Below are 57,671 nucleotides of genomic sequence, written 5' to 3' on the forward strand. Positions count from 1 at the left end.
ACGAGTTTGATTCGTGTCATTGTTGAGAGGAAATCTGTTGTAGGAGGGTGCTTTAGCCCCGAGGCTTGGAATAGGTCTCTTGGCCATTTTGATAGCTTCCTCCCGGTTAAAGCCAGTCCTAGATAGGTTTGTATCTTGTAGGAGGGCGCTTCAGCCCCGAGGCTATGAAATATGTATTTAGGTTATTTGATAGGTTCCTCCCGGCTAAAGCCGGTCCTACACTCTGACATGTCCGTAACGGTTAATTATTTTTGGTGAGAGATCCCTCCGATGTATTCAAGGTTTTTTCTTATATCATGTTTTTTGTTCTTCATTAGCATTGGCCAAATCAGTGCGGAGCCCGTGAGCATTGATAAGACAGTGCTTAACGATGCTGACTTGATGATCGCTTTTGAAAGTCGTAAACCTTGGCTCGTCAATCGTAAGATTGTTAGTTCACAAACATCAACGCCTAAGTACCTTAATAACTTAATTAATTCAGAATCTCCCTATCTGCTCAGTCACTCTCTTCAGCCTGTTGATTGGATAGAGTGGCAACCAGATTTTGAAACTGATTTTCAAAGCGGTGGTAGGCTGGTCTTTATCTCTATAGGTTATTCTACCTGTCATTGGTGCCATGTGATGGCGGAAGAGAGTTTTGCGAATACAGATGTTGCAGAGATTCTTAACCAGTCTTACATCAGTATTAAAGTCGACAGAGAGCAGTGGCCGCTGGTGGATGAGCGTTTTAAATCGGCATTGGAATTATTGAAAGGTGAGGCCGGCTGGCCTCTTAATGTCATATTGATGCCAGATGGCAAGATAGTTTGGATTGACTCTTACCTTAATAAAGATAAGTTTATTAAGCTGATCCAAGGACTTGCTAAGAGATGGCAGAAGCAACCAAAAGCTATATCTAGTTTGGCGAATAGAGTAGACGCTATAGTAAATCCTGATCCACTTCCTACTTCTAATCCAGAAACAAATCCGCTTTCAAAAAGTGATTGGCGAAAGCTATTACCTGAGCAACATCAGTCAGTTTATCAAGCCTTACTCAATGAGGAACGTCTCGGTGAACCACGTTTTTTTCGAGAGATTTGGCAACTTGGTTTACTTGATGAGTATTTAAGAACAGGTAATAAAGCTTATTTAGAGGTTGTAGAAAATCAGCTTGCTGAGATCTTGTTGAGTCCTGTGTTCGATGCCATCGATGGTGGTTTTCACCGTTATACTCTTGATAGTGAATGGCAGACACCTCACTTTGAGAAGATGCTTTATAATCAAGCATTATTAATCTCTGTATTTAGCAAGGCTTATGCAGTTTTTAACAGGCCGGAGTATCGGAACGTTGTTGACGATACCTTTGTTTTTTTAGAGCAAACATTTAAAAACAAAAATGGCAGCTATTATAGTGCGATTGATGCCGATTATAATGGCCTTGAAGGTCGATATTATCTATTTTCTACTGAGGAATTATCAAAGATCTCCCCACTAGCACGACTTCAATTTAACTGGAATCAATTTGAAAGCAGCGATTTTAAATTACCTGCACTTAACAAAACGGATACACCCTCGTTAATGGCAAAAAATTCATTGCTAGCAGTTAAATCTAAGTTAAAACTTCCTTATATAGATAAAAAAATGCTCACTTCATGGAATGCATTATTAGTAAGTGCTTATTTAGACGCATATATTAGCTTTAACGATCAAAAGTATTTAAGCGCAGCCATAAAACTGGCAACAGTTTTAGAGTCAGCCCATGATGAAAATAACACACTGATCCGAGCCAGTTTTGAGGGGCGGTCATCGGGTAATGCCAAGTTGTCTGATTATGCTTATACGGCTTCAGCTATATTAAAACTGTATCGCATAACACAGCAAGCATCGCACTTATCTGCGGCACATGATTATTACGAAAAAGGTGCTGAACTTTTTGATAAAAATCATCAAGGTATATTGGCTGACATTGGTATTGATGCTGGTATTAGTATTCGATTAAACGATGGTGAGCTGATTTCACCCCATGTTGAATTGGCCAATACTGGCATCGGACTAAAAAAATTAGGTAAAAAAACAAATAACAGAGTAGCGGTACAAGTATCGGCCATTAAACAAGGCATAATGACGAATGCGAGCAATAGCTATTCGGCAAATCGATTACTATTAGAATTGAAAAATGGCAACTTTGACAAGCTACAATCCTTTGCCAATGGTAATGGTAAGGTGAGTTTTAATATTGAAGATAATAAAACTTTAATTTTCAATATTAACCTTGCCGATGACTGGCATATTAACTCTATGTCTCCTAGACAAAAAAACCTAATACCGACTCAATTAATTGCGCGACAAGGCATACTTTCCAGTATTAACTACCCAGAACCTTTACTTAAAATGATGCGATTTGATAACTCGAAATTAAGTTTATTTGAAGGAAAGTTTACAATTCAAGCTAATTTTTCAGGGCTCTCAGCTCTAGGTGAAACCATCGAGCTAAGTCTTCAAGCTTGTAACTCAAATATCTGTTTACGACCTGAAAAGTTGAAATTTTTTATCCCGGCCTCACCTCTTATTTAAATTTGAAATGTGTCAACAATTTATTAACTTGCTCTGAAAATTGCTGCTTATTTTTTTTGGTACTTTGGGTTTGAATCAATAAAAAACGTTCTTTTTGATAAGATAATACTTGATATAGCCAATATGTTTGGCCTTTATGCTCTGCGTAGGCCGTAGTTGCAAGTGCTGGGATATTATCCAGTTTAATCATCTTATTTTTAATAATTTCTACTTCGTCATACCGCTTATTGTTTTTCAAAAAGTGGTCTGCAAGCTGTTGAATATCATCAATAACGGTTTTAGTTCGCCCAGTACTTATCACAACAAAGTCTGTTTTATTTGTTTCATCTGAAGATCTTAATACAATTGAATTGGCAAAACGTTTTTTGATTTTAAAATCAGCCGTAGCTGTTAAGTTGAATGGCAAGCCTGTATATAGCCGCTTGTCTGGTTCTGTTGTCACAGATAATGTTAATAAACTTTGTTCAACTTTTTTCTTGAATTGAGTTGTCGCCCCTTCTGGGTAGCTGGCCTCCACTTTTATGCTCGATAATTTATCACCGAAAATCAGCCAACGTTTTTCAAAAAAAGTACCTGAAATATTTTCCCGTAAGGTAATTAACGTTGATAAAATATCATTAATTTTAACTTCCTGCGTATCAACCAGTTGCTGTTTGTTTTTTAGTAAATATTCTTCGGTCAAAATTGTAGTGTAGCTAGCATAAGGTATTTCTATTTCTGAAATGTTAATGCGAGAAAAATTTTCAACTTGAGAAAAACCATTATTTTCTGGAGTGATTCGAAAGTTTTCTGGCGGTATCAAGCTGACTTCCAAACCATCACTGATATAAAAAGATTGCGCTAAATTAGCTTGTGCTCTTGTCTCTGATTGACTCCAGCATCCGCTAATTAGGCTTATTACTGTAATAGCAGCAATACTTTTTATCATTGTTAATCTAAGATATTTTGGAATACAATGCATATCAAATAAAGTCTTCTTTTAAGTAAGATCATAAAGTACAAAGGATTTTTATTGTAGCAACAGGGAAGGCTAAATAATAGCAGATAAATGTCCACTGCACTGTCAACTTATCTAAGCAGGATGAATAAAGTAACGGATTAACGAACTAAGCCATATTTTTGGTGCAACTTGGTATTCCGAAAAAGTACGGTCACGGAAAACACGGTAGCTCTTGACGTGCAATAAATAGCGCCCGGGTCAAAACAAATAATTAGCCACCCCATGGCACGATAGAAAACGTTGAGCATGCTCATAAGATTTAAATTGTCTCATCTGCCGATCCTGTTCCAAGCTATATTAATGGGATAGCTCACATCCATTATTGTCATACTGTTGTGTGGCGTGTTCTAGACTAGGCATAACTTCGCGCTTTGCAGCTGAATAACTTATTAGTTTAGCTGTCACTATTTTAAATGGCTTAGCTCCCTGCCCTTTGATGAGTCATACGGACGAGAGGTTCCTTTGGTTCGTTAGTTTATCGCTCCAACCTTAGGTTGCCGTTAACCAATAGTCCTAATCGATACCTAGAATAGTTAACTGTTTGGTTCTGAAGAATTGATATATCTCACTTTTTTATGGCTAATACGAAGTCTGCTCCCGTTGCCACTGTGTATTATTGCTAAGTTTTGTGTTTAAAACTAACCAATGAGGCATTTATTGATGATAATGACGTGGAGCATCAAAAGTTGTTGAGTTTCATTTATATTTTTATGACTGTCACTAATGTGTATTCTACCTCAGCCAATAAGCCTTGAAGGTACCTTTAATGCTTGATTAAATTTTGTACGCCGTTTATTCTTGCAGTATTCACTAAACATTTATGCCTTTGGTGAATTAAAATTTGGGGACCGAGATGGACTTGCTAGAGTTAATTGGCAATACACCACTTATTGATCTGGACTTTCTTAGTCCACGCCCCAATGATGTCAAACTCTTTGCCAAGGCGGAATGGATGAACCCCGGCGGTTCAATTAAAGACCGACCCGTTAAGGCGATGTTAACTCATGCAATTGAATCGGGACAATTAAGCCAACATCAAACCATTTTAGATTCCAGTAGCGGTAATGCCGGAATTTCTTACGCCATGATCGGCGCTGCCTTAGGTTATGACGTCACCATAGTGATCCCCGGTAATGCCAGCGCTGAGCGTAAGCAACGTATGCTGGCACACGGCGCACAATTAATTGAGACAGACCCACTTGAAGGTTACGATCAAGCTCTGCGCCATGTCAAAGCACTTTACGCTAGTGACAGTGAGCGTTATTTCTGGTGCGATCAGTACAGTAATCAGTTTAATGTGTTAGCACATTACGAAACCACAGCAGTCGAACTGCTGGCACAGGTGCCTGCGCCTATTACTCATTTTGTTTGCGGTGTCGGCACCGGTGGTTCACTGACCGGAATAGCACGGCGTCTTAAACAGCATAATAACAATATTAAAATAGTTGGAGTCAGGCCTCAGATCTGGCCGGGCATTGAAGGATTAAAACCTCTGGGATCGGCCAATGATATTATTCCAGATATTTACGATGCCTCATTGGTCGATTATTGGCTCGATGTTAGCAGTGACGATGCAAAAATGATGTGTCATAAACTGGCTGCGCATGGTTATTTTGTTGGCCAGTCTGCTGGGGCTTATTTGGTGGTTTGTCAGCGTTTAATAAGTAAGCTATCACATGGTGTGGTCACGACTTTACTTTGCGATACGGGTGAACGTTACTTCAGTACAAGGTTGTGGCAGCCATGACAATTTATATCAATGATGCTATCAGAGAGAGCATGCTTAAACAGGCTAAAGCGAGTTATCCACTTGAATGCTGTGGCTTTATTGTCGGTAGCAGAGTGATGTCAGAGGATAGTTTTAACGTCAAAGGCGGCTATTTTGTCGCATGTGATAACAAAATTAAGCAGCATAGCCGGCGGCGGTTTCTGATTAACCCCGAGATATACCAGCAAGTTGAAGATGATGCACAAGAACTCGGACTGATGATCATTAGCATCGTGCATTCTCATCCGGATCATTCCGATTCTCCCTCAGAGTTTGATCGTCTGCATGCCTGGCCCGGAGTTAGTTACATTATTATTTCGGTGTGTAATGGCCGTATACACAGTTATAACTCCTGGCGACTGGCCGATGATCGCAGCAAATTCATGCCTGAAGACATTATTCGAGGAGGCTAATACGATGAACATTATAATGAAAATTCCCTCACCACTGCGACATTTTACCCAAGATGCAGCCTTGGTTGAGCTAGAAGCAATTCATGTTGGTGAGGCATTAGAACAATTATGTCTGATTTATCCTGATATTAAACCACATTTGCTCGATGAACAGGGTGAACTACGAAACTTTGTCAATATCTTCCATAACAAGGTTGATATTAGGCAGTTGCAAGGATTAGATACCTTGTTACATGAAGAAAGTGAGTTACGTATTGTTCCTGCGATTGCCGGTGGTAGTGAGCTAGCGACGTCGGATTTTTCCACCACCCTGAGTCCCGAGGAACTTAGCCGTTATAGTCGTCATATTTTATTGCCAGAAATTGGTGTTTCAGGGCAGGAACGACTCAAACAAGCAAGCGTATTAATTGTCGGAGCTGGGGGGTTAGGCTGTCCGGTCAGTCTTTATCTGGCGGCGGCTGGTGTCGGCAGATTAGGAATCATTGATGGTGATGTCGTCGACGAGTCTAACTTGCAACGGCAAATACTCTATACCGTTGCCGATATCGGCGTTGCAAAAGCTGATTGTGCTCAGGCTCGTCTAGAACAACTCAATCCTCATATTAAAATTGACAGTTATCGTGAGAACTTGACCAAGAGTAATGCACTGGAAATTATCGGCGATTATGATTTAGTCATTGACGGCACAGATAATTTCCCAACCCGCTATCTGGTTAACGATGCCTGTGTGTTACTTAACAAGCCCAATGTTTACGGCAGTATTTTTAGGTTCGATGGCCAGGCAACTGTGTTTAATTATCAGGGGGGCCCATGTTATCGCTGCCTCTATCCAGAACCGCCACCGCCGGGGCTGGTGCCATCATGTGCTGAGGGCGGAGTTTTAGGGGTTTTACCGGCGATCATTGCCTCAATTCAGGCAACTGAAGCAATTAAAATGATCACCGGCATTGGCCAATCACTGAGCCAGCGGTTACTGCTATATGATGCGTTAAAACTTGATTTTACGACCTTAGCTATTCAAAAAAGTCCTAAGTGCCCTGTCTGTGGTGAACAGCCAACGATTCGCTCCTTGGTGGATTATCAGCAACTTTGCGGACTGGCTCCGAGCAGCGAGCCAGTATTGTTTCAACAAATTAGTCCCCAACAGTTACAACAGCAACTGGCCGGTGATGACAGTGTGATTTTGATTGATGTAAGGGAGTCTTACGAACGGGCAATTTGCTGCATTGCTGGCAGCCGACATATTGTGATGGCGGATATTGAGCAGCAGCAGTCACAATTTCGTCTCGATCAGCCACTGGTCTTTCATTGTAAAATGGGCGGACGGTCGGCCAAGGTTTGTCAGCAGTTCGTTGCTAAAGGCTACACCAATATTAGTAACCTATCTGGTGGGATCCTGGCATGGGCTGACCAGATTGATCCCAGTTTGGCTAAATATTAAAGCCGGGTGTATATGCCCCCAACTACCAACATCGCGTAACATGGTGTTGATCTTGAATTCAGTTTTATCGGTATTATTGTCAGGTTAGAATCATTAATCGTTGTCGTAATAGATGTAGCGAGGTGATATGACTCGCGTTCAACAGGTTGTGACGGTGCTACCTTGAGAGAATACTTTGTTCACCTACATTGGCGATCATTTCGAACAAATAGCAGTAACCATTAAAAAAACCTAGAATTTAACACCAATACTTTCGTCAACATAACCAAGCAAATTAATGATTTTCGAAAACGACATTGAAGAATAAAAATTGCACTCTCATCATTAAATTGACCATACCAAGAGTATTCGCTATAGCTACCGACCTGACAATAATCTAGCAATGCAGACATTTAACCTGTTTGCCCCTAAACTAACCCAGCTAGAATTTGTGATAAAATCAGCATGCTGCAAGGTTTCATCGATTTCACTAACTTAATGCGGCATAAATACGCTAAAATAGGCGCTATTATTTTAGCTTTGAGTCCTTTATATTAATGACCACCATAACAACGCCAGCCAACTTTTTAGAACTTGGTATTATCCCGCCCTTGTTAGCTCGATTAACTGAACTTGAGTATCAACAGCCAACACCTATTCAAGCACAAGCTATCCCAAGCATATTAGCAGGACGTGACTTAATTGGAGGGGCTAATACTGGTTCAGGTAAAACAGCGACCTTTGCACTGCCAATATTGCAGCACCTTTTTGAGAAAAAGCAGGCAGAAGGTTCATTGAGCAGCAACACCAGTAAAGGTAACTATGTTACTGGACTTATTTTAGTACCGACACGTGAGTTGGCCAAGCAAGTAGCAGACAGCATTAAATCTTATGCGGTGCATTTTAACGGCGCGATTAAAACGATTGCTGTATTTGGTGGGGTATCAGCCAACACTCAAATGCTTGCATTACGCGGTGGCACTGACATTTTGGTTGCAACGCCAGGTCGCTTACTCGATTTAATTTCAAGTAATGCGATAAAACTCGATAAGGTTAAAACCTTAGTGCTTGATGAAGCTGATAGGATGTTAAGCCTAGGTTTTACTGATGAAATCGAGGCACTGTTAGCCTTGTTGCCAAATAAAAAACAAACGTTGTTATTTTCAGCGACCTTTCCTGAGCAAGTACAGACCTTAACCCAAGAGTTACTTAGCGATCCGGTTGAAATACAGGTGCAAAGTGCAGATGCCAGCACTTTGGTGCAGCGTGTGTTTACCGTTGATAAAGGCCAAAAAACCGCCTTGTTAGCGCATTTGATTAAACAACATCAATGGCGACAAGCACTTGTTTTCGTCAATGCAAAGAACAGCTGTAATCACTTAGCCGACAAACTCGAAAAACGTGGGATTGCCGCAGAAGTATTTCATGGCGATAAAGGCCAAGGCGCTCGTAGTCGGGTGCTTGAAGCGTTTAAAGCTGGCGAAATTGACGTATTAATTGCCACTGATATTGCTGCCCGTGGCCTCGACATCGAAAAACTACCAGTAGTGATTAACTTTGATTTACCGAGAAGTCCAGCAGACTACATGCACCGCATTGGCCGAAGTGGCCGCGCAGGTGAAGTAGGCTTGGCATTATCGCTGATTGATTATGAAGACTATCATCATTTCAAAGTCATCGAGAAGAAAAACAAGGTTCGGCTTGAGCGTGAGCAAGTACCAGGTTTTGAAGTGACAGACGTTGTAAATGAAGTTATTGCTGCCGCTGATAAACCAATGGCACGACCTGAAGGCACCGGTAAGAAAAAACGCAAAAATAAAGCGCCAGTCAATGCCGATATCTGGTTGAGAAATTCTTAAGCTAAAAAGATAAATTGACAACCATCTAAAACGAGACAACGAACTGTTGTCTCGTTTTAGATTACTGTCCCAAGACCAACGCTGGTTTAATGCCCGCGGCTTTACGCGCTGGATAAAGCGTGGCGACAAAACTAATCACCAAAGTAACGCCAATCAATAACGCCAAGTCTTGCCACTGGAATTGGCTCGGAAGAAAGTCGATGAAATAGACATCGCCTGACAAAAATTGTAAGCCAAATAAGCTTTCAATTGTCGCCATTATCGCCGCTAAATTTGTAGCGACTAGGTATCCAGAAACGCCACCAAGCAAACAACCTAACAGCGCATTTAACATGCCTTGCACGATAAATATCCGCATCACCCGCGCTTGAGTCAGCCCCATGGTTAACAAAATAGCAATTTCACTTTCTTTGTCTTGCACCGCCATCACTAAGGTCGACACGATATTAAAACTAGCAACCCCAATCACTAAAAACAACACAATATAGGTGATAAGTTTGACCATTTTAATGTCGGTATAAAGATGGCCCTGAGTACGAGTCCAATCGCTAACATAAACATGTTTATTGGCAGCCAGCGCAACTTGACGCGTGGTTAATTGTGCGCTAAAAACATCGGCGAATTTAAGCCTAATACCATCAACCCCTTGGGCGCTGCCAGTAATATTGCGCGCATCATCAAGGTTTATATAAGCCTGAGTATAATCAATCTTGCCTCCAAATTTAAACGCGCCGGCCAAAGTAAAACTAACCGACTTTGGCGTGGTTAGCCGACCATTTACTGCCGGTTGTGGTAACATCAGATGCACTTTGTCACCCAGTGCCAAGCCCAAATCTTTAATGATGCCTTGACCAAGAATAATCAAACCAGTTTGCACTCTTAATTGCGACCAAGCAGCGGGCTCAACAAATTTGCTAATGCTTGAAACTTGCGACTCTAATCCGGGATCAATGCCAATCAGTTCGACCCCTTTAAGATCGTTGCCTTGAATAATCAGCGAACTTATTTTAATAAAAGGAGCAGCACCAACCACATTATTTTGTTGCTTGGCTTGCGCCATTGTCGCGCGCCAATCACGCAACGGCGGGTTAACCGCGGTAATTTCACCATGGGGTACTACCGACAGCAATTTATTCGTTAACTCACGTTCAAAGCCGTTCATCGCCGATAAAATAATGGTTAATACTAAAATACCCACCGCAATGCCTAGCATCGCCGACATCGAGATAAAAGAGATAAAACGATTACTGCTTTTGGCCAATAAAAAGCGCAAGCCAATCAACAGTGATATAGATTTGTCCATTAACTGGCCTGCTGCTGGCTGGTTAGGTGCCCTGCTTGCAATGACACAACGCGATCCAGACAACTGGCCAATTCGCGATCATGCGTCACCACCACAAAACTTGTGCCTTGTTGCTCGCGCAGCGATTTTAACAACTCAAAAATTATTTCGGCATTTTCATGATCGAGGTTGCCGGTTGGTTCATCGGCTAAGACTAGCGAAGGGTTATTTACCAGCGCACGGGCAATCGCAATACGTTGGCGTTCACCACCGGACAACTGTGACGGCTTGTGACTAGATCTGTCCTTTAAAGCTACCTGAGCAATCATCGCTAGCGCCTGCTGTTTGGCTTTTACCCGCGATACACCAGCAATTAATAATGGCATCATCACATTTTCCAACGCGCTAAATTCGCCAAGTAAATGATGAAACTGATAAATAAAGCCGAGCTCTTGATTACGAAAACGAGCCTGCTCGCGCGCAGATAAACGGTGAATATCCTGGCCCTTAAATAAGACCTGACCAGCGCTTGGTGTGTCTAAAGTGCCCAATATATGCAACAAGGTCGACTTACCAGAACCCGAACTTCCGGTAACGGCGAGTAATTCATGGGAATTAATCGTTAAGTCAAGGGTGTCCAATACCTGTATTTGGTGGTCACCATCACGGTAATACTTGGATATACCTTGGCAAGTCAGCAAACTATTATTCATATTTTAGTGCCTCTGCAGGGTTCACTTGCCCCGCTTTAAACGATGGATATAAGGTGGCGACGAAAGTGACCGTAATGGTCGCCAGCATTAAGTAAAATATTTGCAGCGGCCGGATCAAGATTGGCAGACCGCTACTAGGAGCAACAGGATTGGCCAAGGCATTAATACCCAGCAAGGATAAAATATCATTAAGAAATATCGCGGCGCTTAAGCCTAAAACCAGCCCAATAATTGCGCCCACGACGCCATTAACAACCCCTTGAATGATAAATATATTGGCAATTCGGCGTGGTGACAAACCCAAAGTAGATAATATCGCAATCGCGGTTTGTTTTTCCGTAACCAAAATAACTAAGGCTGATACGATGTTAAACGCAGCAACTCCTATAATTAGGCTCAGCATCAGCCACATCATGTTTTTTTCCATTTGCACCGCGGCAAATAACTCCCCATAACTTTGGTGCCAACTGGTCATCGTTGCTTGATTATCACTATGTTGTGCAACCAGCGGTGCAATGCTTGCCGTGGTGGCCGTTGCAGCAAAGGCATCGGTTAAATATAACCGGACCGATTCAACTTGATCGCCCGCACGGCGCAGCAAACGTGCCGCATCCACCCGATGGATTAGCGCAACATTGGCGTCAATTTCTGAGCCTAATTCAAATAACCCAACCACAGTAAATTTACGCTGGCTCGGCATGCGGCCAAGCGGCGTATAGATACTGCGCCGCGCCGACAATACCCGCACTTTATCTCCGACAGACACCCCGAGTTGATAAGCAAGTGCCCTGCCGACGATGATGCCATATCTGCCCGCTTCAAGTGACGTAAAATGTCCTGCAATCATATTATGACTAATAACGCTGACACCCTGTTCCAACGTCGGATCAATGCCCTGCAATAATACTGCCTGTAACTTATTCGGGCCTTGGATCATCGCACCAGAGTTATTGACTGGAGTCACCGCCTGCACTTGTTCTAGCTCAGATAAAGAGTTAATCAACGGTTGCCATTGTTCGAGGTTGGCGGGGGTAGATTGCGAGATAAGGACATGAGGTACAGCTCCAAGAATCCGCTGTTTTAGCTGTTGTTCAAAGCCATTCATTACCGATAGCACCACGATCAACGCCATCACACCTAGTGCGATGCCGGCCATCGAAAATAGGGTAATAAAATTTAAAAAACGACTGCCTTGACGCGCTCTGGCATAACGCCAGGCAATAAAAAGCGACATCGATTGCAAATAACACCTCAATTGAATGGTGAGTCACAAGGGAAATCAACCTAATCTGCTTAACTAAACAGCAGTTACGGTGCTAATCTCTTGTTAGACTGTTAAAAATTGGTATATTGATTAATAATCAATATTTCGCGTGATCATAATGCGAAACAAATATTTACCCAAGCATTTTTTTCCGATGACTGGGATAACTTTAGTTTGAGTGCAGTTAACCCCTGCATTCTTGGTAATTACAGATAAGGGATCATGGTGAACAATTCAGATCAGTTCTTTTCAATCGAACACGCTTTTCAAGTTAATGCAATTCCGCTCGCACCTGGTGCACCACTGCCAACACAAGAAGCGTTCGAATTGTCGATCCCCGCTCCGTTTAAATTGGCTTCGCAAATAAGCACCATTGACAGTCAAACGCTGTCGTCAATTCGCCAGATCGGTGGCGTTGCGATAGAGCTAGCTGAGTTTCTTAATTTACAGGCAAAAAAAATCGACATGATGATGGGTTATCTCCTGACCACCCATGACGAAGAACAGTTTCGCCATCACGGCATTAAGTTTGGTGGCAGTCAATTGACTTATCTGTCACCACAACCTTTAGCCATTGAGCAATTGGTCACGCTTAAAATATTTATTTCAGAAACCAACTGCGCGGTCTATTGCATTGGACGCGTTACAGCCTGCCAAGTCAGCGACAATCAGTTTATGATTGATGTGCAATACGCCAAAATTATCGCCGACGACCAAGAGCACTTGGTGCGCACTTCTTTGCAAGTTCAATCGATTGCGCTCAAACAACGCGCCGATAAACGTAAAGAAAATAAGCAGTAACTTCATCTCCTAAACATATTTGAGTTATACTAGCGCCAATTTAGGTTGTACTGCTTGGTTCAACCGACCAATCCGTTAGTTTTTAATCAATGGTACCTACTATCTTGCTATCGAATATTCCTGCACCGAGTCAGGGTCAAATTACTCTGGGAAATTTATCCGGCTCAGCCTTGGCTTTAGCTATTATCGAACGCGCTGCCGCTTTTGATGGCTTATCGCTATTACTGTGTGCCGATACCAGTTCGGCGATAAAATTTGAAGCAGAGCTAGCTTACCTCGCACAAGATCATGCGTTTGATGTCTTGCTATTTCCTGATTGGGAGACCTTACCTTACGATAATTTCTCGCCCCATCAAGACATCATTTCGCAGCGCCTAGAAACGCTATATCGCTTACCATCGATGAACAAAGGCATTTTGATATTGCCCGTTGCAACCGCAATGGCCAAATTGCCAGCACCGAGTTTTTTGGCCGGCCATTCGTTATTATTGCAACAGGATGAAATCCGTGAACCGGACCAGCTCAAGCAACAATTAGAACAAGCGGGTTATGCTAATGTCCATCAAGTGATGGCGCATGGTGAATATAGCCAGCGTGGCTCAATTCTTGATATCTTCCCAATGGGCAGCCATCAGCCGTACCGGATAGATTATCTTGATGACAGCGTTGACAGCATTCACTTTTTTGACATTGAAACGCAACGTTCGACTGATCGGGTATCACAAATTAAAATATTGCCGGCGCATGAGTTTCCGACCAGCAAACTAGCGATTGAACAATTTAGAAGTGCGTGGCGCGACCAATTTGGCGCCAGTAATGAACCCGATTCAATTTATCAGCAAGTGACCAAGCAGATTTGGCCCGCTGGCATCGAGTATTACATTCCGCTATTTTTTAGCGACAGTCACGATATAACCGATTACCTGCCCGCACAAACTCAGCTGTTAACCCAAGGTGATATCAAGCACAACAGCGAACAATTTTGGCAAGATGTTAACCAGCGATATGAAGACCGTCGTTATGACCGAATGCGCCCAATATTACCGCCGCAACAGCTTTATTGTCGGGTCGAAGAATTCTTCGGTGGTTTAAAAAATTTAAACCGAACTCATTTTGACCATGACGAAATACGAAAAAAAGCCGGCCAGTTTAACCTTGAATGCCAGCCAATCACCGGCATTGCAATTGATCACAAAGCAGATGTGCCAACCGCGAACCTAACGGACTATTTAGCCAAGAAAAATGGCAGTAAAGTGATATTTTGTGTCGAATCTTTAGGCCGACAAGAAGCGTTGCTCGAACTGCTCAGTCAATCGCGAGATAAATTTGGTTTTGCCGACACTTACCAACAAGCACTGACCAATACCAGTGATTATGTGGTGATTGTCGCGCCGTTAGAACACAGTGTGGTGTTAACCGACGCTAATGTGCTGCTTATTTGTGAAACAGAACTGTTTGGCATTCAAATAAGTCAGCGCCGACGCCGCGAAAAAGCCCGTGCCCAGTCAAGTGAAGCGATTGTTCGCTCGCTCGCTGAATTGTCAATTGGCCAGCCTGTGGTGCATTACGATCATGGCGTAGGCCGTTATCAAGGGTTAACCTACCTTGAAAATGGTGGCATTAATGTTGAGTATGTGACGTTAGGTTATGCCAACGATGCCAAGCTTTATGTACCTGTCGCCTCGTTGCATTTAATTTCACGCTACAGTGGCGCCAGTGAAGAGTCAGCACCACTGCATTATTTAGGCAGCGAAAAGTGGCAAAAAGCAAAACGTAAAGCGGCAGAAAAAATTCGCGATGTGGCCGCCGAACTTTTAGAGGTTTATGCCCAGCGTGCTATCCGGACGGGTTATCAGTTCAAGCTCGATGTTGATCATTACAATCAGTTCGCCGCCAGTTTCCCCTTTGAAGAAACCGTCGATCAGCAAAATGCTATTTTACATGTGGTGACTGACATGCAAAAAAATACCGCGATGGACCGGTTAGTCTGTGGCGATGTTGGTTTTGGTAAAACGGAAGTGGCCATGCGCGCTGCCTTTGTCGCGGTTAATGATGGTAAACAAGTCGCGATATTGGTGCCAACCACCCTGCTTGCACAGCAACATTTTGATAATTTTACCGACAGGTTTGCCCAGCAGCCGGTTAAAGTCGCCCAGTTATCACGCTTTAGAACCGCCAAACAGCAAGCTGAAACGATGCAACAACTGGCCGATGGCCAAGTAGATATTGTGATCGGGACCCATAAATTGATTCAAGGCGATGTTAAATTTGCCGATCTCGGTTTACTCATTGTCGACGAAGAACACCGATTTGGTGTCAGACAAAAAGAAAAGATTAAGGCGATGCGCGCCAATATCGATATTTTAACCATGACCGCGACCCCCATTCCACGGACGCTAAACATGGCAATGAGTGGCATGCGCGACTTGTCTATTATCGCAACCCCGCCGTCGCGACGTTTGTCGATAAATACCTTTGTGCGTCAATATGACACCGGTATTATCAAAGAAGCAGTACGCCGCGAAATAATGCGCGGTGGTCAGGTTTATTTCCTCCATAACGAAGTCGATAAAATAGAAGATATGGCGCAAGAGCTCGAAGCGCTATTGCCGCAAGCCCGTATTGCAATTGCCCATGGACAAATGCGAGAACGCGAGCTTGAAAAAATCATGTCCGATTTCTCGCATCAACGCTACAATTTATTGCTATGTACCACCATTATTGAAACGGGCATTGATATTCCGACCGCCAATACGATTATTATTAATCGCGCTGACAAGTTTGGTTTAGCACAACTGCACCAGTTACGTGGCCGAGTTGGTCGCTCGCATCATCAGGCTTATGCTTATTTATTAACCCCAGATAAAAAACAGATGTCAAAGGATTCAGTCAAGCGCTTAGAAGCGATAGAGTCTTTAACCGATCTTGGGGCTGGTTTCGTGCTAGCAACCCATGATTTGGAAATTCGCGGTGCGGGCGAGTTATTAGGTGACGACCAAAGCGGCCAGATCCAAACGATTGGGTTTAGCCTATATATGGAAATGCTCGAAAGTGCGACTAATGCGCTAAAACAAGGCAAGCAACTGTCATTGGATAATTTATTAAATCAAGGATCAGAAGTCGATCTAAAAATCCCAGCACTGTTACCCGACGATTACATTTTTGACGTTAATACCCGACTGTCTTTGTATAAACGAGTCGCTAACTGTGGTACTCAAAAGGCCTTAGACGCCCTGCAAGTTGAGCTAATTGACCGATTCGGTTTGTTACCGTCAGCGGCTAAGAATTTATTTGCCACTGCGGCGCTAAAACAAAGGATCGGGGCATTAGGCATAAAACGCCTTGAAGCTGGGCCCCATGGTGGCCAGATTGAGTTTAGTGATAATTCTAAAGTCGAACTAACTTACTTACTATCGCTGTTGCAACAGCAACCAGCAATTTATAAACTTGACGGCGCCAGTAAGCTTAAGTTTTTAATTAAAACGGAGTCTGCAGAGGATCGACTACAACTGATCGACGCGATGCTTGACGAATTTGAACAACACCAAACGGAGAATTAATGTGCGCCTGATCCCTAGCTTATTAGCGCTATCACTATTGAGTGCACCAAGTATCGCCGCCCAACGCTGGTTCGATATCGAAGTCGTTATATTTGAACGTAACGGCGAAAGCAGTAGTGAAACTTGGCCCCATGACACCCCAACCATCGACACCAGCCGCGGAATTAATACCCAAATGGCTGCATTGGTACCGTCATTTCACCGCTGCCCAACGCTAAACCAACAGCAAATTGAACAAGTGATTGCGGACAATCAAGTCAATAACTCAAGTTTGGGACAACCAACTAAGTGTGTCTTGGCGCCACAGGCGAACCGTTCAGCGCGTAATACCGCAACAAATGAATATAGCGCGTTGCTTAAACCGTTTACATTGCCAACGCGTTTTAATTATCAGGGTCGCAACTATCAAGTGGTTGCGCCACCACTCATGCCTGCCAATGTGCCACTGCGCGTAAGTGCATCATCTTTAGCGCGCTCTGGTTCACCTCGGTTATTGCCAAAATCGTCTTTACGCTTAAACTGGTTAGTTAAACGACTAAAACGCCAGAAAAATCTTAACCCTAAATTGCACATAGGCTGGCGCCAACTGGTAAAACCACGCCATTTAGCCCAACCGTTACACCTATTTGCGGGTCAAAATTTTGCAAATCGGTTTAATCAAGATGGTTCGGCTATTGGCCCTATATCACTCAATTCCAACCTGGCAGACTCAGCTCTGCAGCAGTGGCCATTATGGGAAATTGATGGCTTGTTTAATGTCTACCTGAGCCATTATCTCTTTATTGAAATAGAGTTAAACCGCAAGATAGCGTCAACTATTACGTTAAAAATTCCGAATCCGACAGCACAAGACCCAAATTCCCCATTTGATAGTCAAGCATTGTCAGGATTAGTCAAGCCACAGTCTGGGTCTGAGCCTAATACTGAAACTGAAAGCACCAGCTTAATCAATTCACCATCGAGCAAGCAACTATTGGCTTCCCCAACTCAACTTGAATCTCAATTTCCTTGGTTAATCAACCACCCAATGATCCAACACCGCCGTGTTAAATCAACAGAGATCCATTATTTTGATCACCCAGACATGGGCATTATCGTGCAAATACGTAAGACATAATAGCTCGGTGTATGGCAATTAAGAGTGCCGCCATAGAAGGCGGTACTTAGGAAATGTCTGGAACTAATTTCCTGCCATGCTTCGCCCTACCTCCTAAATCCATTTAGTCGTGAACATAAAAAAGCCCTTGTTTAAGGGCTTTTTGTGATTTGGCTTAACTTAATAATTTTTTATTTGACCATTGCTGGCACTAATAATTGCGGGTCAACTCGTTGTCTTAACCAGTTCATGCGCCAGTCAAGGTGAGGGCCGGTGGCACGGCCGCTGCTGCCAATTTTTGCCACGGGCTGTCCTTGAGTTACCCGATCGCCCGCTTTAACTAATCCGGCGCTGAGGTGTAAAAAAGATGAAGAAACCCCCATGCCATGGTCGATAATCAAAGTGCCGCCTGAATAAAACATATCAGGAACAAATAACCGCACGATACCATCTGCCGGTGCCACTACGACAGTGCCCGTTGTTCTGGCAATATCTACCCCAAAATGCGGGCGACTAGGTTTACCGTTATAAAAACGCTGGGAACCGTAAACACCACTGATAGGACCGGTCACCGGCCAAATAAATGACTGGTTAAAATAGGTATTATCTGACCATTTACGTCTGGCAGCACCAACCTGTTTAGAATCAAGTCGCGCCCGCTTAATACTGGCACTACTTGGTTGACTAATCTTTTTTGAAATACCATTGACCCGTTGAATTTTATAATCTCGGGCTGTCAGCGTCACTGCGTAATTGTGTTGCTTACCATCGGCTGTGGTGTATTTCAATTGGTGGCTAAGCTTAGAATCACGACCAAAACCAATCACAAAAGCGCCTGAATTATGGATTTTCACCATAGCGCCATCAAGGAAAAGTTGTGAGTCAGCTAAAATATGGCCATGAATCAAAGCGCCCTGAGTCAAGGTACCTTGGAGCGCTAACGCATCAATTACCCGTTGATTATTTGTGGCTAGTGCTGTTAATGGCACTAGCATTAAGCTGGTTAAGATCTTGAATTTCATTATTTTATGAGACAGGCTGCCATGGCACCCTTATCAACTCCTTCGTAGCCGATAACTGAAATTGTATCGCCCTGATTTTCGTTGGCCAGTGTTTGTGCAATAAATTCGGTTAATTGTTCAACGGTGGTATCAAAGTCAACTACCTCACAATGGGCTTGTGGCATCACTAATTCGAAGCGGCCTTGCGGTGCTTCATAAGCTAACCAATGTAGTTGTGGCACATTACGCAGCGGTTCTAAGACTTCTGGTAAGGTAATGTCTTGCGGAGTCACAATGTCAGATTCGGTGATTAAATAAATATCTTGCCAACGCTGGGCCCAATACTCTTCAAGATCCAACGCTTTTTCGCCGTTACGTTCAATTTCAATGATAGAACGGTGACCATGAGCAATGCGTTGACAATTACCGTCATGTTTTTTAAGACCGTGACTGTAATGATAAAAAGGTCCAAACATTGGTTCTGCTGCGAGTTTTAATTCTAAGCCAACAACATTGTCAGGTAATACTTTTCTGATCGCTATAGTGAGATGGTCAATTATCGCTTGCTCGTCAATCACTGCGGTTTCAATCAGGGCAAAGGCTTCATTGGGGCAATTTAAATAAATAGGTAATTGATCAGGTCGGTCGAGAATTATTTGCGTTTTGTCATCGACTAAATTGTAAGAAATCGCATCATTGCCCGTTGGCACTAATAACTTATGATCTACTTCAAAATCGATAACCGCTTTAATTTGTTTTTTAACCAAACCAAAGTCAAGTACCATGCGTTCTTCGTTAAGACTGCCATCAAGAATAATATCGACAATCAGGCTTTCGCCCACCATGCCACGCTCAGCACATAAATAAGAATAATCAATAACGGTTAAGTTATTTACAAAAAGTTTCATAATGGTTCCTGTGGGTAGAAAAACAGTCCACCCGAAAATAAAAAGGTCGTCATTATATACCCAAACCTACAATAAATGCAGGTTTGGCCACACATAATTAGAAAAAACAATCGCGAGATAATATTAAGACGTCAGCTTAGAAATCTGACTTTAAGCGTCTGGTTAGTTGATCGCGTAAATTGGGTGGAATACCAACAATTGTCAACTTGTCATTTTCTAAATCAACAATGATCCGTTCACCCAGATGTTTTTGTTCAAAACCAATCGACACGCCGCCACCGGTACCCGCGAATTTCTTTAATTGGCGTAAAGTCGCGCGATCGCCAGGGATCTCTTCTTCTAACTCATAACCTTGCTGCTCGGTATATTGATAAAAACCTTGATCAGCACCTTCGGAGATTGTCTTTGATAATTCACGAATACCAATTTCTTCACCGCTATCGATTTTGTCTTTGCAATAATCGAATACTTTTTCGCGATATTGTTCTTTTTCACTGCGGCTTAATTCAGATGCATCACAATAATCGTCAACCGCGTTAAGCAATTTTCGATTTTGTTCTTTAGCATTAAAGCCTTCTTTACAGCCCATGAAATCAAGAAAGAAATCTGACACTTTACGACCAGCACGTCCGCGAATAAAAGAGATAAAGCGTTTTGAGTCTGGCTCGGCTTGCCACATGCTAAGATCAATGCGCGCAGCGAGTTGTAAATTGTTTAGTTCAAGATGCTGGTTGCTTAATACATCGAGGCTTTCATCTACGACAATCGAATCTTTTGGTGATATCAGCGCGACAAACAAATAGTGACTGGCCGTATGTGTGTAGTTAGCCAGCATTAAATAACCTTGTTCGGCAAAGTTATATTTCGACAATTCAGTTTGCAACAATTGGATTGCTTGTTGAGAAAATGCCACAAAATCATTGTCTTGATCTAAATAATCAGACAATGAACGAGCAAAAACACCCTGACCTTCTTCATCGTCAATAAAATAACCGTAACCTTTGCCTTGCTTACTATTGTAGATACGGTGCAACTCACTGACCAATAACTCAACATCTCGCGTAGGCGACAACACTTGGTCTCGCGCCGAAAAAGTAACATCCCCTTCAGCGGTAGTATTAATTTGATGCAATATAATATGCTTGATCGATACGCTCATTTGTTATTAGTCCAATCTAAAAATTTACTGTATTATAAGCTGGTTTTTAAAGATTGGTAACTGCGTTAGCTTAAAATAATGTCTTGGCTCGGTGTTAATGAACACTAAAAGCACTTGCAAGCACATTTAAATACCGCAATCGATCCAACTCTCATCACTTTTACTAGAGAAATAAGTTTTATGGCCGTTAAATCAAAATATTCAAATGAACAAGTCGAACAATTAATCATGCAATTGCTTACCGTACTGGACAATGAAAACGCCAAAGCCGATCTGAGCTTAATGGCATTAGGTAACGCCGCGACGACTATCATCAATACGAATGTGCCGCCTTCTCAGCGCAAACAAGTTGCAACCAGTTTTGCAAATGCACTTAGTTCATCGATTAGTGTTGACCTACACTAACCGCAACTAATTGTAACAATAACACCCTGATATTTTTCAACCACAGGGTGTTCGCTTGTTGCCCTAACAAGCTCATCATGTGATAATTTGCTGATTATTTTAATTTTTGAGTTGTTATGATAGATACTGGAAATACTTACAAAGACAGAGTGTCGCGCTTAATCGGCTGGGGCCACTGGTTTTTGGTTGCCAATATTGTCTTAGCTATCGCGATGTCGACCCGTTATATTTTTGCCAAAAATGTCGACGACACGTTCATTAGCATTGTGTACCTCATATTTACTCTCGCTGGACATTTCGCCTTACTCGGTATAGTCAGCTATATCGTCATTTTGTTCCCGCTGACGTTTTTGTTTCCATCATCCAAAGCAATGCGAGCGATTGGCGCTGTTGTTGCGACGGGGGCGATTGTTGCCTTGCTGATTGATGGCAGTGTCTATCAAAATTATCAAATTCATTTAAATTTATTGGTCTTTGATCTCGATGGCTTTAATTTAGATAGCAGTATCGGCTGGAGCAGCATTGCTTTATTTTTATTAGCCTTATTAACGGTAGAGTTAACGTTAGCCAACCTTATTTGGAAGCGCTTAGCAGTGATCCGCCAATGGAATATCGGCAATAAAGTCGCCAGCGTATTTTTTGTCGCATTCTTTATCAGCCACCTTATCCATATTTGGGCCGACGCCACTCTTTACCAGCCGGTGTTGAGCTATGATCGAACCTTCCCTTTGTCACATGGTTCAACCGCCCGTAGCTTACTCAATAAATACGGATTTAATGTTACATTGCGCCAAGAGCGGGAATTAAGTAATAGCCCAACGACTATTACCTACCCGTTGCACCCATTACAATGTCGAGCTAATGCTGCCAATAATTTATTAATCATTAATTTAGCCACAGCAAACCAGCAACTATTAACACCACAAGTTATGCCGTATTTAACCGATTTTGCTGCCAAAAGCATCGTTGCTACCCAACATATTTCAACCAGCCTAAACCCTAGGTTGGCAAAATTTAACCTCGACACTGGGTTGCCGGCGCAATATAGCCATATTTTTAATGCCAACCAGATGCCGCGTTTACTCAATCAGCAAGCACGTGCTTATGGCTTTAAACGTGAATTTATCAGTGACACAAATACCAGCATCAACCAAGCGGTAGCACAACACGATCAGACCGTAACAACTAATTTAGTCAACTTCTTGAACGACAGTTCAAGCGATGCGTTATCTGCCAGCTTTTATGCCAACATTACTTTATTTTCAAGTCAGGAGTTCGACTCACCCGCTGGTTTTATGCCAAAGGTCACGCTTGAACAACAGAGTTTATCAGCACCAGAACGGATATTAGCCCGTCAATATCTGCGCTCATTAAGCTATATTGATCAATTAGTAAAAAGCATTGTTACGCAGGTCGACTTGACCACGACAACCGTTGTTATCACTGCCAACAGGGGCATGGATTTAACCTCTCTCTATAATAGCTCTAACCAATATTCGAAAGTGAACTTGCACGTACCATTGATTATTTCTTTACCTAATACAGCAAGTGGAACCATTAATAAATTAACCTCTCACTACGATGTCCTGCCAACGTTACTTAAACATAGCTTTGGTTGTACCAACCCTGCCAGTGACTATAGTGTCGGCAATGATTTATTAAGTACTCAAACCAATGATCTTATCTATATTGGCGTGCCTGATGATTTTGCGATTTATCAAAGCCAGAAAATTGCTGAAATTAGCCGTCATGGTGATTTCAAGTTCTATAATGAGTCTTATCAACGCCTAAATGGCGTTTATTTACCTTTCCAAGCATTTATTGACTTAATGGCCAAACAGCAACGTTTCTCACGTTAAGTTTCAAGCGTCTTTATGATCTAAATTGAATAAATAACGGCTGAGCTCCCCCCAATAGTTGAGCCGTTATTATCAGTCCCCCATCTACCGCAGTACCAATTACACGTTACTCAGCTAAACTATTTATTAAACCCGTTATCGATCAAGTTCCAGCTTACTAAATCGTCACGCCTATAAACTGATAAGCAGTCATAAAATTGTGGAGTAATTAATGAAGAGTAAAATAACTGGATATTCCTTTTCTCTCTTGACTCTGTTCATTGCAGTTATCGCAGGATTGGTCGCTTATAATCACGAGGCTGCCGCTAATTCTGGTGCCAAAACTGTCAGCGCGACGCAGCAACACCAAAGCCGCAAGACATTAATCGGCAACAACCTTAATGACTGTTTAGATAAATTAGGTAGCGGTGGCTGGTGTGAAATTATCGCATCAAATAAGCACCGTTCAATTTCATCGGTGTGGCCCAAAGATATACAACGCCGCCTTAGAATGTCGACCGGACCATCATCAGTCTTAAGGGCATGGAATGGCGCGGCATTCGACGAGCAAACCGGGATCATGTATTTCACTGGCGGTGGTCACGCAGATTATGGCGGCAATGAGGTTTACCAATTCAACTTAAATGATGGTCGGTGGTCTCGTATCACTGATCCCTCACCGTTAACTCGGCTGTTTGTGTTACGCGATTACAATAAATCGGAAAAAAAACCCGCCAGAAAACTCTGCTGGCGTGGCGCAAACCCAATGAAACCCGGCAGCGCTCATACCTACGATGGCATTATCTTTAGCCAAAAAACACAAACAATATTTGTATTATCTCACGGCGCGGCTGGCGGTTCATGTTTTGAAGATAAAGAGGATAAATATAAAAACAGTCAGCTAATTTTCGCTGCTGCTGAGGGCCGTGGCAGAGGCATGTATGAGTTTAACCCGTCGAAAAATAAAGTGCATAATAATTTACAGCCACTGTCGTGGCGGAAAGTGTTCACCGACCAACAAATGAAAGGCATAGCACCAAACTATCCTCGAACGGCTGAATTAGCCGACGGTCGCTTAATTATTGGGACCTCTGCCCGCACAATAATTTATGATCCGATAAAAGCAACCATCAATCCTGGTGATATATTTACGAACCAGCCAGGTTATGGTGATGGGCTAATGCACTACGATGATAACAATAAGCTGTTATGGTCGCTTCATCGTAACGGATTGCTGGCGTTTAATGCGATCACGGGCAAGTCAGTTCACCGCTTAGTGACCAATATGCCCAATGGTAAATCTATTGCAATCGATAAAACAGGCAACCTTGTTAGCTGGAATGGGGCAGGAAAAATAGCAATATTAGACCCTAAGTTTGTCGACCGTGGCTGGCAGGTGATTAATTGGCGCAACTATGGACCTATTGAAGGTGATGAAAGAGTTTACAGTAAGTGGGTTTATTTAAAAAAACAGGATGTATTTGCTGGCATTGCAAGCCACAAAACCGGTTTTTGGATTTATAAGCACCCAAAAACACCAGCGATTTTTCCGGCGACGGTCAAGAGCGAAAAATACAGTCCGGTTGATTTAAACAAAATGATCAAAAAGACTAAACCCGGCACTCAGCTGGTGATCAAGCCAGGAATTTACGGCCAAGGGCTCTACATAAATAAGTCCATTAACATTAATTTAGCCGGGGTATCACTCAGAGGTAAAAGCCGCAATAGAGCCATTATAAATATCGATTGCAACGAATGTGAAGTGATTATTAATAACTTCAACGGTAATGGCTTGGATGCAAACTGTACCAATGGTAATTGTGCAGGAATTAAGCTTGCGGGCACCAATGTGCGATTACGACTGCTCAATTCTCATATTAAAAACACCGCTATCGGCATATTAACTGACAACCGCGGCGGAGGAATTATTGTTGATAATAGTTTGATCGAGAATACTGGCCGTTACAATAAATCAAGACGGCTGGGCCATGGCTTATATGCTGGCGAAATTGATTCGGTAATTTTTCGCAACAGTACTATTAAGTCAGCATTCGGTAAAGGCCATTTATTTAAAAGCCGCGCAGCTAATACTTTAATAGAAAACAGTAATATAATAGGATTGAACGGTCGTTACTCACGAATAATTGATTTTCCGTGTGGCGGCTCTTTAGTGGTTAAAAACAGCACGCTACATCATGGGAAATTCACTGATAATTCTGATTTGTTTAGTATTGGCACTGAGAAAAAACACTGCAAAAAACAGATCCCAGCTTCTACCGTGATCATGACTGATAACTGGATTATTATCGACCGTGAACGGACAGACGACGAACCAGGTAAGAATAGAGGTCCCACCCGCTTATTTACTTGGCATGCCCCAATTGAACAAGCATTGATCACTGGCAACACGATTATAGAAAAGACCGGTCAGTTAAAATATGATGCTAAAGGGCGAATATCCGGACTAAAAAGTAAAAATAATTTCTTTTTAAGTCGTAAATCCGCGGGCTTAACTTCGCAAGGGTTACCATTGCGTCACTAGCAACGTGAATAGCGTCGACAGCCTTGGTGCTGTCGACGCTATTCATATTAACCATAAATCGTTGGAATTGCCTGACGTTTATGTTGGGTCCGTTGGTAAATAGCAATTAAGCGCGCTTCAATATCGGCCCTAACCGTCTTGCCTTCAAGGAAATCATCAATTTCATCGTAGGTAATGCCCAGTGCTTCTTCGTCTGTTAATTGAGGTTTATCACACTCTAGATCTGCGGTGGGTGCCTTGCTTACTAATAACGTCGGCGCACCTAATTGGGTTGCTAAAGCTCTGACCTGACGCTTATTAAGGCCAAACAGTGGTGCAAGATCACAAGCACCATCGCCAAATTTAGTATAAAAACCCGTAATATTTTCAGCAGAGTGGTCAGTGCCGATAACTAGGCCACCAGTGAGCCCTGCGACATGATATTGCGCTGACATTCGCATTCTTGCTTTTAAGTTACCTTTAATGAAATCACGATTAACCTGGCTACTAACGGCTATCTTATTAAGATCGCACTCAGCGACTAAGCTTTCGGTCGCATTTTTAATATTGACGGTGATAGCCTGGCTTGGCGAGATAAATTCGATAGCCAGTTGTGCTTCGGCTTCATCTTGCTGAACGCCATAAGGCAGACGTACCGCATAAAATTGATAAGCAGATTCAGACTGACCTTGATTGAGTTTATCAATAGCCAATTGAGCCAACTTGCCCGTTAATGTTGAATCAATGCCACCACTAATACCTAATACCAGTGATTTTGCGCCACTGTTAACGAGTTGCTTGCTGATAAAATCAACCCGACGATTTATTTCAAGCTCAAGATCAATTGTCGGTAATACTCGCATTTCATCTAATATTGTTTGTTTCATCTTAATTCTTTTCATCTCGAGTTAGCCCTGATGCCATAATGCCAAAGCCTCGGCTATTGCGGGATCTTGCGGGTATAAAGTTAAGCTTGGTGCTAACGTATGGTTAAACAAATAAGCAACGGCAAGCGGATTAATATTATGAACCGAGCATATAAGCGTTGGTGCTGCTTAGCTAATGCGCTTGAGTCCATTGGCAATCGTTTGACACGACATTAGCGTCGGCATGACGCAACCGCCCTGGCAATAAATACAAACTAAGTGTTTTAGGAAATAATTTTAAGATCTCTTTCACAAGTTACTTCAGGGGCCCAACGATTGGGATTTCTTTACCAGATAATTTACCATTGTTGGGCCTTAACAACCACTTGTTTCCTATGATATCTTGCCGATAAGCTTGGCAAGATATCAAAGGACTGTGCGGTCAAAATTTGCAGTCGTGAACAATACAATGCGGCACAGGGTTTAGATTGGTGGCCAGCGCGATAATACAAACCTGCGAGTAGGTTATCGTTAATCTGCGGCAGCCCCGGAACCAAATTTTCAACTAAATTATCGCTGATCCGTCCCTTTAGGTTCAGAATGTGTCGAAATAATGTTCTGATATCACAAGCCGAGCACATAAATTTCACATCATCAACACCTGTAGTGGCGCTCGTATACATTACAAATATAAACACTATATTGAAATATAGTGTCCAACTGATGGAAGTTGACCAGCACCTAACCTGATAGTTAAGCAGTTTTAACTTAAACTGGTAAATAGTGAACTAAAGCGGGATAAAAAATTAGTAGATAAGCAAACAACGAATTATAATGGCGGTTAATTAATTTTTGTTACGGAACACATTTTGTCTTTCACTAATTTTGGCTTAGATCAGCGGATCATCACGGCGTTACAACACCTAGATTTTAACCAACCTACCCCGGTTCAAGAACAGGCAATTCCAGTTGCAATCGCTGGCAAAGATATTCTGGCTTCATCGCAGACGGGATCAGGAAAAACAATCGCTTTTCTATTGCCTATTATGCAAAGATTGTTGCGAACAAAAGCTTTCTCAAAACGCGATCCTCGTGCACTTATATTGGCACCAACCCGCGAATTGGCGAATCAGGTCTATACTGATTTTAGAAAATTAGCCAGTGGTAGTCGTCTCAGTGCCAGCCTAATTGTTGGTGGTGAGTCGTTCAATGACCAAGCCAAAGTCTTACGCAAAGAACCTGACATTATTATCGCAACTCCCGGTCGTTTTGCTGATCATTTAAAACACCGTCACATTGCGTTACACGCCTTGGAAGTACTCGTACTTGATGAAGCAGATCGGATGTTAGATCTTGGATTTTCAGCCGATTTAACCACCATTAATGCCAGTGCAGACCACCGAAATCGTCAAACCATGTTATTTTCAGCGACCATCGATGACGTCCAAATTACAAATTTGGCAGTCGAAGTATTGCAAAATGCCCAGCGTATTGAGATTGGTCACTCCACGGACCAACATCAGTCAATTACTCAGCAGCTTTATTTAGCCGATCATGTTGAACATAAAGAAAAATTGTTGCTTGAGCTAACAAAATCACCTTTTGAACAAATATTGATTTTTACCGCGACAAAAGCTGACAGCGGGCGCTTAGCCACATTATTAACCGATCATGGCCTATCTGCATTGCCGTTGCACGGTGATCTCGCCCAAAATGTTCGTAGCAAAACCATGGATGATTTTAAGCGCACCACCATCAAGATATTGGTTGCAACTGATATTGCGGCCCGCGGACTCGACATTAAACACGTTAGCCACGTGATTAACTTTGATTTACCAAAACACCCTGAAGATTACATTCACCGAATTGGCCGAACAGGTCGTGCCGGTAAAACTGGCATTGCAATTTCACTGGTTAGTCGCCGTGATTGGCAAAGCCTTGAACGGATCCAACTGTTACTTAAAAAGACCTTCTCTTTTGAGAAAATAGAAACAATGGTTGCGCGCTTTAAGGGCATTAAACCAGTGAAGCCAAAGAAAGTGGCTAAAAAGTCCAGCCAAGGTCCCAATAAACATTCAAGTAAAAAGACCGGAGCCAATAAAACGAAAGTAAAAGCAAAGAAAGACGATAAGTCATTTGCAAACGCTGTTGAGGTTGGTCACTTACCAATGATGAAGAAGAAAATTAAGCCTAGTACCGAAGAATCTTAAACTCTTTACTTGCTAATTGATTAGTGATTATCACTAATCAATTAGGCGCTTAATAAATAAAAAGAGCGGCTAAGATTAATCTTAGCCGCTCTTTTTATTTCAAATATACGACACTAACAATATTTTATTATGCCCTACTCTCAACTGTTTCCAACACGATAGGTACACTCTCAAGCTTATAAGTCCACTTCTAAGTCAGAACGGGCATAACTGCAACAGGGTAAAAATTCTCCATTGTTCCTCTGGTCACTGTCTATTGCCATAGCATTTGGCGCATGTAGCTCACCACGGATTATTTGGCTATTACAACTGCCGCAAATACCAGCCAAGCAACTATATTCGGGATAAATACCAGCTTCTTCTGCTGCAGCAAGGATGGTTTGATCGCCGGTGATATCAACTTCGATTGCGCTTTTTAAAAATTTCACTTTGTAACTTACACTGCTCTGCGCTAGCTCAACCTCGGTCGTATTAACCACAAAACTTTCCTGTGCATATTGCTCCGGCACTAAACCAAGATCCGTTAACAGCATTTTAGCGTTAGTCATAAAATCGTTGGGACCACAAACAAGCACATCTCGTTTTAGAACATCAGGGCAAATAGCGCTGATCATTGCACCAGATAAACGGCACGAGCGATTGCTTACGCCGAAGTGGTCTAACGCACTTTGGCGAGTAAAGTTACAAGACAAGCTCAAGTTTTGGTTCGATTTGGCCAATTGCTGTAACTGCTCGAAGCATATTAAGTCGGCCTCCGTTTTGGCGCTGTGGTGAAAATGAACATCGATGGCTAATGCCAAGTCAGTAATATATCGCACTATCGACAACATTGGCGTAATGCCAGATCCCGCTGAAATTAACAGTAACTTACTGCGATTATTTTCACCCAAATGAAAATCCCCACTCGCAGCCGAACTGTTTAAAACACTGCCAACTGAAAAGTTATCGTGCAACCAATTAGAGACGATGCCAGCGGTCACTCTTTTTACGGTTATCGATATAACATCGGGTTTCGAAGGGCTCGATGACAGCGTGTAACATCGATTATGTCGTTTGCCCTCGATTATCACTGAAATTGTAATAAACTGACCTGGTAAATAGCTAAATCGCTCGATTAAATCAGCGCAAAAAACAAACGTTTTAACATCTGCTGTTTCAGCGATGATTTGAACACAACGCAATAACTTTGTAGCCCTGGCGCCACTAGCACTGCTAACAGACTTACTGGACAATGCTAATTGCTTAGCTAAACGACGCTCAACAATAGGTGGTTGCCAATTATCTGCATATACCGGTCGCGGTTTAGTTTTTAGTAGTTCAACCTTATCGCCAACGTTGATTGTGCCGTCATTTAACGCCAACATATTTTCCCCAAACATCACCTGAGTACCATTAGCTTGCTGGCGATAAGTGCTTAACGTTTTTAAGGGCTCTAAGCTCGGAGCTAATGTCGCTGTTGCGGGGTCAATAGTTGTAAAAATACAGCGACTGCAAGGTTTAGGTAAATCAAATACCACCTGACCGATCCTTATTTGCGCCCACTCGTCCTCTGCCCATGCTGGCAAGCCACTAATGGTAATATTTGGTCGAAAGTTAGCCATAGCAACGGGTGTAACTAAGCGTTGATTTAAATGAGTAAGCGACTCATCGTTAGTTAGCAATACCGGAAAACCATCGGCAAAGGCAACTTGGTGCTCATCGTGCCCTGCTACTGGCCGATTAGACTGCTCTCCAAAGTACAATAAACGCAGCGGTTCGCCCAATAATTCACTCAGCCATTGATCGGCTACAGCGCCACAGCCCTGACCCGACACGTTATTTCCCCAAACTGACGTTGCATGATAATCAGCCGACAGTGTAGCTAAGTTTACAGTAAGCGTTTCACAGCTCGGATGTTTTAAGACTAATGCATCATCTTGATATTGACAGACTATAGTGGTTATTTTCGGGTGAGTCCGGCCTGTCATAAAAGTGCCATCGATTTTTGTCAGCATAAATCGTCTGTCACCGAGCAAGCCTGTATTAATGACTTCGACCGATTGGCAGGCAATAGCCGCAGCTGATTTCAGGGGATAAATGGCTAAACTGCTGACATAAGCGTTCGACATGCTGTTACCTAATATGGATAGTTTTATTATCGACAACTTTAACGCACGCAAGTAAATTAGACCATAAACATATTAGATAATTGAATTAAATATAATTGATACAGTGAGTTGAATTAACGTGAGTAAATAAAACAACGCCTACAATTGGCTCTAAAAAGCCATTATTTATTATACTAAATGGAAAAAATAAGGCTAGCATCGATGCTGGTCCAGAACCTCGAACGTAGGTAGAACCCTCATGCCTGCTGCATGAGGAAGTCCGCCGAAGTCGTGATGGTTTTACGGCGACTTGCTGTTCAAATGGCAACACTATAATACAGCAGAGCCGATATTATTAATCAATGCTGACAAGCGATAAATAGCTGCTTTTAAATTTCAGTATTTCAATATTAGAAAGCCTGTTAATGCCATCACGATCATCGACCAAATCTGTCACTACGATCGAACCATCTGCTTGTTTTTCGACTGTATATTCAGATGAAACACCGCTTAAAATCACCCTGTTGTTACCACTATTTCCCGTGATATTATTATCAAGTTGGTTAACTACAACGGCCGTATTTTTAGTACCTGTTAAGGTGATATCTTTTAAATATTGCGAGTGATTGGTGTAACTAAAATCAGAATTGAGCCTTAAACTGAAGAATTCGCCAGCAAACTCAGCCGCAATTCTAGCGTTATAAGTTAAATATGGGTGAAAAAACTTGTTAGTCATTAGCTCAGTCCCAGCTTGATCTTCGGTTGATATTTCAGCACGATTTTTGGGTGCGTAACCGCCCCACATGCTCCGAGTAGTGACCCAGTCAAGACTAAGTGTTTTCTCGTCGAGAATAAGTTGACCGGCAGAGGTATCGCCAACAGTCGACTGCCATGCCCCCCATAAGCCATAATATGCATCGATAACTGAAGCTAAATATTCTTGAGTAAGGCTATTCTCGATGGTTAATTCACTAATCCATTCACTTTCCCCACCCCATACTTTATTAGACTGGGCGCTGATTTGTGCTGCACGAATGTCAGCCTGATAAGCAGGTAAGGCGCCTTCAAAGGTTTCACCTTGATCAACACCAATGCCATAATCGTGTACTAGATGGAGTATTTCTTCAAAAGAGGCATCGCGGTGATTATAGTCTTGCTGAAAATACCATTTACCCCCTTCAACTTGTATCTCTTCTTGATATAAAGGCTGACCATCAACTTCACCCGCGGGGTTTGTTCCATCGTCACTGCCATTAAGCAATAAAAGAATGGCACCGTTTTCTGTCATTTTATTCGCGATTGCTGATTTGTCGGCGCCATAAATTGAACCCGAGTAATCTTTCAAGTAATGGCCTAAAATGGATCGCGCTCGAACAATTTGATCATCCGATAATTTATCTTGAGCAACAATGTGAATAGCCTCTCCATTTGGCGCAAGGTGCTTAGCATAACGATTGAATTTATATTGTGGCGTATACACCTTAGCTAGTTCAGGTGGCACCGCAGTAATACCTAACGCAAGGCTGGCACTTGATAGTGGTGGTATAACAACCGCTGTCGTTGATTTTTTCGCTGACGTAACGGTCGTTCCAGTGACTGATTTACTGCTGGAATTACAAGCCGTAAGCCCAAGGCTGATGAGGGTACCGACAATACAGGTTACTATTGGTCTTTTCATTTAAAACATCTCATTTCTTAAGTAGTTGATGTTTTAATTATCCAGCAATTATCTTGTTTTAGTGTAAGGGAGTGTAAGCAATAGCGGCTTAGTTATCACGCCTGATACTAGAGTCGCACAATAAATTTGGCGCCGCCTAATGGCGATTTAGTAACAATTTTTTTACTGTTTAAGCGCTTTTCCGCTTTTTGTGCAATCGCCAAACCTAAGCCCAAACCGCCCGTTTTTCGAGAACGACTTTAGTCTAGGCGAGCATATGCGATAAAAATAATGTCATAGTCGGCTTCGTCGATGCCAGCACTGTCGTCCTCAACACAAATTTCGATCAATGCGTTATCACGACCCTTTGTTGCGACAGCGCTTAATACAACTTGAGCTGCAGCGTGATTAATGGCATTTTTAAGCAAATTATCAATAACCAAGCGCAAATAAGCACAATCGTTAACAATGTTAAGGCTGTCACTCACCACCAGTTTAATAGCAATGCTTCCTCGAAGCATTTAAATCGGAGAGGTTAGTGATAAACTGCAGTTCACGATGAAATTAAAACTCTCTGATCACGCGAAAACTAAGCCAATCTCCAAGGATCTCAGGAGAGCGATGATTACGATTACCTGAGCGAGAAAAAATAGCTGGCTCAATCCAATCATTACCACGGATCTGATAAGATTCACAATTGTCTGCTTTGACCAAACTCACCAAAGAACTTTCACTGTCACTATCCATCCATGCGTGACCATCAGCAGGTGCACCTTCATAACTATCATGCCAACAATCTGCAACCCATTCATAGGTATTACCATGCATATCGAATACGCCATAAGCATTGGGGGGATAACTGCCAGCAGGTGCCGTATATGTGTAACCGTCGGCATCACCGTAGGTATTGGCATTTTTATTTATTTGATATACCCCTTCCTTATCAAATGGAAAAGGAAAAGGCCCAGAAGTGCCACCACGGGCAGCATATTCCCGCTCAGCTTCGCTGACCATACGATAGTCTTTACCTGTTTTTTTAGCGATCCAATGAACATAGGCTTGAACATCATAATAGTTCATACACACAGCAGGTTGTCGTGTACCTTGAGGATAACTAGGTTTCCCAGCCTTACAAGCACGACCAGGACGGGTATCGCCATCTTTAATTTTAACCCCGGTTTCCTGTACATAAGCATCCCATTCACTAGACATCACTTGGAAAGTACTAATGGCAAAGGCTTTTTTGAAGGTAACTTTATGCTGAGGAGTTTCATCAGGCTGATGTCCGAGCTCAGATTCTGGCGTACCCATAATAAAGTCACCAGCAGGTAATACCACCATTTCGGGGCATATATTACAGTCCTTAAAAAGCGTACCAGGTTTAGGCAACTCATCGGCATTAGCTACTGATATTAAATAAGTATTACAAAACACCAAGGCAACAAAAAGAGAGTTTATTTTCATAAAATCATTCCACTATTAATAGTTAATCTAATTAATAATAACGAATGTATGCCATAAAGATTTACAATATTGCGTGTTTTTTTTCTTTATTATCAATGTAACCTATAAAAACTTTGAGAATAAAAGCGCTTTTGGATCATGGCTGTAACCTCGGCCGACTCCCGTTCCCGCTATGCATAGTTCAGCAATGGCACCGGTCGGGACCAGATCAAACCCTTTATCCAATAAATATAAACGGTTATTGTCCATCGGGGTACCTATCGGTAAATAATGACTGGTTGTTGATGCTTTATCTATCCTGAAAAAAGCAACATCGTCAGAGCATTCCGTCGGTCCATAGGCATTATTAACCCAATGCTCGGATAGTAATTCAGCCACTGCCCTGCCAGCACTGGCCGCATCGCCTCACTGGTTGGTAGTAAGCCAACGCAACAGCGGCGTTCGACTGCGAATCTCTTCAAAAATCACCGCCACGGGCAACGATAATCATAAGGGTATGGTAAGAATTACCCCACTCTAAGCAAAGCCTCTAATGCCGCTTTTGGCTGACGACTACCCTAGGCTAATCGCGCCTTAGCTCATACCGTGATAGCCCCTTGGAAAGAGAGAATAGTATTGCGCCCTGTCGCCGTGCGTACTAACTTGAATGCGGCTTCTACCGCATCAGTGCCGCTCGGCCCACAAAATTTAATTTTGGCTTGTGTTGAAAAATCAGTCGGCAATATAGAAAATAAATATTGAACAAACTGATCTCTTATTGGGGTGGTAATATCCAGTGTTAACGACGCGAATAACTGCGAGCATTAGACTCCTGTTCTATTTTTCGAGTCAATATCAGAGACTCGAAAAATAGATAAAGTATTTCGTTGTCTGTATTACTATTTCCGATCACCGAAATATCTTTACCGTTGGCCTTACCCGCAAAGTAGGAAAGGCGGTAAAGTCGGAGTACATTCATGGTGTTGTGTTAATAACAAACCTGCAAACAAATTGGCAAAAAGTGATTTAGAACATGCGCCGTTATTAACGTACTCACGAGAAATGTTAGGAAAAAAAATGCCCAGACTTTTACTTTTCACCCTTAATGCCGAAAATTTTGACAGCGTGCATTGGATGACTACAGAGCAACTTAACAAATATCAACTCATTACTAAGTGATTTCAAGCTAAAGCAGCCGAGTGCTTATAGGTTTAGCCACGGCAGCAAAAATAGCAGCCATTGCAACGGCCCATACAGAATCAGGTTGTATACATCTAAGGCATTTGGCTCTGTTGTATAAGTGTTGCCATTAGAACAGTAAGTCGCCGTAACCCATCTATGGGGGCTCTGGAGTAGCATCTATGCCACTCAAGTTTTTCCTGTGAAATCACAACACTTTCAACAAGTTAGGTGCGCAGAAACATTTAATGTAACAGATTCAAGGCATTTGGATATGGCGTAATCGGCGGTTGACTACTCACTTATAGTAGTCAACAGCATTCCAGAATGTTTATAAGTTTAGTTTGATTGTAGTACCAAACCCGCTGGTAAAGCGTCGCCATAAACCCGCTTGGTTTCAGCCTCATTAAGTATTTTGACCTGACTAACCATTTCGATCCAACTTGTTGGTGCCTTAGCTTTGCTGAGCTTGTCGATAACCTGCGCGATTAGACTGTCGTCAAGATCACGCGTACGATCGCCGCACTTGCGCACCATCATGACGGCGGCAAAAGCAATGAATTGGTCTTTTTTCCAATCGTGCTTAAGTAGTTGCGGCAACCAAGCGGCTATCTGAGTCGGAGCAATCACGTTATGAGCGCTGCCATAAAATAGTGAACGGCTGCAAATACGCCCGATTGCCCACCAATTAGCTTGCGCATTGGCCGATTTTTTCGTGCGTTCAAGCAACCATTGCACTAACTCTATTTTGGTCGCAAGCGATAGATGCTCTAACGATGCCGCCAGTCGTACCATGTCTTCGTAAGATTTAGTCGCGAGTTCAGCGACAAGCTTACGGTTTTTTAAATTGCTTGGATTAATGTAAGGAGCAATATCATGATAAATCTGTTGCTGGCGTTGCTCGTTTAAGCCACCGGCTGCGCGGCGCCAAAAAGTCCACCACTCAGCCCAGCTTGGCGTGGCTTTGTTAAACTGTAACCCGGTGGCATAAAGTGGCCATATTTGTTCAACTCGCCAATCATCGAGCGCAAAACCAAATCCCGGGCGCAACATAAAACCAGCCTGCTTAAACCAATTTCGTTCATGTAACTCTGAACGGCGACGACGTTTTTGACCCTGTAACAAATAATCAACTAACTCTCTTAATACTGGCGTTTGCCAATCTTCCCGTTTTCCCAGTGCTTTTTCCAATGCCGGTTTTAAATTTTTGACCGCTTTAGGATCTGTGGTTTTGTTGCTATTACCGTATACCGTCTCGATTGCTGCAATTGCCTCGGGGAATTTGGCGGGCAAAGCTGATTGTGACCCATCACTTGTTGACTGACTATCTTTTGAATGAGAATCCTTTAAATGAGTAAGTGCTTTACGGATTTGAAATTCAACCTGCCAGCGCTGACTAGGATCGTTAACCGAAACACAGGCAAGTTCGAGCGTGCCTACTTGGGTCAATTGACAAACTAACGTGACATCAACCTTAGTTTGCTGCTCATTTTTTATCGCGGCGACCAACGGTGGCAAATTAATGTAACGTTCGGTATTAAGTCTCATCAATTGACCCGGATTAAAGACTTGATCATCTGTGGTCGACGCTAAATTAAACCGTACTGGTTTGCCTAAGGTCAATGAAAAAACATGCTCTTTTAATGCCACTTCAATGTTTTCTTCAGTGCCTTTAGGCAACAAGCAAATGCCCTCGCCCTCATCGCTATCAAGCACTAAAAAGAACGAACGAGCAGAGCCACCGCCAATTTTTAATTGGCTGCCAGCGCGTGCTTTAGCATAAGCTACTGCGCCAAAAGCTACCGCAAGATCAGGATTGGTGTTTTCAAGTATTGTTACCGGTGCCTGTTTCCAGTTGCTGAAAACGTCGGCCGCACGGTCACTAAGTAGTTTGCTATTAAACAACCCACCATTGAGTAAAATTGCACTAGGGATCGCGGGTCTGTCATCATCGGTTTCCATTCGTAATGCCTTACGACAAGCCAATTGATGTTGATTTAAAAATTGCGCTAAATGTTTACTAATCGCTGGATCGGCTGCATAAGGCAAACCAAATTCCACAATTGCACTCTGGCGTACATCAGGTAATTGTGAAAAGTCAGTCAGTGGTAAAAAACCGTCTAAGGCCAACTGTTGAACTTCAGTACCCGTTAATTCACACGTCTTTGAGCCGCCAATCAGTCGAGAACCGCCGCCGAGCACGGTAACATTTGCAAATTCTGGGGGTTGATGGCCCAGTAATAATTCCTTAGCCTGACGTGTTTGTTGAATTAATTGCGATAACGCCGCACTCGACATTTTTTTATGACCAACACTGAGCCGCTGCTCAGCGGTATAAGCCAGTGCTAAATCTAAATTGTCGCCACCGAGCATTAAATGGTCACCAACCCCGATCCGGTTCAGTGCCAGATTATGGTCAGTTGCATTTATTTCAACACTGATCAAACTTAAATCAGTGGTACCGCCGCCAACATCACAGACCATTAACAGTGGAATATCTTTCAGCAAAGCTTGGGCATTATCACGATTTTTTTGGTACCAGTGGTATACCACAGCTTGCGGTTCTTCGAGCAACACAATATTGTCAAGCCCAGCCAGTGCAGCCGCTTCGACAGTAAAAGCCCGCGCCGCTTCATCGAACGATGCAGGCACAGTAATCACAACTTGCTGTTGATTAAGCGGTGCGTCTTGATGGTGATGATCCCAACACTGGCGCACGTGATTTAAATAACTGGCACTGGCGACCAAAGGTGATACCTTTGCAACCTCGTCACTGCTACCCCAAGGTAAAATGGCGGCAGTTCGGTCGACCTCAAGGTGCGACAACCAACTTTTGGCACTGACAACTTGGCGCCCTGCCACTTTAGCACCAAGCTCGCGCGCTAGCTCACCAATAACAACTAAGGGTAATTCGCCACTGACTCCTTGATGCGACCACGGCAGTACGAGTTGATCACTCGTCAGTTCACCAGCCATTGCATGATAGCGAAAACTCGGTAACAAGGGCTTTCTCGCCACGACACCCGGCGCAACTAATTGATCGATTTCAAATATTTGGCTTATTTGAGCTTGGCTATTTACCACGCTGTCGTCCAAAGGACTAAAGGCGACAACCGTGTGAGTTGTGCCAAGATCGATACCAACCTGAAAACGCGGCTGTGCTTGGTTGTTCATTGGGACTCCGGAGTGATGAGAGGTGAAACTAGCTGAAAAGTGGGAATTAGGCAGTAATACCATTGGGTATTACTGCCATTGCATTGCTATTTAAAGATGTATTGAACGGGTTATTTAGCCCGCACGTCAAACTCAACCTGCCAGCGTTCGTCGCCGTCACGCGCAATAACCTCAAGGGCTAAAGTACCAACTTCAGTGACGCGTGCCGCTAGTGTCACCGGCACAACATCGCCAGCATTGCGACCTTCAATCGGCAAGGTCGCTGATATTTCAGGTAACTCTTCCAGTTCATCAGGCGCCCAAAAATCAAGGTGAGTACCAACTTCGTCATCGCGGCGCACAGTCGAGCCGAAAAACTTAAATTGTACCGGTTGGCCAACAACGACCCCAAACTGGCGGTCTGTTACCTGGGTACTAGATCCTTCTTCCATTCCAAATGGCGCCACACATATAGCTTCTAGGGGGGGTGCCATACCAGGAATGGCCGGCATCGCACTTTCAATGCCAACATAATATGCGCTGGCAATGCCACCACGAATTCTGACGCCTTTGCCATGACGAACATAACCATAATAAGACGCGCCACTAGCAACGGCTAAATCAAGATCGACCCCAGTCAACAATTTAGCTTCGTTGGCATCAGCGTCGGTTAACCAGCCATTGATAATAGCCATAAGCCGTGAAGACAGCAGATCCGACTTTAAAACGCCACCATTAAATAAAATCGCCGTTGGTTTGATGAAATCGTCTTCACTTTCACCAAATAGCTCGGTGACCGCGTCGTGTTGACGATTTAGAAAGGCGGCAAGATGACGAGAAATTGCGGCATCTTGAGCATAAGGCAGACCAATTTGAGTCAGGGCGGTACGCGCTTGCGCAACCGGATGTTCGGTAACGGGCGTCTTAGGGAAAAAACCTTCGACTAACACTTGTTGGACTTCTTGCTGAGTTAGTTCAGTTTTCAACGTTGAACCAAGCAATTTTGAACCACGGCTCGGCACCACAATAGGTACTGACTGCAAGTCACTGTCATTTAATAATGCTTCTTTAGCATCGCGACAGGCGTGTACCATGCCTTGAATTTGCCAAGGTTGTAGATTTTTACCTTGTTGGGCTAATTTAGCGCGTAAAGTATATGCCAGTGCCAAATCCATATTGTCACCGCCAAGTAAAATATGATCACCAACGGCGACTCGATTTAAGGTTAAATTACCGTCTTGTTCGGTGACTGCGATTAACGATAAATCAGTAGTGCCACCACCAACATCAATCACTAAGATAACGTCACCGACACTCACTTGCTCACGCCAGTTATCTTCATTATTTTTAAGCCAGCTATACACCGCTGCTTGTGGTTCTTCCAGTAATGTTAAATGTTCAAAGCCGACTTCGGTCGCCGCGGCAGCGGTTAGCTCTCTTGCACCAGGATCAAACGACGCAGGCACAGTAATAGTAACATCTTGCTCCGTTAGCGGCATTTGTGGAAAGGCCTGTAACCATGCGGCGGCCAAATGTTCTAGGTAGTATTTACTCGCAGTAACTGGTGAGACCTTAGTTACTTCGTCTGGGCTGTTCAGTGGTAAAAAGGCATTATGGCGATCAACTCCGCCATGCCCTAACCAGCTTTTAGCGCTAGCGACTAAACGGATCGGCGTTTTACTGCCTAAATTTCTAGCTAAGGTGCCGACCACAATTTGGTTATCAGCAGACCAAGGCAATGCCATTTGACCTGGCGCTAATTCAGCTTCGTGGGCTTGATATAAAAATGAAGGCAGTTGATTTTTTTCTTCAACCGAGCCTGCAGCAGTAAGTTGCGGGATCGTCAGTATTTGTGGTTCAATATTATCGCTGTCACTGTGCAGGTCAACATATGACAGCACGCAGTGAGTCGTGCCTAAATCGATGCCAACACTATATCTTGGTGATTGGTTCATAGTTCCACCTCTGCAGCAGCAACGATATTAAGATCATGACCCGGCGCTAACTTAGGTAATTTTGTTGCAGCAACTTTCCAACCTTTATGGACCAAAATACCAGAGAATGGTGCTTGACCAACAACATTGCCGGTTAGGCGAATTTGCGTTGCGTCGAACCCTGCTGGCAAAGTAATTGGGCTCTCTTCTTCTTGGTTAACCACTGGCTCCAAGGTGAAATATTGACTAAGCACTTTCTGGCCACCTTCGTGAATAACGCGTGCTGCCGCGCCAACTTCTGCATCGGCAAAGCCAGTCAGATCTTCACTGATAAAGTCGATAAAGCGGGCTTCTTGCTGCAGCAAAGATAATAATTGCAAGGCAGCAGCTGGGCTGGTTGAGTCAAGTTTCGCACTTACTTCAACTTCTTTGATCACTTCAACTTCTTTGATTACTTCAATTTCTTTAATCACTTCAACTTCTTTGATTACTTCAATTTCTTTGATCACTTCAATTTCTTTAATCACTTCAATTTCTTTGATTACTTCGATTTCTTTTTCGACAATTTCATTTTTGCCTTTTTTACTGACATACAATAATGCGAAAATAATGGCTGTCGCCGCAAGTCCAGCATGCCCTTGATCTAACAAGTTTGGTGCCGTTTCAAAAATGGCTGAAAAGTCTAAATTCATAGTGCTCTCTCTAACAAATGCGCTATTGCTCAATATTGCAACGCAATTGGATAATAAATAACTGATGCCGCGTATTTTACCATTCCATTGCGTTTAAGGCACGCGTTTAAGGCACAGTATTCTTTGGTTATCTGATAATAATAAGTAGCTTAATTTTACATTGTCGGTATTTTCCAACGTAGTTATCACAACAGCAACTTAAACTAATGGAGATACTTTGTTCACAAAGTACTTAAGCATAAATTTGCCGCCCAATTAATGCTGTTATTTGCTTAAATAGCCGGTGAAGATTTTTTTAAGGTATTTTCTGACTGATATAACACTTTATAGCACTAGAGTTGGCTAATACATATTTGGCTTAGGTTTAGAATCTATAAGTATTGGGCTTAATAAAAAATCGCCGTAATTAGCAACTAATTACGGCGACCTTAAATCCTATTTAGCCAATGAAACTACGCGGTGTTCGACTTATTAGTACTATTTCTTACTTGATCACTTAATATCTCTGCCAATGTTGAACGAGACAAGTTCCCTTCAACGTCACCGTCTTCATTTAATACCGGTAACGGCAACACATTGTCTAACATCTCAGGAATGACGGTTTCTAATAACGCATCGGCTTGCACACCCGGCACATCTTCTAATAACGACGAGTCAATAGCATTGCTATAGTCGCTTTGTTCGACATTCTCTAAGGTGTCTTGCGTAATGATGCCTTGATAACCATCACCATTGACCACATAACCATAATCGTGTTTTGATTGACGCATTTGGGCAACGGCTTCACCGATTGTTTCGCTCGAGATCCGACAAATTTGTGGCTGCATCACCGTTTCAACAGTCAAAGCACGAGCGCGATTGACGTCTTTAACAAATGCTTCAACATAATCATCCGCTGGATTTAATAAGATATCTACCGGGGCTCCTTGCTGAACTAATACACCATCACGCAAAATAGCGATGGTGTCACCAAGACGCAGTGCCTCATCTAAATCATGCGTGATAAACACAATAGTTTTTTGCAGTTTTTGCTGCAATTCTATCAATTGATCTTGCATTTCACTACGGATTAAAGGGTCAAGTGCGGAGAAGGCTTCGTCCATTAATAAAATTTCAGCATCGGTACATAACGCACGTGCTAAACCAACACGTTGTTGCTGACCACCAGACAGCTGATTCGGGAATTGCTTGGCATAACCGTCTAGTCCGACTGTTTTAAGCCATTGCCCAGCGCGTTCTAGCCGCTCTTCTTTTTTAACACCTTGGACTTGCAAACCATAACCGATATTTTCAATCACTGTCCGATGCGGCATCAGACCAAAACGCTGAAATACCATCGACATTTTATGGCGGCGAAAATCCTGAAGTTCTTTCGTGCTTAAGGTCATTACATCTTGACCATCAATTTCTATTGCGCCTGCTGTAGGCTCGATTAGGCGGTTAAAGTGTCTGATTAAAGTTGACTTACCTGAGCCTGATAAGCCCATTATTACAAAAATTTCTCCCGGATATATATCGAGATTTATATCAGACAGCCCCAGCGTATGACCTGTTTCGGCTAAAATTTGATCTTTAGATTGACCCGCTTTAACTTTCTCTAAGACCTTTTTTTCGTTATCACCAAAGATCTTATACAGATTTTTTATTCTAATTAATGGCGTTTTATTTTTATTATTATTTTGTTGCTTACTGTTGCTCATATTATTTACCTTCAAAACTTTGCAGGGTACGTTTAGCATAACTCTGTGATATTCGATCAAAGATAATCGCGAGCGCAACGATCGCTAACCCATTTAATAATCCAAGCGTAAAATATTGATTGGTGATTGATTTTAATACTGGTTGACCTAATCCTTTAACGCCAATCATTGAAGCAATAACGACCATTGCAAGTGCCATCATAATTGTCTGATTGATACCGGCCATAATGTTTGGCATTGCGAGTGGTAATTGCACCCCAAATAATCGCTGCATTGAGTTCGCGCCATATGCCGTAGCGGCTTCAAGTACCTCTTTATCAACCAAGCGGATCCCTAAGTTGGTTAGCCTAATCACGGGGGGTACTGAATAAATAATTACCGCAATAACCCCAGGTATTTTTCCGATGCCCAATAACATCACCACGGGGATTAAATAAACGAATGCGGGCATCGTTTGCATAATATCTAACACTGGAGTAACAAATGACTGCACCCTATTGGAGCGGGCCATCGCAATGCCTATCGGTAAACCGATAATCACCGACAACAAGGTCGACACCAAAATAATGCTCATGGTGCGCATGGTATTGTCCCACATCCCAAAATAGCCAATTAAGAAAAACGAACCTGCAACACCCAAGGTCAACTTCCACGAACGACTGGCTAAAAAAGCAAACGCAGCTAATACCGCAATCACTAACCACCATGGTGTGCTTAAAAGTAGTTTTTCAAACCAGATAAGGAAAGTAAGTAATGGATCGAAAAAGGCCTCTATCGTATCTCCGTATTCGCGCGAAAAACTACGATAAGCGCCGTCGAGAGTTTTACGGATATCTAAAAGCTGGTGGCGGTCAAGCTGCGGAATTTCAGTTAACCATGATTTTTCTGACATTGAATTTATTCCCTAAACGAAAAAGCCCGGCTAGGCCGGGCGATTCGATTGTTTATTTAAGTTCTAATAACGCTTTTTTAATTTTTGTAACCGTTGCAGCATCAAGCCATTTCGACCAAGTATCTTGATAGTTATTCAAAAAATACTCTGCAGTATATTCACCGTCGGCTTGCTGATCTTCCATCCAAGCTAACAATGTATTCATCTGTGCATTGGTAAATGAGCGACCGATCAAATAAGCCAGTGCTTCAGGTGCTCTTTGGGCGAATTTTTCTGTAACCACGCTATCAACAGCTGATGGCGGGTACATGGTCGGTTTAGGATCCATACAATCATTTTGAGTAACACACTCTTTAAACTGTTTAACATCAATACCTGAACCAAAATCAACCTTAACCATCTTATATTTACCTAAGATCGCCGTTGGAGCCCAGTAATAGCCAAACCAAGCTTCCTTACGTTCATAAGCCTTAGCGATAGAACCAGATAAACCAGCACCGGAACCCGGATCAATTAAATCAAAACCAGCAGAGCTGAGATCCATCGCCGCAAAAAGGTTACTTGAAGATATTTGACAGTTCCAACCGGCAGGACAACCAAAGAAAGCCGATAAAGCTGGATCTTCAGGATGCTTAAATAATTTAGCGTTGGCTTTAATCCCTTCAATTGTTGCTAAGCTTGGATCTTTTTCAACCATATAGGCTGGCACCCAAAAACCTTCTTCGCCGCCATCAGATAAAGTAACACCGGCATAACGAATCCGTCCTTCTGCCACGCCTTTATCTAGCGCCTCTTTCATCGCATTACTCCAGAATTCTGGAGCGATATCCGGCTGCCCTTTTTCGATCATTGCAGCACCCGTTGGCATCGTATCACCTGGTACTAGTTCAGCGTCACAACCAAAACCATGCTGAAGAATAAAGCGGTCGACGTTGGCAATTAAAGTGGCTGAATTCCAGTTCATATCTGCGATAGTTACTTGACCACATTCACTGGCCATTGTGGTCGTCGAAAACGAAGCACATGTAACCAATAGTGAGGTAGCTAATATTTTTCTCATGCTTGATAATTCCCTAAATTAACAATGAAGTGTTAACAAGAATACAGTATTTTAGGGCGAAAAAGTTAAAAATTTACAAGATGTTAACAACGGTGGGCTTTTTTGATGCGTTTATTGTTGCAAAAACATACCGAAAACCAATGCTTATTTATCCTATTTTTTAAAGCAAAAACCTATCGCACCAACAACGAACAAAAACAAACATAACACATTAATAATAAAGAGTTTTAAATGAGTCAGCCAGTCTAATAATGTTTTTTATTGACTGTTGTTGCTGACTCACTTTTAAAACATCCGTTTAACTTAATCGAGTCAAAGAATGGAACTTACCTGATGTTTCAGTGAGCAACTTAAAATCACCGTTTATGCCTTGCCGAGTTAGAAATGGCTTAAAATGCTTAGCGGCTAATTCAATAGTGCGGCCTGTAAAATCTCGCACCACAATTTTATCTGCCCCACCGTTATAAATCGGCAACAGTTGTTCATAACTTAATCGAACGTTAAATAAATATTGGTTCATTAAGCTAGGCTCATATTAACTTTTTCTGCCAAATCTATTGCTAAATTTTCAAGTGATGCTAACCGGTTCAGCTGTTGTTTTATTAAATCTCCTCGGACCAAATCATGCTTTTTCCATTGCAATAATGGCGTAATTAAGCGAGAAGCAATCTGGGGATTAATCGTATTTAATTTGATTAACTGGTCGGTCAGAAATTGATAACCGCTGCCGTCTATCGCATGGAAACATTTCGGATTTGCCATCGCAAATGAACCGATCAAACTACGGACCCGATTTGGGTTATTCCAACTGAAAGTTGGGTGATCAAAAGTCGCTTTTATTGACGCTATTACGTCATCTGATGGGTTAGCACCAATCAGTGCAAACCACTTATCCATCACCAGCCCATTAGCCGCCCATTTCTGGTCGAAATGCTGACTAAGCTGTGCCAGACAGTCTAAGTTGTTGTCATTAGCTGCACTTAACGCGCTAATTGCATCGGTCATATTTTGGGCTTGCTGGTATTGCTGGCTAACTAATGCCTCCACTTCCTCACTAGCATTAACTGCCATTAACTTTAAACAGCCATTTTTTAGCTGACGCCAACTAATATCGTTGTCTTCACCAATAATCGCAGCCGCTGCTCGATCATAATTGGTGGCTAATAGGCTGCTAAGTGCTTGGCCAAGCTGCTGCTGCACAAAAGTACGCGCTGCTATAATAGCGTCGATAGCTATCGAGTCGACCTGTTCAAACAGTTCCATCACGGATGGTAATTCAAGCATCAAAGCCACAAGTGCGGGATCAATCTGCTCGTTTGACAATACTTGATTAAAACTGGCCATTAGTAATGGATCAACGCACATTTGAGCGCCAGTGCTGTGAAGATTACTGTTTTCGATAATCGACTTGGTTAAATATTTTTGGGCACTGTCCCAGCGCGCAACATCACTAGAAGAGTAACGAATCAAATGCGCAAGTTGTTGATCATCATAGTCAAAACTTAGTTTAACCGGTGCAGAAAAATCACCGAGCAAACAAGCCAAGGGCTTGGAACTAATATTGTCAAACACAAAGGTCTGTTCGCTTTGAGTTAACTCAAGTATTTTATGGGTGGTGTTAGGCGCAAGTTCAAATAACTGACCATCGTTAGCAATTAATTCAATGCTAACAGGTATATGCAGCGGGCTGGCGAGCTGTTTACCAGTGGCTAGCGACTGACTTAAGGTAACACTGTAGCGAGCATTGGTTTTATCATAACTTTCATTGACCGAGATAACCGGGGTGCCTGCCTGGCTGTACCATAATCTAAATTGGGTTAAATCAACCTCAGCGCCGTGCTCCATCGCGCTGATAAAATCGTCACAAGTAACCGCCATACCATCAAACTGCTCAATATAGCTCGCCATGCCACGTTGAAAGCCCTCTTCGCCAAGTAAGGTATGGATCATTCTAATAACTTCTGCGCCTTTATTATAAACAGTCACAGTGTAAAAGTTATTCATTTCTATCACAGCTTCAGGACGGATCGGATGAGCCATTGGTCCAGCGTCTTCGGCAAACTGGTGCGAGCGCATGACTTTAACCGCACTAATGCGGTTAACAGCACGGGAACCAAGATCAGAGCTAAATTCTTGATCGCGAAATACTGTTAGGCCTTCTTTAAGACTTAATTGAAACCAATCACGACACGTAATCCGGTTACCAGTCCAGTTATGGAAGTACTCATGCCCGATCACCGACTCAATGCCATCAAAATCGGCATCGGTGGCACTTTCAACGTCGGCCAACACATATTTACTATTGAAAACATTTAAGCCTTTGTTCTCCATGGCACCCATATTGAAGAAGTCGACCGCGACCACCATGTAGATGTCCAAATCATATTCAAGATCAAAGCGCTCTTCGTCCCATTTCATCGCACGTTGCAATGAGGCCAAGGCATGCTCAGCTTTTTGACGATTGCCCTTATCAACAAAAAATTCTAACGCCACGTCACGCCCAGAGCGGGTAGTAAAAGTGCCTTCGAGCAAATCAAAATCTCCAGCGACCAAAGCAAACAAATAAGCAGGCTTTTTAAATGGGTCGTGCCACACCTTATAATGGCGGTTATTTTCTAAGGTACCACTTTCAATGCTATTGCCGTTTGACAGTAAATACGGGTATTGATCTTTATTGGCGATAATTTTTGTTGTAAAAATAGCCATAACATCTGGACGATCAAGGTAATAAGTTATTCGGCGAAACCCTTCTGCTTCACATTGGCTGCAAAAGGCGTCTCCAGAAACATATAACCCCTCTAATTTTGTGTTATTAAGCGGGTATATTGTCGTAACAATGGTTAATTCAAATTGATCAGGCACCGCGACAATGGTCAATTTATTATTACTGATGCTGTACTGATCCGGCAGCAAAGCCTGAGAGTTAATAGCAATAGAATCTATGACTAAGTCATCACCATCTAATACGAGTGGTTCACCTGCATCACCATTACGGATTAATTGGCTAATGGCGGTAACACGAGTTGCTTGGGGTTCTAACTCAAAAGTTAAGTTTACCGTTTCAATTAAAAAAGTCGGTTTACGGTAATCTGACAAATATTTAGTCGTCGCTGCGGTCATTTTATTCCCTTGATAGTTGCCAATGAGCCGGCTTGATAACCGCTCATTTGTTAGTTGTATCATACTAAAACCGACAAAAAAAAACAGCCTGAATCACGAAGCAATTCCCAAACAACAGTGGCTTATCAACAAATAGTGTTGTTATACCAATTACATTTAATAATTGACCTCTTGTACTAGTTTTAAATTAACAATAAGGCTACCGCGTCCTGCTCGCAATCCTTACCCCACGTTCTGTAGGTAACTTCACACCTCTCAATCCCAATAACTCGCTATTGGTCGGCAATATGCTCCTCGATAATTGCTCCTGCATTATCCTAATATCTTACATCCGTGTAAGAACATGCTGCTCAAGCTTTCTTCATAAAACACCATAACTTTCAACTAGTTGAGAAGCTAGCTACATTTAAGGTGAACAGAGCCAATGCAATTGGTATTATTTCAACAGCAAGGCACTGCCAAGAAAAAGACATGATATGGCTAAATTTTTGGCACAAAAAAGCCGCATTAAAGCGGCTATTTAATAAAATTGAACTCAAGTATTAACTTTTAGCTGTTTTACCAAGATCAATATAATCGAGCATGATAAACGAGGCTTCATCTAATACTGGGTCTAATTCTGGAGCTTTCTTTGGTAAATCGTCAAGTGATGCCACTTGTTCTAAACCAGCATTTTTACGACGGATATTGGCTCGGTCAAGAGTTGTTTTATCAAGTAACTGACGTTTCTCCTGGCGTATTGACTCGACCAAACTGACCGTTTTTTTATCTTTTTCTTGCTGATATCTTTTGATATCTTGAGCTAAGAATTGAAACTCAATATTATCGGCAATGCGTTGATGATGGTTCTTCGCTAGCTGATTTAAATAATTATGGCGATAATCGCTACGCTTAATATATGCAGCCTTGTTAATACTGTCCCAAGGTAAAGTATTATCAGCAACACTTTCACCAAAGTCAGCAGGGTTTATTGCCGTCGGGAATGCTATGTCAGGCACAACGCCTTTATTTTGAGTACTTCCACCGTTAATTCTGTAAAATTTCTGAATAGTATATTGAACAAAGCCAATAGGTTTCTCATAGAAATCGTAAATCCGGCTTAAGCTTCTGTGTTGCTGTACTGTGCCTTTACCGAAAGTCTGTTCACCGACTACGATTGCGCGGTCATAGTCTTGCAATGCCGCTGCAAATATTTCCGATGCCGAGGCGCTATAACGGTTAACAAGTACGGTGACTGGGCCTTGATAATGAATCGCTTGATCCGGATCTTTTCGGACATCGACTTGTGAATTACCACTTTTGACTTGAACGATCGGTCCTGACTCAATAAAGAGTCCACTAAGATTGGTAGCCTCGGTTAAAGCACCGCCACCATTATTACGCAAATCAATGATTAAGCCTTCGCTGCCTTGTTGTTCAAGATCAGCAATTAGCTTTTTAACATCATTGGTTAAATTGACATAAAAACTCGGGATGGTAATAACACCCACTTTTCGATCTTTAAACTGAGGTAATTGTAACTCTAACAGTTGCGCTTTAGCCGCGCGATCTTCGAGTTTAATCGTATCGCGAACTATTGGCACTATTTTGGATTTACTGGTACTGGTTGCTTTACCTGAAATAATTTCAAGTCGCACAGTTGAGCCTTTAGGGCCCTTAATTAGTTCAACCACATCATCAAGCCGCCAACCGATAATATCAATCATTTCCTTATCGCCTTGGGCAACACCTATGATTTTATCTTCTGGGCCAAGCTGCTCGCTGTTATCAGCGGGACCGCCACTAACGAGCCGTTGAATAACCGTGTAGTCGTCTTTAACTTGTAATACCGCGCCAATCCCTTCGAGCGATAGGCTCATTTCGACCTGAAAACGTTCAGCGTTTCGTGGTGAAAGGTAACTGGTGTGCGGGTCAATCGAGCGAGAAAATGAATTCATTAATAATTGAAAAACATCTTCACTCTTGGTTTGAATAATTCTTTTTAGCGCGTTGTTATAACGTTTTGCTAAAGTGGTCGAAATTTCTGACCAATCTTTACCCGTCAGCTTAAGGTTTAGTGCATCACTTTTAACCCGCTGGCGCCATAATTCATTGAGCTGTGCAGTTGATGTCGACCAATTAGATTTATCACGATCAAATTGGTAATTATCTTCAATATCAAAATCCATTGGCTTATCCAGCAACTTTAACGCATAACTAAAGCGCTCAAAACGTCGCTGCAGGTTCAATTGATATATTTTATAAATATCTTCAAGCTGACCTTGTTTTAAGATTTCATCAAACTTAAAACGCAATGGTTCAAACAATTTAACATCAGCAGCAATAAAAATATTTTTATTGTAATCCATGCTTTCGATAAATCGGTCAAATATTTTTGAAGAGAACTCATTGTTTAACTCGAACTCTTTAAAATGAGTTCGAGTAAACAGGGCTGTAACCCGAGTACTGGAAACTTTATGCTGTGGTTCAGCGCTTAACACCGGAATTTCATCAATCTTGTATTTGGTAGGCAATCCAAACGCACTGGTTGCTACCAGAATTGGAACTAATCCTAGTGTTAAACGTTTTAGCATAAAAATCTCCTATTTTGTTGCTAATAAATGTTCTGGCTTAACCTTTACTACCATACCCGATGTTAACTGTACTTTAGCTTCAGATTTAGCGATATCGACAATAACACCTTGCATCGGTGATTTACCAAGCGTCACTAAGACCTTTTGATTAATAGAAAGTGCCGCAGTATTTTCTACTTTCTCGCCAACAGGCTGAGCAGGTGCTACCGCTTGCTTAGGACTAGTACGTGTCGGAACCTTGGCACGTTTAAGTTTAGCAGCTGATGCAGTTTTGTCAGATTTGTCAGATTTAACAACTTTAGGCGCTTTTTCATCAGCACGTACTTTTGCTTTTTTCTGGCTTTCTTGTAATACTTTTTTAGCATGGTCTACATGATCGGCCGTTAATTCATCACCGGCTACACCATCTAAATCGATTCGTTTTGCGCCAGCTTTTGTGCCGCGCAGGTAACGCCAACTGGTGGTATAGTGACGAATAGCCCCACGTAATTGGGTTTTGCTAACCATCTCATCTTCGCTTAAACGTGCGGCCAAGTCTTGAAAAAGACCGATTTTAAGTGGTTGAGCGTCACCCTTAAGTGTAAAACACTTAGGGAATTTTTCTGCTAGATAAGCGATTACCGCCTTATTATCTACAAGTTTAGCTGTACTATTCATTTATTCTTCCGCGTCGTTACTAAATTCTTCAATTAAGAATGCTATAAAATGTTCAATCAATTCGTCGTCTAAGTCGACCAATCCAGGTTGATGCTGCCAATAGGGCCAAATCGCTTCAAGCATGTCGCGAAATAATTCTAAGCCAGTATCTTCGTTCACAGTTTCAAATAATCGGTGGTATACCCGGTTTATATTCTCAGCCGCAATTTCTTCTTCGCCTTCCCATTCGCCCACTTGCGTGATGTCGAATAAAAATTCGTTAATATCTAGATGTTCATACATCATAATTGTTTTCCCAAATCACGATAACTGCAAGGATTAATTACAATCTTACTGTTTTTCGCTTAAATTTTGTTCGATCACTCGGGCTAATTGCTCTAATCCGGTTTGATCGGTCTGACTAAACCGTCCTGGTCGCTCACTATCGATATCGAGCACGCCATAAAGGTTGTTATTTACCAGTAGCGGAATAACAATTTCAGACTGAGAACGAACATCACAGGCAATATGTCCAGCAAACTGATGGACATCGTCGACTCTTAAGGTTTTAAGGGTCGCTGCGGCAGTGCCACATACACCTTGATTCAGTGGAATTCGGGTACAAGCAACATTGCCCTGAAATGGCCCTAGGACTAATTGCTGTTGCTTAGCCAGATAAAAACCGACCCAATTTACGTCTAATAATGCCTGGTTGATAAAAGCGCTGGCATTAGATAATAGTGCAACCTCATCGGTTTCATGTTCTATTAACGATTCAAGTTGTTTGGATAATAAAGCGTAATCGGTGTTCAATTTTTTAACCTAGCTACTGCATTGGCAGGCTACTATACCTGAGTTAAAATAAATGAAAACCCTGTGGCGATTACTCAGGGCTAAAAAATGCGTTTTTTGCCAAATAACGCAATGTTTTTAGCCAACGCAGTGATCATTTTTGCTGTATTATGGAAAAATCAGTCCATAAAATAGAACGCCATGTCGATTAATACCCTGTTACCTACCCAATTTATTGACCATATTTCATCGCAATTGCCGAGTCATCTTAATATTGATGAGTTTATTACGGCTTGTCATAGACAATTAAGGTTTAGTATCCGAGTCAATACCTTAAAGATAACTGTCGCCAACTTTTGTCAGTTAATGGATAACCTAGACTGGCAATATCAGCCAATCCCCTGGTGTCAAACTGGCTTTTGGGTCGAATTACCAGCGGGTTCATCAGCGCCGGGTAAATTACCAGAACATATTACCGGCTTGTTTTATATTCAAGAGGCTAGTTCAATGTTACCGCCGGTTGCGCTATTTAATCGCGACCAAACTAAGCCACCCTTTGAACTGATATTGGACTTAGCGGCGGCTCCTGGCTCTAAAACTACCCAAATCGCTGCATTAATGGCTGATGAAGGCTTATTAGTGGCCAACGAGTACTCGTCGAGTCGCATAAAAGCCCTGCACAGTAATTTGCAACGGATGGCTGTTAGCAATACAGTGATTAGTCACTACGACGGCCATGTCCATGGTGACTACCTTGAGAACTGTTTTGACGCGGTATTAATTGATGCCCCCTGCAGTGGTGAAGGCACGGTACGTAAAGATCCGGCCGCATTTAAAAACTGGAGTCTAAAGCACATTGAAGAGATAAGCCTAGTGCAACGAGGTTTGATCCGATCTGCTTTTATGGCTCTAAAACCAGGTGGCGAGTTAGTTTATTCAACGTGTGCGTTAAATTTCACTGAAAACCAGCAAGTTTGTCAATTTTTACTCGACGAGTTTAAAGACTTGATTGAAATTATTAATCTTGGAGACTTGTTCAAAGATGCTGACAAAGCCGTCACAGCCGAGGGTTATTTGCACATTTGGCCTCAATTGTATGACAGCGAAGGTTTTTTTATTGCAAAGTTCAAAAAGCTTGCCAAGACAGATCTGGCGCAACCAAAACCTTTTCGCAATAAATTTCCATTTAGCCGCGTAACAAACCGTGAGGCGCCAGCCCTGCTCGAGCAACTGGCGCAGCTTGGTGTCACCACAATAGATGTTGAGAATTTATACCAACGACAACATGAAGTGTGGTTTTTCCCCAGTGGCATCGAACAATTAATCGATCGGATGAAATTTCAACGTCTTGGGCTAAAATTATTTGAGCGTGACGCTAAAACCATTGGGCTTGAGCATCATGCTGCGACAGTTTTTACCACACCACAGGTTGAATTAAGCCAGGAGCAGCTTGGTGAGTACTTAAAAGGTCGCGACATTCAATATCCAAATGGAGCGGCAGCAAAAGGCATGGTATTCGTTGGTTATCAACAACAAACGGTTGGCATGGGCAAATGGGTTGGCAACAAAATAAAGAACAAATTACCGCGTGGTTTGGTCAATGATCACGTGGTACTAAAATAAGCCGTCACTTATTTATATTTAGACTACCCTTATGATTGCTAGTTAAGTGAACTAGCAATCTCGTGAGTAGTTCCCCTAAGCTCGGAACAACTTGGAATAGTTCCGGGCTCTTTTTCTCCTTGTCATTTTCGTATTAAGTTTATTGGCCTCTCCTAATATAATGAGGCGAAGTAAACAGTGAAATGAGGCCGTCATCAAATCACTGCTATTTAACTCAATAGACCACTAGAAGAATGTTTGTTGCTGCTCGGCCATTTTAACTAATAGTGGCGATGGCGTAAAACGATCGCCATGTTGCTGGCGGTATTCTTCAAGTAGCGTCACCAAATGTTCTGCTCCTAATGCATCTATGTACCGGAATGGACCCGCTAAAAATGGCGGAAAACCTATGCCGAATATAGCGCCTACATCACCGTCACGGGCGCAGTTCAGAATGCCCTCATCTAGACAACGGACCGCTTCATTGAGTAATTGAACTATGCAGCGTTGCGCAATCTGCTGCTTGGTTCTTGCTTGAGCAGGTTTCACATTTAACAATGTATAAATACTCGCATCAACCTGTTTAGTGCGCTTGGTTAAGCTAAATTTAGGTTTAGTACCGTATTGGTAAAATCCACGTGAGTTTTTCTTGCCGAGGCGATTATCTTTGATTAATGCCGCAAAGGCAGCCGGTGCTTCAAAACGGTCACCGTGTGCTTGGTGTAAAATCGGTGATATTTTTGCGCTAACATCAATGCCGACTTCATCAAGTAGCATTAAAGGCCCTACCGGAAAACCAAAATCAACTAAGGCTTTATCGATGTGATCTATCGCCACCCCTTCGAGTAACTGGTGAGCAGCTTCATTAATATATAACGCTAAAATTCGGTTAACATAAAAGCCGGCCCCATCATTGACAACAATGGCTGTTTTACCCTGTTTTCGGGCAAAGGCAACCGTCGTTGCAATGGTTTGCGCCGAGGTTTTTTCATGAGCGATAACTTCCACCAGCGGCATTTTGTCTACCGGTGAAAAGTAATGCAAGCCGACCACATTTTCTGGCCGGGCGGCGGCACTGGCAATCTCGCTTATCGGCAATGACGAAGTATTCGTCGCAAAAATAGTGTCTGGGCGACAGTATTGCTCAACGTCTTTTACCATTTGATGCTTAAGGGCCAAGTCTTCAAATACCGCTTCAATCACCATGTCGCAATGCGCAAAACCACGATAGTTGGTGCTACCACTGAGCTTTAACATTGACGCTTGCAATTGGGCGTCACTAATAAAACGTCGTTGACGTTTTTTATCAAGCAAGCGATAACTGTATTGTAACGCCTGGCTAATGCCCTGCTGACTAATGTCTTTAATCCGAACATTAACGCCAGCCTTGGTAGCACAGACATTGGCAATGCCGCCACCCATTAAACCGCCACCGAATACCCCTACCTGTTTTATTGCTACAGGTTTGGCATCCGTTGCGCCATAGCTCTTCTTCAGTTCAGTGGTTGCGAAAAACAAACTGCGTAAGGCAATTGACTCGGCAGACATCACTAAATTAGAAAAATGTTCTGCTTCAACATCAAGCCCCGCTTGATAGCCGTGCGCTATGCCAACCTTAATACAATCGATAATAAGCAATGGCGCAGGGTAATGCCCCTTAGTTTTTGCGATAACGGTCTTTTCCGCCTGGTCAAATAACACCTTACGACCAACGACGTTAGTTTCAAGTAATTTACCGGCTAAATCCAACGTGGGTTGCGCGCTAGTACGTTTAACTAAGTAGGGCTTGCCTTTTTTAGCCAATGCAATTGCACTGGCCAGGAGAATACTTTTGGGCACCACCTCATTAACCAGTCCCATTTTAAGTGCTTGTTTAGGACGCAACTGCTTGCCAGTCAACATCATATCAAGTGCTTTAGCAATGCCAACTAAACGCGGCAAACGTTGAGTGCCGCCGCTGCCTGGTAATAAACCCAGCTGTACTTCAGGCAACCCTAAGCTCGTTTTAGCATCGTCACTGCACACTCGGCCATGACAGGCCATGGCCAATTCAAGCCCGCCACCTAAACAGGCACCATTGATGGCAGCAACGACCGGGATCTCCAATTGCGATAACTGGTCAAACAGGCGCTGACCCATTTGTGAAATAACTTTAACATCGGCCGCAGTTTTGCAGTCATCGAGCATCGAAATATCGGCACCCGCGATAAAGTTATCCGACTTGCCAGAGACTATCACTAACGCCGTGATGCTTGGTGTTGCATTAATTTGATTGAGGATCTCCGTGATCTGCTCAGCAAATTCACCACGCAGCGTATTAACGCTTTCGCCTTTAACATCAATCGTGACAATCGCGACATTGTCTTCAACCACTAAGCTAAATGCACTCATTATTCAACCTCCAAAATCATCGCGACACCTAAACCACCTGCCGCACAGGCCGTGGTTAAACCAAAACCACCTCCACGGCGTTTAAGTTCATTAAGTACCTGAGTTATTAATCGGGTTCCCGTTGCTGCAAATGGGTGACCATAAGCAAGCGAACCGCCAAGCACGTTAAATTTAGCCATGTCGATTTGACCAATCGCTTGACTGCGGCCGAGTTTTTCGCGCGCAAAGGTTGTTGACTCAAACATTTTCATGTTGGCCAGCGCCTGAGCAGCAAAAGCTTCGTGCATTTCAATTAAGGTTAAGTCGTTTAAGGTTAAACCAGCGCGGTCAAGTGCAATTGGCGTTGCGTAAGATGGCCCCATTAACATGTCATGGTGGACGTCTATCGCCGAAAATGCATAACTTTTTATATAGCCTAATGGCTTATAACCAAGCTCTTTTGCTCGTCCTTCACGCATCATTAAAATAGCCGATGCGCCATCGGTTAAAGCGGTTGAGTTCGCGGCTGTAACCGAGCCATTTTTACGGTCAAATACTGGCCGTAACTTTTCATAACCCGCTAAGGTCGAGTCTGTACGAATAGTATTGTCTTGATCAATAAATTTATTGTAGGGCTCAACATGCGCGCTCATCACTTCATCTGCAAATAGGCCATCTTGCCACGCTTTGGTGGCTAACGTGTGCGAACGATGCGCTAAAGCGTCTTGATCAGTGCGACTAATATTATGGGTTTTAGCCATTTGTTCAGCGGTTTGTCCCATCGATAACCCGGTGGAGTATTCCGCTACTGCTGGCGGCACTGGCACTAAATCGCCAAATCTTAGGCGTTTAATGATATTAAATTTTTGCGAAAGGCTGCGCGCTTTATTGAGATCAACCAAGGCATGAGCCAAGTTTTTAGTCACGCCAATCGGTAATACTGATGAGCTATCAGCGCCACCCGCTATCCCGATATCTGTGGTGCCACTAAGAATTGATTCTACAATATTAACCGTTGACTGAAAGCTCGTGGCACAGGCCCGTGACACACTGTAAGCATCGGTATTAATATTCATGCCCGTACCTAACACGATTTCACGTGCGATATTAGGGGCTTTTGGCATTTGAATGACCTGACCGTAAACCAATAGGTCGATTAACTTTGGGTCTAACTCGCTACGGTTAACCAACTCTGAGACCACCATTTTTCCTAAATCTAGGGCCGATACGCCATGAAACGCCGTGGCTTGTTTGGCAAATGGGGTTCTAAGACCGTCGACAATCGCAATGCGCTCGCCATTTTTAGTGGTTAAATCCTGAATTGATGACATGAAGTGCTCCTAACGATTGAACTTTTTGTAAGACGTTGATTCAAAGCCTGCGTTTACGGTGGCTTTTGAGATGGCAAATATCATAGCCGACGAGGTCAGACCACCGCAACAATTAGTTTGATTCAAGCAAAGAATAAAGATTAAAAACACGCTAAAAAGTAATTAATATCAATCTTATGTGATAATTTATAACACTAAAAATGCTAGACTATCAGCGCAAGATTAGGTAAAACTTTAGCATAATTGACTTTGCACCATCCTAACATCTAACTGGCACTAGCCATTATTCATATAAATAGGTTATCGATTACAATGGCGATTGAAAAATTTACTCAGCTTAAACAATATCTAGACTCCCAAATCCTTGGGCAGTCACAATTAACGCAATGCATGTTAATCGGCTTATTAGCCGATGGTCATTTGTTAGTTGAAGGACCACCAGGATTGGCAAAAACGCGTGCGATTAAAGCATTAGCCGAAGGGATCGAGGGCGATTTTCATCGCGTTCAATTTACGCCCGACTTATTGCCCGCAGATCTCACCGGCACCGACATTTATCGACCTGAGACCCATGAGTTTGAATTTCAACGTGGACCTTTATTTCACAATTTAATTTTGGCCGATGAAATAAACCGCGCCCCAGCCAAAGTGCAATCGGCCTTATTAGAAGCAATGGGCGAGCGCCAAATTACAGTTGGCAGCACCACCTATCAGCTGCCTGAGTTATTTTTAGTGATGGCAACCCAAAACCCAATCGAGCAAGAAGGCACCTACCCACTGCCCGAGGCGCAGCTTGATCGCTTTTTGTTGCAT

42 protein-coding genes and 1 pseudogene (1 of these 43 running past the window's edge) are annotated in these 57,671 nt (G+C 42.7%); 14 read left to right on the plus strand and 29 right to left on the minus strand.

Annotation, left to right across the window (positions count from 1 at the left end):
* The first annotated feature begins 342 nt into the window (after positions 1–342).
* Positions 343–2,553, plus strand: a complete 2,211-nt coding sequence (locus HRU23_14465; GenBank protein ID NRA55344.1) for a thioredoxin domain-containing protein — start codon at positions 343–345, stop codon at positions 2,551–2,553.
* Here HRU23_14465 and HRU23_14470 read toward each other — a convergent pair.
* Positions 2,546–3,481 (minus strand): hypothetical protein, encoded by a 936-nt coding sequence (locus HRU23_14470; protein ID NRA55345.1) that lies wholly within the window; start codon positions 3,479–3,481, stop codon positions 2,546–2,548. The genes HRU23_14465 and HRU23_14470 overlap by 8 nt on opposite strands.
* A 925-nt stretch (positions 3,482–4,406) precedes the next feature.
* Here HRU23_14470 and HRU23_14475 point away from each other — a divergent pair.
* The 4 genes from HRU23_14475 (at position 4,407) to HRU23_14490 (ending at position 9,013) form a co-directional block, all read left to right on the plus strand.
* Positions 4,407–5,300 (plus strand): PLP-dependent cysteine synthase family protein, encoded by an 894-nt coding sequence (locus HRU23_14475; protein ID NRA55346.1) that lies wholly within the window; start codon positions 4,407–4,409, stop codon positions 5,298–5,300.
* A complete protein-coding gene (locus HRU23_14480; GenBank protein ID NRA55347.1) occupies positions 5,297–5,734 on the plus strand; it encodes a M67 family metallopeptidase in 438 nt (145 codons plus the stop codon). Before HRU23_14475 ends, HRU23_14480 begins: the two co-directional genes overlap by 4 nt.
* Before the next feature lie 4 nt (positions 5,735–5,738).
* Entirely contained in the window at positions 5,739–7,175 is a 1,437-nt protein-coding gene (gene moeB, locus HRU23_14485; GenBank protein ID NRA55348.1) for a molybdopterin-synthase adenylyltransferase MoeB, read from the plus strand.
* Positions 7,176–7,711: 536 nt separating this feature from the next.
* Positions 7,712–9,013: a DEAD/DEAH box helicase gene (locus HRU23_14490; protein NRA55349.1), complete on the plus strand. Its 1,302-nt coding sequence runs from the start codon at positions 7,712–7,714 to the stop codon at positions 9,011–9,013.
* A 61-nt stretch (positions 9,014–9,074) separates the two neighbouring features.
* Here HRU23_14490 and lolE read toward each other — a convergent pair whose 3' ends face one another.
* The 3 genes from lolE to HRU23_14505 are packed head-to-tail and all read right to left on the minus strand — an operon-like array spanning position 9,075 to position 12,242.
* A complete protein-coding gene (gene lolE / locus HRU23_14495) occupies positions 9,075–10,316 on the minus strand; it encodes a lipoprotein-releasing ABC transporter permease subunit LolE (protein NRA55350.1) in 1,242 nt (413 codons plus the stop codon).
* Complete coding sequence (lolD, locus tag HRU23_14500) at positions 10,316–11,008, minus strand: lipoprotein-releasing ABC transporter ATP-binding protein LolD (GenBank protein NRA55351.1); 693 nt, start codon at positions 11,006–11,008, stop codon at positions 10,316–10,318. The genes lolE and lolD overlap by 1 nt, the downstream gene beginning before the upstream one ends.
* Positions 11,001–12,242, minus strand: a complete 1,242-nt coding sequence (locus HRU23_14505) for a lipoprotein-releasing ABC transporter permease subunit (GenBank protein NRA55352.1) — start codon at positions 12,240–12,242, stop codon at positions 11,001–11,003. The genes lolD and HRU23_14505 overlap by 8 nt, the downstream gene beginning before the upstream one ends.
* A gap of 255 nt (positions 12,243–12,497) precedes the next feature.
* Between HRU23_14505 and HRU23_14510 the strand changes: the two genes are divergently transcribed.
* The 3 genes from HRU23_14510 to HRU23_14520 all read left to right on the plus strand — a co-directional run bounded on the left by HRU23_14510 (position 12,498) and on the right by HRU23_14520 (position 17,750).
* A complete protein-coding gene (locus HRU23_14510; GenBank protein NRA55353.1) occupies positions 12,498–13,073 on the plus strand; it encodes a PilZ domain-containing protein in 576 nt (191 codons plus the stop codon).
* An 89-nt stretch (positions 13,074–13,162) separates the two neighbouring features.
* Entirely contained in the window at positions 13,163–16,633 is a 3,471-nt protein-coding gene (gene mfd, locus HRU23_14515; GenBank protein ID NRA55354.1) for a transcription-repair coupling factor, read from the plus strand.
* 1 nt (position 16,634) lies between these two features.
* Positions 16,635–17,750 carry a peptidoglycan binding protein CsiV gene (locus HRU23_14520; protein ID NRA55355.1) on the plus strand — a complete coding sequence of 372 codons (1,116 nt, stop codon included), beginning with the start codon at positions 16,635–16,637 and terminating at the stop codon, positions 17,748–17,750.
* A gap of 170 nt (positions 17,751–17,920) precedes the next feature.
* On the opposite strand, the gene HRU23_14525 is transcribed toward HRU23_14520, so the two are convergent.
* The 3 genes from HRU23_14525 to yejK form a co-directional block, all read right to left on the minus strand.
* Complete coding sequence (locus HRU23_14525) at positions 17,921–18,751, minus strand: M23 family metallopeptidase (protein NRA55356.1); 831 nt, start codon at positions 18,749–18,751, stop codon at positions 17,921–17,923.
* On the minus strand, positions 18,751–19,638 hold the full coding sequence (locus HRU23_14530) for a 6-carboxytetrahydropterin synthase (protein ID NRA55357.1): 888 nt from the start codon (positions 19,636–19,638) through the stop codon (positions 18,751–18,753). The genes HRU23_14525 and HRU23_14530 overlap by 1 nt, the downstream gene beginning before the upstream one ends.
* Positions 19,639–19,774: 136 nt before the next feature.
* Positions 19,775–20,797 carry a nucleoid-associated protein YejK gene (gene yejK / locus HRU23_14535; protein NRA55358.1) on the minus strand — a complete coding sequence of 341 codons (1,023 nt, stop codon included), beginning with the start codon at positions 20,795–20,797 and terminating at the stop codon, positions 19,775–19,777.
* Between the two features lie 180 nt (positions 20,798–20,977).
* Here yejK and HRU23_14540 point away from each other — a divergent pair, with 180 nt between their 5' ends.
* From HRU23_14540 to HRU23_14550, 3 genes are all read left to right on the plus strand, one after another.
* Positions 20,978–21,202, plus strand: coding sequence for a DUF1414 domain-containing protein (locus HRU23_14540; protein ID NRA55359.1), 225 nt, complete (start codon positions 20,978–20,980; stop codon positions 21,200–21,202).
* 116 nt (positions 21,203–21,318) lie between these two features.
* Positions 21,319–23,061 (plus strand): DUF3413 domain-containing protein, encoded by a 1,743-nt coding sequence (locus tag HRU23_14545; GenBank protein ID NRA55360.1) that lies wholly within the window; start codon positions 21,319–21,321, stop codon positions 23,059–23,061.
* 211 nt (positions 23,062–23,272) lie between these two features.
* On the plus strand, positions 23,273–25,582 hold the full coding sequence (locus HRU23_14550) for a hypothetical protein (protein ID NRA55361.1): 2,310 nt from the start codon (positions 23,273–23,275) through the stop codon (positions 25,580–25,582).
* A 47-nt stretch (positions 25,583–25,629) separates the two neighbouring features.
* On the opposite strand, the gene nadE is transcribed toward HRU23_14550, so the two are convergent.
* Both nadE and HRU23_14560 read right to left on the minus strand, forming a co-directional pair.
* Positions 25,630–26,448: an ammonia-dependent NAD(+) synthetase gene (gene nadE / locus HRU23_14555; protein NRA55362.1), complete on the minus strand. Its 819-nt coding sequence runs from the start codon at positions 26,446–26,448 to the stop codon at positions 25,630–25,632.
* Positions 26,449–26,786: 338 nt separating this feature from the next.
* Entirely contained in the window at positions 26,787–27,077 is a 291-nt protein-coding gene (locus tag HRU23_14560; protein NRA55363.1) for a hypothetical protein, read from the minus strand.
* Positions 27,078–27,296: 219 nt separating this feature from the next.
* On the opposite strand from HRU23_14560, the gene HRU23_14565 reads away from it, so the two are divergent.
* The gene (locus tag HRU23_14565) at positions 27,297–28,637 is read left to right on the plus strand and encodes a DEAD/DEAH box helicase (GenBank protein NRA55364.1); all 1,341 of its coding nucleotides are present in this window, start codon (positions 27,297–27,299) and stop codon (positions 28,635–28,637) included.
* A 176-nt stretch (positions 28,638–28,813) separates the two neighbouring features.
* Here the strand turns inward: HRU23_14565 and HRU23_14570 are convergent, their stop codons facing one another.
* The 18 genes and pseudogenes from HRU23_14570 to HRU23_14655 all read right to left on the minus strand — a co-directional run bounded on the left by HRU23_14570 (position 28,814) and on the right by HRU23_14655 (position 51,576).
* Positions 28,814–30,745, minus strand: coding sequence for an MOSC domain-containing protein (locus HRU23_14570; GenBank protein NRA55365.1), 1,932 nt, complete (start codon positions 30,743–30,745; stop codon positions 28,814–28,816).
* A gap of 334 nt (positions 30,746–31,079) precedes the next feature.
* Positions 31,080–32,402 carry a hypothetical protein gene (locus HRU23_14575; protein NRA55366.1) on the minus strand — a complete coding sequence of 441 codons (1,323 nt, stop codon included), beginning with the start codon at positions 32,400–32,402 and terminating at the stop codon, positions 31,080–31,082.
* 239 nt (positions 32,403–32,641) lie between these two features.
* Complete coding sequence (locus HRU23_14580) at positions 32,642–32,902, minus strand: hypothetical protein (protein ID NRA55367.1); 261 nt, start codon at positions 32,900–32,902, stop codon at positions 32,642–32,644.
* A 43-nt stretch (positions 32,903–32,945) separates the two neighbouring features.
* A complete protein-coding gene (locus HRU23_14585; protein NRA55368.1) occupies positions 32,946–33,845 on the minus strand; it encodes a formylglycine-generating enzyme family protein in 900 nt (299 codons plus the stop codon).
* Positions 33,846–33,947: 102 nt separating this feature from the next.
* Positions 33,948–34,246: pseudogene (locus HRU23_14590) on the minus strand (AMP-binding protein).
* A gap of 377 nt (positions 34,247–34,623) precedes the next feature.
* Entirely contained in the window at positions 34,624–34,803 is a 180-nt protein-coding gene (locus HRU23_14595) for a hypothetical protein (GenBank protein ID NRA55369.1), read from the minus strand.
* 539 nt (positions 34,804–35,342) lie between these two features.
* The gene (locus HRU23_14600; GenBank protein ID NRA55370.1) at positions 35,343–38,177 is read right to left on the minus strand and encodes a hsp70 family protein; all 2,835 of its coding nucleotides are present in this window, start codon (positions 38,175–38,177) and stop codon (positions 35,343–35,345) included.
* 110 nt (positions 38,178–38,287) lie between these two features.
* Complete coding sequence (locus HRU23_14605) at positions 38,288–40,111, minus strand: Hsp70 family protein (GenBank protein NRA55371.1); 1,824 nt, start codon at positions 40,109–40,111, stop codon at positions 38,288–38,290.
* Positions 40,108–40,782 carry a DUF2760 domain-containing protein gene (locus tag HRU23_14610; protein ID NRA55372.1) on the minus strand — a complete coding sequence of 225 codons (675 nt, stop codon included), beginning with the start codon at positions 40,780–40,782 and terminating at the stop codon, positions 40,108–40,110. The genes HRU23_14605 and HRU23_14610 overlap by 4 nt, the downstream gene beginning before the upstream one ends.
* A gap of 452 nt (positions 40,783–41,234) precedes the next feature.
* Positions 41,235–42,482 carry a glycine betaine/L-proline ABC transporter ATP-binding protein gene (locus HRU23_14615; GenBank protein ID NRA55373.1) on the minus strand — a complete coding sequence of 416 codons (1,248 nt, stop codon included), beginning with the start codon at positions 42,480–42,482 and terminating at the stop codon, positions 41,235–41,237.
* Position 42,483: 1 nt separating this feature from the next.
* The gene (locus HRU23_14620) at positions 42,484–43,374 is read right to left on the minus strand and encodes a proline/glycine betaine ABC transporter permease (protein ID NRA55374.1); all 891 of its coding nucleotides are present in this window, start codon (positions 43,372–43,374) and stop codon (positions 42,484–42,486) included.
* Positions 43,375–43,426: 52 nt separating this feature from the next.
* The gene (locus HRU23_14625; protein ID NRA55375.1) at positions 43,427–44,434 is read right to left on the minus strand and encodes an ABC transporter substrate-binding protein; all 1,008 of its coding nucleotides are present in this window, start codon (positions 44,432–44,434) and stop codon (positions 43,427–43,429) included.
* A 298-nt stretch (positions 44,435–44,732) separates the two neighbouring features.
* Positions 44,733–44,954 (minus strand): DUF2835 family protein, encoded by a 222-nt coding sequence (locus HRU23_14630; protein ID NRA55376.1) that lies wholly within the window; start codon positions 44,952–44,954, stop codon positions 44,733–44,735.
* The gene (pepN, locus tag HRU23_14635) at positions 44,954–47,554 is read right to left on the minus strand and encodes an aminopeptidase N (protein ID NRA55377.1); all 2,601 of its coding nucleotides are present in this window, start codon (positions 47,552–47,554) and stop codon (positions 44,954–44,956) included. Before pepN ends, HRU23_14630 begins: the two co-directional genes overlap by 1 nt.
* A gap of 542 nt (positions 47,555–48,096) precedes the next feature.
* Positions 48,097–50,127: a carboxy terminal-processing peptidase gene (prc, locus tag HRU23_14640; protein NRA55378.1), complete on the minus strand. Its 2,031-nt coding sequence runs from the start codon at positions 50,125–50,127 to the stop codon at positions 48,097–48,099.
* A gap of 9 nt (positions 50,128–50,136) precedes the next feature.
* Positions 50,137–50,784 carry an RNA chaperone ProQ gene (gene proQ, locus HRU23_14645; protein NRA55379.1) on the minus strand — a complete coding sequence of 216 codons (648 nt, stop codon included), beginning with the start codon at positions 50,782–50,784 and terminating at the stop codon, positions 50,137–50,139.
* Positions 50,785–51,069, minus strand: a complete 285-nt coding sequence (locus HRU23_14650) for a hypothetical protein (GenBank protein NRA55380.1) — start codon at positions 51,067–51,069, stop codon at positions 50,785–50,787.
* A gap of 45 nt (positions 51,070–51,114) precedes the next feature.
* Entirely contained in the window at positions 51,115–51,576 is a 462-nt protein-coding gene (locus tag HRU23_14655; GenBank protein NRA55381.1) for a GAF domain-containing protein, read from the minus strand.
* Positions 51,577–51,756: 180 nt separating this feature from the next.
* On the opposite strand from HRU23_14655, the gene rsmF reads away from it, so the two are divergent.
* Positions 51,757–53,178: a 16S rRNA (cytosine(1407)-C(5))-methyltransferase RsmF gene (gene rsmF / locus HRU23_14660; GenBank protein ID NRA55382.1), complete on the plus strand. Its 1,422-nt coding sequence runs from the start codon at positions 51,757–51,759 to the stop codon at positions 53,176–53,178.
* Between the two features lie 225 nt (positions 53,179–53,403).
* Here the strand turns inward: rsmF and fadJ are convergent, their stop codons facing one another.
* Entirely contained in the window at positions 53,404–55,551 is a 2,148-nt protein-coding gene (gene fadJ, locus HRU23_14665; GenBank protein NRA55383.1) for a fatty acid oxidation complex subunit alpha FadJ, read from the minus strand.
* Positions 55,548–56,858, minus strand: a complete 1,311-nt coding sequence (gene fadI / locus HRU23_14670; GenBank protein ID NRA55384.1) for an acetyl-CoA C-acyltransferase FadI — start codon at positions 56,856–56,858, stop codon at positions 55,548–55,550. The genes fadJ and fadI overlap by 4 nt, the downstream gene beginning before the upstream one ends.
* 312 nt (positions 56,859–57,170) lie before the next feature.
* Between fadI and HRU23_14675 the strand changes: the two genes are divergently transcribed.
* Positions 57,171–57,671 carry the 5' portion of a MoxR family ATPase gene (locus tag HRU23_14675; GenBank protein NRA55385.1) on the plus strand. It continues 456 nt past the right edge of the window, so 501 of the gene's 957 nt are visible here — the first part of the coding sequence; the start codon lies at positions 57,171–57,173; its stop codon lies off the right edge, out of view.

It is taken from the genome of Gammaproteobacteria bacterium (assembly GCA_013214945.1).
Lineage (GTDB): Bacteria > Pseudomonadota > Gammaproteobacteria > Enterobacterales > Psychrobiaceae > Psychrobium.

What these genes read in the sequence shown, in the direction of transcription:
- pepN (NRA55377.1), bottom strand. Translation starts at nt 47,554, where the DNA reads ATGACCGCAGCGACGACTAAATATTTGTCAGATTACCGTAAACCGACT.
- HRU23_14605 (NRA55371.1), bottom strand. Translation starts at nt 40,111, where the DNA reads ATGAACCAATCACCAAGATATAGTGTTGGCATCGATTTAGGCACGACT.
- HRU23_14610 (NRA55372.1), bottom strand. Translation starts at nt 40,782, where the DNA reads ATGAATTTAGACTTTTCAGCCATTTTTGAAACGGCACCAAACTTGTTA.
- nadE (NRA55362.1), bottom strand. Translation starts at nt 26,448, where the DNA reads ATGAAACAAACAATATTAGATGAAATGCGAGTATTACCGACAATTGAT.
- HRU23_14550 (NRA55361.1), top strand. Translation starts at nt 23,273, where the DNA reads ATGAAGAGTAAAATAACTGGATATTCCTTTTCTCTCTTGACTCTGTTC.
- HRU23_14505 (NRA55352.1), bottom strand. Translation starts at nt 12,242, where the DNA reads ATGTCGCTTTTTATTGCCTGGCGTTATGCCAGAGCGCGTCAAGGCAGT.
- mfd (NRA55354.1), top strand. Translation starts at nt 13,163, where the DNA reads ATGGTACCTACTATCTTGCTATCGAATATTCCTGCACCGAGTCAGGGT.
- HRU23_14600 (NRA55370.1), bottom strand. Translation starts at nt 38,177, where the DNA reads ATGAACAACCAAGCACAGCCGCGTTTTCAGGTTGGTATCGATCTTGGC.
- HRU23_14525 (NRA55356.1), bottom strand. Translation starts at nt 18,751, where the DNA reads ATGAAATTCAAGATCTTAACCAGCTTAATGCTAGTGCCATTAACAGCA.
- HRU23_14575 (NRA55366.1), bottom strand. Translation starts at nt 32,402, where the DNA reads ATGAAAAGACCAATAGTAACCTGTATTGTCGGTACCCTCATCAGCCTT.
- HRU23_14490 (NRA55349.1), top strand. Translation starts at nt 7,712, where the DNA reads ATGACCACCATAACAACGCCAGCCAACTTTTTAGAACTTGGTATTATC.
- HRU23_14480 (NRA55347.1), top strand. Translation starts at nt 5,297, where the DNA reads ATGACAATTTATATCAATGATGCTATCAGAGAGAGCATGCTTAAACAG.
- HRU23_14595 (NRA55369.1), bottom strand. Translation starts at nt 34,803, where the DNA reads ATGAATGTACTCCGACTTTACCGCCTTTCCTACTTTGCGGGTAAGGCC.
- yejK (NRA55358.1), bottom strand. Translation starts at nt 20,797, where the DNA reads ATGAGCGTATCGATCAAGCATATTATATTGCATCAAATTAATACTACC.
- lolE (NRA55350.1), bottom strand. Translation starts at nt 10,316, where the DNA reads ATGGACAAATCTATATCACTGTTGATTGGCTTGCGCTTTTTATTGGCC.
- HRU23_14540 (NRA55359.1), top strand. Translation starts at nt 20,978, where the DNA reads ATGGCCGTTAAATCAAAATATTCAAATGAACAAGTCGAACAATTAATC.
- HRU23_14585 (NRA55368.1), bottom strand. Translation starts at nt 33,845, where the DNA reads ATGAAAATAAACTCTCTTTTTGTTGCCTTGGTGTTTTGTAATACTTAT.
- HRU23_14475 (NRA55346.1), top strand. Translation starts at nt 4,407, where the DNA reads ATGGACTTGCTAGAGTTAATTGGCAATACACCACTTATTGATCTGGAC.
- moeB (NRA55348.1), top strand. Translation starts at nt 5,739, where the DNA reads ATGAACATTATAATGAAAATTCCCTCACCACTGCGACATTTTACCCAA.
- rsmF (NRA55382.1), top strand. Translation starts at nt 51,757, where the DNA reads ATGTCGATTAATACCCTGTTACCTACCCAATTTATTGACCATATTTCA.
- HRU23_14615 (NRA55373.1), bottom strand. Translation starts at nt 42,482, where the DNA reads ATGAGCAACAGTAAGCAACAAAATAATAATAAAAATAAAACGCCATTA.
- HRU23_14620 (NRA55374.1), bottom strand. Translation starts at nt 43,374, where the DNA reads ATGTCAGAAAAATCATGGTTAACTGAAATTCCGCAGCTTGACCGCCAC.
- HRU23_14630 (NRA55376.1), bottom strand. Translation starts at nt 44,954, where the DNA reads ATGAACCAATATTTATTTAACGTTCGATTAAGTTATGAACAACTGTTG.
- HRU23_14545 (NRA55360.1), top strand. Translation starts at nt 21,319, where the DNA reads ATGATAGATACTGGAAATACTTACAAAGACAGAGTGTCGCGCTTAATC.
- prc (NRA55378.1), bottom strand. Translation starts at nt 50,127, where the DNA reads ATGCTAAAACGTTTAACACTAGGATTAGTTCCAATTCTGGTAGCAACC.
- HRU23_14470 (NRA55345.1), bottom strand. Translation starts at nt 3,481, where the DNA reads ATGATAAAAAGTATTGCTGCTATTACAGTAATAAGCCTAATTAGCGGA.
- HRU23_14570 (NRA55365.1), bottom strand. Translation starts at nt 30,745, where the DNA reads ATGTCGAACGCTTATGTCAGCAGTTTAGCCATTTATCCCCTGAAATCA.
- HRU23_14580 (NRA55367.1), bottom strand. Translation starts at nt 32,902, where the DNA reads ATGCTTCGAGGAAGCATTGCTATTAAACTGGTGGTGAGTGACAGCCTT.
- HRU23_14530 (NRA55357.1), bottom strand. Translation starts at nt 19,638, where the DNA reads ATGAAACTTTTTGTAAATAACTTAACCGTTATTGATTATTCTTATTTA.
- HRU23_14625 (NRA55375.1), bottom strand. Translation starts at nt 44,434, where the DNA reads ATGAGAAAAATATTAGCTACCTCACTATTGGTTACATGTGCTTCGTTT.
- lolD (NRA55351.1), bottom strand. Translation starts at nt 11,008, where the DNA reads ATGAATAATAGTTTGCTGACTTGCCAAGGTATATCCAAGTATTACCGT.
- HRU23_14650 (NRA55380.1), bottom strand. Translation starts at nt 51,069, where the DNA reads ATGATGTATGAACATCTAGATATTAACGAATTTTTATTCGACATCACG.
- proQ (NRA55379.1), bottom strand. Translation starts at nt 50,784, where the DNA reads ATGAATAGTACAGCTAAACTTGTAGATAATAAGGCGGTAATCGCTTAT.
- fadI (NRA55384.1), bottom strand. Translation starts at nt 56,858, where the DNA reads ATGTCATCAATTCAGGATTTAACCACTAAAAATGGCGAGCGCATTGCG.